62 protein-coding genes and 2 tRNA genes (2 of these 64 cut by a window edge) are annotated in these 56,264 nt (G+C 61.4%); 36 read left to right on the forward strand and 28 right to left on the reverse strand.

The annotated features are described in order from the left end of the window. On the forward strand, positions 1–890 hold the 3' portion of the coding sequence (locus VGG22_16185) for an HD domain-containing phosphohydrolase (protein HEY1729909.1). 160 nt of this gene lie to the left of the window's left edge; only the last 890 of its 1,050 coding nucleotides appear in the window; its start codon lies beyond the left edge, outside the window; it ends in the stop codon at positions 888–890. Here the strand turns inward: VGG22_16185 and VGG22_16190 are convergent. Genes VGG22_16190 through VGG22_16200 form a run of 3 tightly spaced genes read right to left on the reverse strand, consistent with a single transcriptional unit; the run spans position 841 to position 3,288 of the window. Beyond that, positions 841–1,548 (reverse strand): ATP-binding cassette domain-containing protein, encoded by a 708-nt coding sequence (locus VGG22_16190; protein ID HEY1729910.1) that lies wholly within the window; start codon positions 1,546–1,548, stop codon positions 841–843. The two genes, VGG22_16185 and VGG22_16190, sit on opposite strands and share 50 nt — an antisense overlap. After that, on the reverse strand, positions 1,545–2,306 hold the full coding sequence (locus VGG22_16195; protein HEY1729911.1) for an ABC transporter permease: 762 nt from the start codon (positions 2,304–2,306) through the stop codon (positions 1,545–1,547). Before VGG22_16195 ends, VGG22_16190 begins: the two co-directional genes overlap by 4 nt. Further along, positions 2,299–3,288 carry an aliphatic sulfonate ABC transporter substrate-binding protein gene (locus tag VGG22_16200; protein HEY1729912.1) on the reverse strand — a complete coding sequence of 330 codons (990 nt, stop codon included), beginning with the start codon at positions 3,286–3,288 and terminating at the stop codon, positions 2,299–2,301. Before VGG22_16200 ends, VGG22_16195 begins: the two co-directional genes overlap by 8 nt. A gap of 219 nt (positions 3,289–3,507) precedes the next feature. On the opposite strand from VGG22_16200, the gene panC reads away from it, so the two are divergent. Both panC and ogt read left to right on the forward strand, forming a co-directional pair. After that, positions 3,508–4,338, forward strand: coding sequence for a pantoate--beta-alanine ligase (panC, locus tag VGG22_16205; protein ID HEY1729913.1), 831 nt, complete (start codon positions 3,508–3,510; stop codon positions 4,336–4,338). A gap of 35 nt (positions 4,339–4,373) precedes the next feature. Continuing rightward, positions 4,374–4,904 carry a methylated-DNA--[protein]-cysteine S-methyltransferase gene (gene ogt / locus VGG22_16210; GenBank protein ID HEY1729914.1) on the forward strand — a complete coding sequence of 177 codons (531 nt, stop codon included), beginning with the start codon at positions 4,374–4,376 and terminating at the stop codon, positions 4,902–4,904. 28 nt (positions 4,905–4,932) lie between these two features. On the opposite strand, the gene VGG22_16215 is transcribed toward ogt, so the two are convergent. Next, positions 4,933–5,220, reverse strand: coding sequence for a DUF1330 domain-containing protein (locus VGG22_16215; GenBank protein HEY1729915.1), 288 nt, complete (start codon positions 5,218–5,220; stop codon positions 4,933–4,935). A gap of 2 nt (positions 5,221–5,222) precedes the next feature. Between VGG22_16215 and VGG22_16220 the strand changes: the two genes are divergently transcribed. Next, positions 5,223–6,419, forward strand: a complete 1,197-nt coding sequence (locus VGG22_16220) for an MFS transporter (protein HEY1729916.1) — start codon at positions 5,223–5,225, stop codon at positions 6,417–6,419. A gap of 1 nt (position 6,420) precedes the next feature. Here the strand turns inward: VGG22_16220 and VGG22_16225 are convergent, their stop codons facing one another. From VGG22_16225 to VGG22_16235, 3 genes are read right to left on the reverse strand one after another with little or no spacing between them, the layout of a single operon-like run. Then, complete coding sequence (locus VGG22_16225) at positions 6,421–6,792, reverse strand: hypothetical protein (GenBank protein ID HEY1729917.1); 372 nt, start codon at positions 6,790–6,792, stop codon at positions 6,421–6,423. Continuing rightward, entirely contained in the window at positions 6,792–7,685 is an 894-nt protein-coding gene (locus VGG22_16230) for an SRPBCC domain-containing protein (GenBank protein HEY1729918.1), read from the reverse strand. The genes VGG22_16225 and VGG22_16230 overlap by 1 nt, the downstream gene beginning before the upstream one ends. Further along, positions 7,682–8,017, reverse strand: coding sequence for a metalloregulator ArsR/SmtB family transcription factor (locus VGG22_16235; GenBank protein HEY1729919.1), 336 nt, complete (start codon positions 8,015–8,017; stop codon positions 7,682–7,684). Before VGG22_16235 ends, VGG22_16230 begins: the two co-directional genes overlap by 4 nt. 288 nt (positions 8,018–8,305) lie before the next feature. Here VGG22_16235 and rplJ point away from each other — a divergent pair, with 288 nt between their 5' ends. The 5 genes from rplJ to VGG22_16260 are packed head-to-tail and all read left to right on the forward strand — an operon-like array spanning position 8,306 to position 13,279. Then, positions 8,306–8,830, forward strand: a complete 525-nt coding sequence (gene rplJ, locus VGG22_16240; protein HEY1729920.1) for a 50S ribosomal protein L10 — start codon at positions 8,306–8,308, stop codon at positions 8,828–8,830. Between the two features lie 18 nt (positions 8,831–8,848). Further along, positions 8,849–9,220 (forward strand): 50S ribosomal protein L7/L12, encoded by a 372-nt coding sequence (rplL, locus tag VGG22_16245; GenBank protein HEY1729921.1) that lies wholly within the window; start codon positions 8,849–8,851, stop codon positions 9,218–9,220. A 36-nt stretch (positions 9,221–9,256) separates the two neighbouring features. Beyond that, positions 9,257–9,547: a YciI-like protein gene (locus VGG22_16250; GenBank protein ID HEY1729922.1), complete on the forward strand. Its 291-nt coding sequence runs from the start codon at positions 9,257–9,259 to the stop codon at positions 9,545–9,547. A gap of 21 nt (positions 9,548–9,568) precedes the next feature. Then, positions 9,569–11,584, forward strand: a complete 2,016-nt coding sequence (locus VGG22_16255; protein ID HEY1729923.1) for a M13 family metallopeptidase — start codon at positions 9,569–9,571, stop codon at positions 11,582–11,584. Between the two features lie 9 nt (positions 11,585–11,593). Beyond that, positions 11,594–13,279: a diguanylate cyclase gene (locus tag VGG22_16260; protein ID HEY1729924.1), complete on the forward strand. Its 1,686-nt coding sequence runs from the start codon at positions 11,594–11,596 to the stop codon at positions 13,277–13,279. Here VGG22_16260 and VGG22_16265 read toward each other — a convergent pair. Further along, positions 13,276–14,217 carry a branched-chain amino acid transaminase gene (locus tag VGG22_16265; protein HEY1729925.1) on the reverse strand — a complete coding sequence of 314 codons (942 nt, stop codon included), beginning with the start codon at positions 14,215–14,217 and terminating at the stop codon, positions 13,276–13,278. The two genes, VGG22_16260 and VGG22_16265, sit on opposite strands and share 4 nt — an antisense overlap. A gap of 13 nt (positions 14,218–14,230) precedes the next feature. On the opposite strand from VGG22_16265, the gene VGG22_16270 reads away from it, so the two are divergent. Further along, a complete protein-coding gene (locus VGG22_16270; GenBank protein HEY1729926.1) occupies positions 14,231–14,788 on the forward strand; it encodes an NTP transferase domain-containing protein in 558 nt (185 codons plus the stop codon). Here the strand turns inward: VGG22_16270 and VGG22_16275 are convergent. From VGG22_16275 to VGG22_16290, 4 genes are read right to left on the reverse strand one after another with little or no spacing between them, the layout of a single operon-like run. Next, positions 14,767–15,567 carry a metal ABC transporter permease gene (locus VGG22_16275; GenBank protein HEY1729927.1) on the reverse strand — a complete coding sequence of 267 codons (801 nt, stop codon included), beginning with the start codon at positions 15,565–15,567 and terminating at the stop codon, positions 14,767–14,769. The two genes, VGG22_16270 and VGG22_16275, sit on opposite strands and share 22 nt — an antisense overlap. Continuing rightward, positions 15,560–16,366 (reverse strand): ATP-binding cassette domain-containing protein, encoded by an 807-nt coding sequence (locus VGG22_16280; protein HEY1729928.1) that lies wholly within the window; start codon positions 16,364–16,366, stop codon positions 15,560–15,562. Before VGG22_16280 ends, VGG22_16275 begins: the two co-directional genes overlap by 8 nt. Continuing rightward, complete coding sequence (locus tag VGG22_16285; protein ID HEY1729929.1) at positions 16,363–17,172, reverse strand: zinc ABC transporter substrate-binding protein; 810 nt, start codon at positions 17,170–17,172, stop codon at positions 16,363–16,365. Before VGG22_16285 ends, VGG22_16280 begins: the two co-directional genes overlap by 4 nt. Then, entirely contained in the window at positions 17,169–19,520 is a 2,352-nt protein-coding gene (locus tag VGG22_16290; GenBank protein HEY1729930.1) for a TonB-dependent receptor, read from the reverse strand. Before VGG22_16290 ends, VGG22_16285 begins: the two co-directional genes overlap by 4 nt. 106 nt (positions 19,521–19,626) lie before the next feature. On the opposite strand from VGG22_16290, the gene VGG22_16295 reads away from it, so the two are divergent. Continuing rightward, positions 19,627–20,040 carry a transcriptional repressor gene (locus VGG22_16295; protein HEY1729931.1) on the forward strand — a complete coding sequence of 138 codons (414 nt, stop codon included), beginning with the start codon at positions 19,627–19,629 and terminating at the stop codon, positions 20,038–20,040. Here VGG22_16295 and VGG22_16300 read toward each other — a convergent pair whose 3' ends face one another. The 10 genes from VGG22_16300 to aroF are packed head-to-tail and all read right to left on the reverse strand — an operon-like array spanning position 20,041 to position 31,257. After that, positions 20,041–21,318: a hypothetical protein gene (locus VGG22_16300; GenBank protein ID HEY1729932.1), complete on the reverse strand. Its 1,278-nt coding sequence runs from the start codon at positions 21,316–21,318 to the stop codon at positions 20,041–20,043. It abuts the gene before it with no gap. Further along, positions 21,318–22,097, reverse strand: coding sequence for an SDR family oxidoreductase (locus tag VGG22_16305; GenBank protein HEY1729933.1), 780 nt, complete (start codon positions 22,095–22,097; stop codon positions 21,318–21,320). Before VGG22_16305 ends, VGG22_16300 begins: the two co-directional genes overlap by 1 nt. A gap of 16 nt (positions 22,098–22,113) precedes the next feature. Then, positions 22,114–24,174: a M13 family metallopeptidase gene (locus VGG22_16310; GenBank protein HEY1729934.1), complete on the reverse strand. Its 2,061-nt coding sequence runs from the start codon at positions 24,172–24,174 to the stop codon at positions 22,114–22,116. Further along, positions 24,171–24,605, reverse strand: a complete 435-nt coding sequence (gene aroQ, locus VGG22_16315) for a type II 3-dehydroquinate dehydratase (GenBank protein ID HEY1729935.1) — start codon at positions 24,603–24,605, stop codon at positions 24,171–24,173. Before aroQ ends, VGG22_16310 begins: the two co-directional genes overlap by 4 nt. After that, positions 24,602–25,687, reverse strand: a complete 1,086-nt coding sequence (aroB, locus tag VGG22_16320) for a 3-dehydroquinate synthase (GenBank protein HEY1729936.1) — start codon at positions 25,685–25,687, stop codon at positions 24,602–24,604. The genes aroQ and aroB overlap by 4 nt, the downstream gene beginning before the upstream one ends. Beyond that, positions 25,684–26,187, reverse strand: coding sequence for a shikimate kinase (locus VGG22_16325; protein ID HEY1729937.1), 504 nt, complete (start codon positions 26,185–26,187; stop codon positions 25,684–25,686). The genes aroB and VGG22_16325 overlap by 4 nt, the downstream gene beginning before the upstream one ends. Continuing rightward, positions 26,177–27,349, reverse strand: coding sequence for a chorismate synthase (aroC, locus tag VGG22_16330; GenBank protein ID HEY1729938.1), 1,173 nt, complete (start codon positions 27,347–27,349; stop codon positions 26,177–26,179). Before aroC ends, VGG22_16325 begins: the two co-directional genes overlap by 11 nt. Next, entirely contained in the window at positions 27,346–28,179 is an 834-nt protein-coding gene (locus VGG22_16335; protein HEY1729939.1) for a shikimate dehydrogenase, read from the reverse strand. The genes aroC and VGG22_16335 overlap by 4 nt, the downstream gene beginning before the upstream one ends. Further along, positions 28,172–29,461, reverse strand: coding sequence for a 3-phosphoshikimate 1-carboxyvinyltransferase (gene aroA, locus VGG22_16340; GenBank protein HEY1729940.1), 1,290 nt, complete (start codon positions 29,459–29,461; stop codon positions 28,172–28,174). Before aroA ends, VGG22_16335 begins: the two co-directional genes overlap by 8 nt. Then, a complete protein-coding gene (aroF, locus tag VGG22_16345; protein HEY1729941.1) occupies positions 29,458–31,257 on the reverse strand; it encodes a 3-deoxy-7-phosphoheptulonate synthase in 1,800 nt (599 codons plus the stop codon). The genes aroA and aroF overlap by 4 nt, the downstream gene beginning before the upstream one ends. Before the next feature lie 250 nt (positions 31,258–31,507). Here aroF and VGG22_16350 point away from each other — a divergent pair. From VGG22_16350 to VGG22_16395, 10 genes are all read left to right on the forward strand, one after another. Beyond that, a tRNA-Gly gene (locus VGG22_16350) sits at positions 31,508–31,581 on the forward strand. Between the two features lie 45 nt (positions 31,582–31,626). Next, positions 31,627–31,701: transfer RNA gene (locus VGG22_16355), tRNA-Cys, on the forward strand. 1 nt (position 31,702) lies between these two features. Then, the gene (locus tag VGG22_16360) at positions 31,703–33,139 is read left to right on the forward strand and encodes a SpoIIE family protein phosphatase (protein ID HEY1729942.1); all 1,437 of its coding nucleotides are present in this window, start codon (positions 31,703–31,705) and stop codon (positions 33,137–33,139) included. Next, positions 33,136–33,909, forward strand: coding sequence for an imidazole glycerol phosphate synthase subunit HisF (hisF, locus tag VGG22_16365; GenBank protein ID HEY1729943.1), 774 nt, complete (start codon positions 33,136–33,138; stop codon positions 33,907–33,909). Before VGG22_16360 ends, hisF begins: the two co-directional genes overlap by 4 nt. Further along, positions 33,906–34,532: a bifunctional phosphoribosyl-AMP cyclohydrolase/phosphoribosyl-ATP diphosphatase HisIE gene (hisIE, locus tag VGG22_16370; protein HEY1729944.1), complete on the forward strand. Its 627-nt coding sequence runs from the start codon at positions 33,906–33,908 to the stop codon at positions 34,530–34,532. The genes hisF and hisIE overlap by 4 nt, the downstream gene beginning before the upstream one ends. Next, the gene (gene recG, locus VGG22_16375; protein ID HEY1729945.1) at positions 34,529–36,619 is read left to right on the forward strand and encodes an ATP-dependent DNA helicase RecG; all 2,091 of its coding nucleotides are present in this window, start codon (positions 34,529–34,531) and stop codon (positions 36,617–36,619) included. Before hisIE ends, recG begins: the two co-directional genes overlap by 4 nt. Before the next feature lie 79 nt (positions 36,620–36,698). Next, positions 36,699–37,421: an HAD family hydrolase gene (locus VGG22_16380; GenBank protein HEY1729946.1), complete on the forward strand. Its 723-nt coding sequence runs from the start codon at positions 36,699–36,701 to the stop codon at positions 37,419–37,421. Positions 37,422–37,466: 45 nt separating this feature from the next. After that, a complete protein-coding gene (rsmD, locus tag VGG22_16385; protein HEY1729947.1) occupies positions 37,467–38,012 on the forward strand; it encodes a 16S rRNA (guanine(966)-N(2))-methyltransferase RsmD in 546 nt (181 codons plus the stop codon). Further along, on the forward strand, positions 38,009–38,506 hold the full coding sequence (gene coaD, locus VGG22_16390; protein ID HEY1729948.1) for a pantetheine-phosphate adenylyltransferase: 498 nt from the start codon (positions 38,009–38,011) through the stop codon (positions 38,504–38,506). The genes rsmD and coaD overlap by 4 nt, the downstream gene beginning before the upstream one ends. 9 nt (positions 38,507–38,515) lie before the next feature. Continuing rightward, positions 38,516–39,088, forward strand: a complete 573-nt coding sequence (locus tag VGG22_16395) for a hypothetical protein (protein HEY1729949.1) — start codon at positions 38,516–38,518, stop codon at positions 39,086–39,088. A gap of 5 nt (positions 39,089–39,093) precedes the next feature. On the opposite strand, the gene VGG22_16400 is transcribed toward VGG22_16395, so the two are convergent. After that, positions 39,094–40,035, reverse strand: coding sequence for a DUF2249 domain-containing protein (locus VGG22_16400; GenBank protein ID HEY1729950.1), 942 nt, complete (start codon positions 40,033–40,035; stop codon positions 39,094–39,096). A gap of 69 nt (positions 40,036–40,104) precedes the next feature. Between VGG22_16400 and VGG22_16405 the strand changes: the two genes are divergently transcribed. Beyond that, positions 40,105–40,614 carry a TlpA family protein disulfide reductase gene (locus tag VGG22_16405; protein ID HEY1729951.1) on the forward strand — a complete coding sequence of 170 codons (510 nt, stop codon included), beginning with the start codon at positions 40,105–40,107 and terminating at the stop codon, positions 40,612–40,614. Here VGG22_16405 and VGG22_16410 read toward each other — a convergent pair. Beyond that, complete coding sequence (locus VGG22_16410) at positions 40,611–41,591, reverse strand: NAD(P)H-quinone oxidoreductase (GenBank protein HEY1729952.1); 981 nt, start codon at positions 41,589–41,591, stop codon at positions 40,611–40,613. The two genes, VGG22_16405 and VGG22_16410, sit on opposite strands and share 4 nt — an antisense overlap. Before the next feature lie 5 nt (positions 41,592–41,596). Further along, a complete protein-coding gene (locus VGG22_16415) occupies positions 41,597–42,379 on the reverse strand; it encodes an enoyl-CoA hydratase-related protein (protein HEY1729953.1) in 783 nt (260 codons plus the stop codon). Positions 42,380–42,442: 63 nt separating this feature from the next. On the opposite strand from VGG22_16415, the gene phoU reads away from it, so the two are divergent. Together phoU and VGG22_16425 are read left to right on the forward strand one after the other, a co-directional pair. Then, on the forward strand, positions 42,443–43,078 hold the full coding sequence (gene phoU / locus VGG22_16420; GenBank protein ID HEY1729954.1) for a phosphate signaling complex protein PhoU: 636 nt from the start codon (positions 42,443–42,445) through the stop codon (positions 43,076–43,078). 34 nt (positions 43,079–43,112) lie between these two features. After that, the gene (locus VGG22_16425; protein ID HEY1729955.1) at positions 43,113–43,499 is read left to right on the forward strand and encodes a hypothetical protein; all 387 of its coding nucleotides are present in this window, start codon (positions 43,113–43,115) and stop codon (positions 43,497–43,499) included. Positions 43,500–43,502: 3 nt separating this feature from the next. On the opposite strand, the gene VGG22_16430 is transcribed toward VGG22_16425, so the two are convergent. Beyond that, positions 43,503–44,939, reverse strand: coding sequence for a hypothetical protein (locus VGG22_16430; protein ID HEY1729956.1), 1,437 nt, complete (start codon positions 44,937–44,939; stop codon positions 43,503–43,505). A 127-nt stretch (positions 44,940–45,066) separates the two neighbouring features. Between VGG22_16430 and VGG22_16435 the strand changes: the two genes are divergently transcribed. Genes VGG22_16435 through moeB form a run of 5 tightly spaced genes read left to right on the forward strand, consistent with a single transcriptional unit; the run spans position 45,067 to position 48,379 of the window. Then, the gene (locus tag VGG22_16435) at positions 45,067–45,867 is read left to right on the forward strand and encodes a Cof-type HAD-IIB family hydrolase (protein ID HEY1729957.1); all 801 of its coding nucleotides are present in this window, start codon (positions 45,067–45,069) and stop codon (positions 45,865–45,867) included. Further along, a complete protein-coding gene (locus VGG22_16440; GenBank protein HEY1729958.1) occupies positions 45,864–46,106 on the forward strand; it encodes a MoaD/ThiS family protein in 243 nt (80 codons plus the stop codon). The genes VGG22_16435 and VGG22_16440 overlap by 4 nt, the downstream gene beginning before the upstream one ends. Next, positions 46,107–46,553 carry a molybdenum cofactor biosynthesis protein MoaE gene (locus tag VGG22_16445; protein ID HEY1729959.1) on the forward strand — a complete coding sequence of 149 codons (447 nt, stop codon included), beginning with the start codon at positions 46,107–46,109 and terminating at the stop codon, positions 46,551–46,553. Then, positions 46,546–47,292, forward strand: a complete 747-nt coding sequence (locus tag VGG22_16450; protein HEY1729960.1) for an alpha/beta fold hydrolase — start codon at positions 46,546–46,548, stop codon at positions 47,290–47,292. Before VGG22_16445 ends, VGG22_16450 begins: the two co-directional genes overlap by 8 nt. After that, positions 47,270–48,379 (forward strand): molybdopterin-synthase adenylyltransferase MoeB, encoded by a 1,110-nt coding sequence (gene moeB, locus VGG22_16455; protein HEY1729961.1) that lies wholly within the window; start codon positions 47,270–47,272, stop codon positions 48,377–48,379. Before VGG22_16450 ends, moeB begins: the two co-directional genes overlap by 23 nt. Here the strand turns inward: moeB and VGG22_16460 are convergent. After that, complete coding sequence (locus VGG22_16460; GenBank protein HEY1729962.1) at positions 48,376–48,879, reverse strand: O-acetyl-ADP-ribose deacetylase; 504 nt, start codon at positions 48,877–48,879, stop codon at positions 48,376–48,378. The two genes, moeB and VGG22_16460, sit on opposite strands and share 4 nt — an antisense overlap. 33 nt (positions 48,880–48,912) lie before the next feature. Between VGG22_16460 and rfbC the strand changes: the two genes are divergently transcribed. From rfbC to VGG22_16490, 6 genes are read left to right on the forward strand one after another with little or no spacing between them, the layout of a single operon-like run. Beyond that, complete coding sequence (gene rfbC, locus VGG22_16465; protein HEY1729963.1) at positions 48,913–49,440, forward strand: dTDP-4-dehydrorhamnose 3,5-epimerase; 528 nt, start codon at positions 48,913–48,915, stop codon at positions 49,438–49,440. A gap of 8 nt (positions 49,441–49,448) precedes the next feature. Beyond that, a complete protein-coding gene (locus VGG22_16470) occupies positions 49,449–50,306 on the forward strand; it encodes an aldo/keto reductase (protein ID HEY1729964.1) in 858 nt (285 codons plus the stop codon). A 17-nt stretch (positions 50,307–50,323) separates the two neighbouring features. Further along, the gene (queG, locus tag VGG22_16475; GenBank protein HEY1729965.1) at positions 50,324–51,460 is read left to right on the forward strand and encodes a tRNA epoxyqueuosine(34) reductase QueG; all 1,137 of its coding nucleotides are present in this window, start codon (positions 50,324–50,326) and stop codon (positions 51,458–51,460) included. Continuing rightward, complete coding sequence (locus VGG22_16480) at positions 51,457–52,089, forward strand: hypothetical protein (protein HEY1729966.1); 633 nt, start codon at positions 51,457–51,459, stop codon at positions 52,087–52,089. The genes queG and VGG22_16480 overlap by 4 nt, the downstream gene beginning before the upstream one ends. An 11-nt stretch (positions 52,090–52,100) precedes the next feature. Then, positions 52,101–53,120, forward strand: coding sequence for a GTP 3',8-cyclase MoaA (gene moaA / locus VGG22_16485; protein HEY1729967.1), 1,020 nt, complete (start codon positions 52,101–52,103; stop codon positions 53,118–53,120). Then, positions 53,117–54,820 carry a glycosyltransferase family 2 protein gene (locus tag VGG22_16490; GenBank protein ID HEY1729968.1) on the forward strand — a complete coding sequence of 568 codons (1,704 nt, stop codon included), beginning with the start codon at positions 53,117–53,119 and terminating at the stop codon, positions 54,818–54,820. Before moaA ends, VGG22_16490 begins: the two co-directional genes overlap by 4 nt. 2 nt (positions 54,821–54,822) lie before the next feature. On the opposite strand, the gene VGG22_16495 is transcribed toward VGG22_16490, so the two are convergent. Then, entirely contained in the window at positions 54,823–55,311 is a 489-nt protein-coding gene (locus VGG22_16495) for a hypothetical protein (protein HEY1729969.1), read from the reverse strand. Between the two features lie 61 nt (positions 55,312–55,372). Here VGG22_16495 and VGG22_16500 point away from each other — a divergent pair, with 61 nt between their 5' ends. Continuing rightward, positions 55,373–56,264: the 5' portion of an FAD-binding domain-containing protein gene (locus VGG22_16500; protein ID HEY1729970.1), read on the forward strand. It continues 533 nt past the right edge of the window; 892 of the gene's 1,425 nt are visible here — the first part of the coding sequence; the start codon lies at positions 55,373–55,375; its stop codon lies beyond the right edge, outside the window.

Here is a 56,264-nt window from a genome sequence, read left to right on the forward strand (position 1 = left end):
GCATGCCGGAGATGGATGGGATCGAGCTCATCAAGCATTTTCGCTTGATCCCGAACTTCCGGGACATCCCGATCATCATGCTCACGGGCGAACAGGATGCGGAGATTCGACGCAAAGCGATCGAATTCGGCGCGAATGATTTCTTGAACAAGCCTGCCGATCCGATCGAATTTTCCTCACGGGTGCGCAATCTGCTCGAGTTGCGTCAGCGTCGCAAAGAGCTAACGAATCGTGCCGAGCATCTCGCGGCTGAAGTTCGGGCAGCGACACGCGAGATTGCGCTGCGCGAGCGCGAGACGATCAACCGTCTCTCGCGTGCGGCAGAATTTCGCGACAACGAGACGGGCATGCACATCGTACGAATGGGGCGATTTGCGCAGGTGATCGGTCGCGCGGTTGGACTCGGCGAAGAAGAGGCCGACCTGTTGCTGCTTGCGGCGCCGATGCACGACATCGGCAAGGTGGCGACTCCCGACGCCATTTTGTTGAAGCCCGGAAAGCTCACGCCGGACGAATGGACGATCATGAAGCAGCATACGACCGCGGGCTACGAGATATTGAAAGACAGCGCGTCCATTCTTCTGCAAAAGGGCGCCGAGATTGCCCTAACTCACCACGAAAAGTGGGACGGTAGTGGTTATCCGAACGGAGTCGCCGGCGACGACATCCCGATTTCTGGGCGCATCTGTGCGCTCAGCGACGTCTTTGATGCACTTACGTCCGTGCGTCCGTACAAGCCGGCGTGGCCGGTCGAGCAAGCGATCATCCACATTCACCAGTCGAGCGGCACGCACTTCGATCCGCAGCTCGTCAAAACGTTCGAGCGCGTTCTCCCCGAGATCAATGATATTCGCTCAAAGCTCGTCGACCACGAGGAGCTTCCGGCGTAGCCGTAAGCGGTGCGCCGAGCGCAGCCAAAACTTGATCGCGCTGGGCGTCGTGCAACTCAGCCACAATCGATGCGGGTTCGCCGCCCAACACGAGAACGCGATCCGCAAGAAAAATCGCTTCGTCGACATCGTGCGTGACGATGAGCGCCGAGAGGCCGCGCGCCTCGACGATCGCGCGTAACTGACGCTGGAGCTCGTAGCGACGTAGCGCGTCGACCGCAGCAAACGGCTCGTCCAACAGAAGAATCTGCGGATTGCGAACGAGCGAGCGTGCGAGCGCGGTTCGCTGCGCCATGCCACCCGAAAGCTCTTTTGGGAGCTTCCTAGCGGCCTGGGTCAGACCCACGTCTTCGATCAGCTCGTCGACGCGAGCATGTTCCTGTGGCGTCCGCGCAGCAAACGCGACGTTGCCGCGCACGTCTTGCCACCCGAGTAGGCGCGGCTCTTGAAAGACGATCCCGCTCTCGCCATTGACGTTGAACCAGCCGGCGTCGGGCTTTTCCAAACCGGCAAGGCAACGCAAGACCGTCGTCTTTCCGCAACCGCTCGGGCCGAGCAGTGCGACCAACTCGCCACGATCGATGTGCAGGCTGAGCTTCGAAAAAATCGTGTGATCGCCGAATGCTTTTGAAAGGCCACGAACCTCGATCGCTTTCATGCCGCCGTCCCCAGCGTGTCGGTCCAGCGCAGCGAACGGTGCTCGATCGCACGCATGCCGCTCTCGGTAAGCTTTCCGCAGAGCGCCAAGAGCAAAATCGCGACCAGAATCTGATCGGGACGCGTGATTTGCTGACCCTGCATCAGCAGATAGCCGAGACCTTTCGTCGATGCGATCAACTCTGCCGCGACGAGAAAGAGCCAGGCTTGGGTGAATCCGATCCGCATGCCGACGAGCAAACCGGGTGAGGCTGCGGGGAAGACGATACGTCGCGCACGCTCGAAGCGACTCAAGCCGAAAACGTCGGCGACTTCGATCAGCTTGCGATCGACGTTGTGGATTCCGGCCACGAAATTGATGTAGACGGGAAAGAAGGCCCCGATCGCGACCAGCGTGATCTTTGCCGTCTCACCGATCCCGAGCCAGAGAAGAATAAGCGGCACCCACGCGAGCGAGGGTACCGCACGAATTGCTTGCAAGGTCGGATCGATGATCCGTTCGGCCGTCCGCGACAGGCCGACAAGAATGCCGATCAAACACGCGAGCAGGCAACCAATCGCGAATCCTGCCACGACGCGCACGATGCTGGCCCAAAGATCACCGGCTAGAGTGCCGTCTTGTGCGAGTGCGATCAGTTCGCGCGCGACTTGAACCGGCGACGCCAGCTGGTAGGTTTTGACGATTCCGAGCGTCGTGATCGACCACCAGAATGCCAGCAGTGCCAGTGGAACGAGCAGTCCGAGACCCAGCCTACGCATGATGCAGTGCCAGACGCGCGGCGGAGGGTTCGACGAGGCCGCTCAGCGCTTTGTCGAGATCGACGTCACCCGCGACCATCTTGTCGCTGCGAATGATCGGCTCGCAGCCGCCGACGGCGCGCGCGTAGGTCGGACCCGGTATGGGATCGGGATACTTCGTTCGTTCGCGTAGCATCAAAGTTGCGACATCGAGCGGAACCGAGGACGCTTTCGCGACGATGGCAGCGGTTTGCGCTTGGTTCGCAAGCGCGAAGCGGCGCGCACGGTCGTACTGTTCGAGAACGATCGTTACGATGTCGGCGTTTTGACGCAAGAAATCTTCGGGTGCATTGAGCGCACCGTACGTGTTATAGGCGAGATTGCGATACAGCAATCGCGACCCGGCTTGCAGCTGCGAAGCCGCCATATGCGGATCGAGTCCCGCCCAGGCGTCGACTTGTCCACGCTCGAGCGCAATGCGTCCATCAGGATGTTGCAGATCGACGATTTGAACGTCCGTCGGTGCAAGGCCGGCGTCATGCAGCGAGCGGAGCAAGAAGAACCACGGATCGGTGCCGCGCGTCGCCGCGATTGTTTTGCCTTTGAGCTCCGCGACCGACTTGAACTTTGCGTCTTTGCCGACGACGATCGCCGTCCACTCGGGTTGCGAGTAGAGGAAAACGGTTTTGATCGGCGAGCCGTTGGCTCGTGCGAGCAACGCGGCGCTGCCGGCCGTCGAGCCGAATGCGACCGTGCCGGAGGTCAGATATTGATTGGCTTTGTTGGATCCGAGCGAGAGGACCCAATCGACTCCCACCCCTTTGGCGGCAAGGGCCGATTCAAGCCAGCCGTTTTCTTTGAGGATCAGGCTGGGCGGATTGTAGTATGCGTAGTCGACGCCGATGCGTGACGGAGCGGAATTCGCGACGCCACGTAAAGAGAGTGCTCCGATGGCTGCGGCGCTGGTAGCAATGAAATTTCGACGGGTGAATGGGGTGGACACAATGCCTCCTTGTGAGATGGGAAGGGCATTAAAAAAGCCGCCCGATGAGGCGGCTTGCATATTTGCGTCTGCGGGGACGCTTAGAGCAACACGAACCTCACCGGCACCTACTGGTGCAGCACATCGACATACAGCTGGACATCATGGCCTGTGAGAGCATCGTGTGGCCCACCTTACACGAAATTGCATACCGTCGTCAACTACCCTTATGCTGTCGGCATGCCTGAGGTCTTACGGACCCTCGCCGAAGGGCGTGCCCGCCTGGCGTCTTTGCCCCGCCCGTTGGGACTCGTCCCGACGATGGGCGCGATTCACGCCGGCCATCTCTCGCTCGTCGATCGGGCTCGCGCCGATTGCGCGACGATTGTCGCTTCGATCTTCGTCAATCCGCTTCAATTCGGGCCGAGCGAAGATTTCGAACGATACCCGCGTGCTTTCGAGAGCGACTGCGCGCAGCTCGACGCGCGCGGCGTTGGTTTCATTTACGCGCCCGCGGTCGACGTCATGTATCCGGCGGGATTCGATACGCACGTCGACGTCGGTGACGTCGCAAGCCGCTACGAGGGCGCGCTACGGCCGGGGCATTTTCGCGGCGTCGCAACCGTGGTTCTCAAACTGTTTGATGCAATCGGTCCCGATGTCGTCTACTTCGGACAGAAAGATGCGCAGCAGTGCGCCGTCGTGTCCGCAATGTTGCGCGATTTCGATATGCCGATCCGGATGGTCATTTGTCCCACGGTCCGCGAGCCGGACGGCTTGGCGCTTTCGAGCCGCAATGTTTATCTCACGCCGGAGCAGCGAGCCGCAGCGCCGTCACTCTACGCCGCGCTTTCGTCAATCGAAGCTGCGGTACGCAGCGGTGAGACGTCACGCGAGCGCGTTCTGGCTGCAGCGCGGAGCCGAATTGCGGCGCCTGCGGCAGAAGCTTATCTCGACGTCGTCGACCCCTCGACGTTTCGCGCGCTCGATTGCCTGAAGACGCCTTGCGTCGCGATCGGCAGCATGCAGCTGGGCGCGACGCGTATCATCGACAACATCGTCGTGCGCTGATGCATCGGCTCGGGCCCGCGGCGTGTCTTCACAACATGATGGACGCTCTAGATTTTGTGGTCGAACGCATCCCGACGCCGGTCGGCATGATGATGCTCGTGACCGACGCGGACGGTAACGCACGCGCTGTCGACTGGGAAGATCATGAAGATCGTCTGCAGCGCTTGCTGCAGGGCTACTATCGTCCACACGCGATCGAACTCGAGCCGGCCGTGCGCCCGACCGGAGTACGGTCTAAGGTCGAGGCATATTTCGAGGGCGATTTACACGCAATCGATGCAATCCCGGTGGAGATGCCGGGGACGTCCTTTCAAAAGAAAGTGTGGGACGCGCTACGCCGGATTCCGGTTGGGACGACGATTAGCTATGGGGATCTGGCGACGCAGCTGGGACGCCCCGAGTTGATGCGTGCCGTTGGTTCGGCAAACGGGTCGAATCCGATCGGTGTTATCGTTCCGTGTCACCGCGTCATCGGGGCGGACGGATCGCTGACGGGTTACGGCAGCGGAATTCCCCGCAAGAAATGGTTGCTCGAACACGAGGGCGTGCTGCTCAAACTGAGGTAGCCCAGAACTCGGCTGAGCTCTCATTGTGCTACACGCCTTGCAAGCAGATTATCGAGCCATCCGATCCCGCCTGACGCTGCTTGATGAGCGGTGCGTAGTCGACGGAACCATAGAATCTCTGCAGCGTTTCCATGTCCGGAAATTCGAGAATGACGACACGTTTCGGGCTCCAAGAGCCTTCGAGGTTCTGCGGATTTCCGCCGCGCACGATGTACTGGCCGCCGTATTTCTTGACGAGCGCCGGCACGGCGTCACGATACTTGACGTATTCCGCCTCGTTTTTGATCTCGATGTCCGCAATGATGTATGCTTTCATAGGTGTCTTCTAGCACGAATCCGGCCGCGGGGAAATACCCCATCGCGGCGGCGACGATCGGAGTCGTTTTGGGCGGCGCATACGTACCGACGCCGCTCTACGAGCTCTATCGCCGCGAGTGGGGACTCTCGCCGGCGGATATCACGCTCGTGTTTGCGGCATTAGCGGCGTCGCTCATCCCGTCGATGCTTTTTCTAGGTGGGATCTCCGATGAGATTGGCCGTCGCAAAACGATGCTTTTTGCGCTCGCCTTCGCGGCGATGGGTTCGCTCGTTCTCGCCCTGGCCGGCGGCTTATGGTGGCTGATCGCGGGGCGCGTCTTGCAAGGCGTTGCCCTCGGAATCGGGGTCGGCACCGGCGCGGCGGCGGTTCGTGAATGGATGGAACCGGGAATGCAGCGGCTCGCCGGCGAGGTGGTGTTGATCGGTACGGGCGTCGGTGCGTCGGTCTGCGCAATTCTTAGCGGAGTACTCGGACAATACGCACCATATCCCACCGTGCTGCCGTACGTAGTTCACATCGTATTGGTTGGGTTCGTTGCGGCGATGGTCGCAGCTGTTCCGAGTTGTCCGCATCTTGCTTCCGCAGGTCATCACGGCTTGCCGTCGATCCGTGCGTCGATCCGGCGTCCTTTTTATCTCGCGGCCATGCAAGCGTTCATCGGTTGGGCAACGATCGCAATCTTTGTGTCGTTGATTCCGTCGTTCTTGGTGCGGTCGCTCGACTTGCACAGCCTGCTCGTCGGCGCATGCGTCGTGACACTCGTGCAAGGGGGACTCGTCGCAGCTTCGCTGATCGGCGGTAGCTTACGAATCAGGGTGATGATCATTTCTGGAATGCTTGCGCTGGGAGTGGGGCTTTGGCTGCTGCTGATCGCCGTGCCGTATCATCTCTATCCGCTCATTCTCTTGGCGTTCGTCGTTGTCGGAGCCGGAAACGGATTCTCGTACATGGCGGGGCTCAACCTCGTGAACCGCATAGCTGAACCGGAGCATCGCGCCGAGCTGCTTTCAGCGTTTCTGGTCGTCACCTATACCGGGTTTAGCATACCGGCGCTGGCGGTCGGAATCGTCGCGGACCGAATCGGGCTCTACGACGCGATCGTCTTTGCTGCGATTCTCTTCGGCGTTGTCGCCATCGTCGCGATGCTGCTCGCGACGGAGAAGAATCTGACGCCGGCCTCGGCGCCGGCGTCCTAAGTTAGGCTGCGAAGAGCTCCGCAAACGCGGCCCGCTGCGGCCACTCGACGACGAACCACAGGATCGTCACGATGATCGCCATCGGCAATCCCGCAGGGTACATCGTGATATGCAGCGTCAAGATGTTTGCGAGAACCGCAGCCAGGACGACGAGCGCGAATCGTACGTAGCGGTTAATAAGGAGCAGGGCTCCAGCAACGACCTGCGCGCCCGCCGTTAGGTAGAGGTAGTGTGAGTGAAACATGGCTGACATCATGTTCCCGATGTTGCCGCTCAGCGGCGGGGCCGGCATGAAGAACAAGAACCCGTTCAATCCAAAGACGAAGAAGATGAGCCCGAGTAGAATCCGGGCGACGAGGAAGACGACGTGCATTATTGCACCTTTTCCAGAAGCATGTCGAGTCGTTCGTTGCTCTGCATCATGCCGCCGCACATCCCTTGCGAGATCATCCGGTCGCGCATCGCGAGCGAGCTGAAAACGATGCGGCTCGTTAAACGGGTCTTGCCGCCTGCGTCTTCGTAGGAGTTATACGAGGTGACGGTATCTTCGGGCGCGCCGCCCCATACGAACGTCATAACGAGCCGCGAGGGCGGATCGATCTCGAGATATTTCCCGCCGAAATCGTGGATCTCACCGAACGCCTCTTGCTTGACGTGCCACTCACCGCCAACGCGTAAGTCGATGTCGACCGAGAGATTCTTTGTGTGGTGTGGTCCCCACCAGCGCATCATCATTTCCGGATCGGTATTGGCTTTGAACACAAGCTCTCGTGGTGCATCGAAGACGCGAGTCGCGACCATATGTGGTCCGCTGGCGGCTGCCGCCGCTGCCGTGTATCCGGCGAATTCTGCGAGTCGCGCGAGCGTCTCTTCCAAACCCCGGATTGCGCCGTGTTCCTCGGCGATTCGATTGCGAGTCTCAACAGTGTCGAAGATCATGCGACTGGTGAGGCGCGTCTTTCCATTGACGTCTTCGAACATGATCTCGACGTCGAATTTTGGCGCCATGTGTGAGTAGCACAAGCGCGAAGGCGGTTCGACGACGCTGTAGACGATGTGATTGTCGTAGTTGCTTCCGTCCGGCCCGTGCATTACAAATTTCCACGAGCCGCCGGGATGGACGTCCATCGATTCGATCGTCATCGTGAAGCCTTTGGGACCGAACCACCACGCAACGTGATCGGGATTGGTCCACATCTTGTAAACGAGCTCACGCGGCGCGTCGAATTCGCGCGACATCGCGATCTCGTTGACGGCGGTCATCATGGTTTCTCCTTACGTTGAATTTCACGGAGGTAATCATCGAGGCGCTCGAAGCTCTCATCGAAGAAGCGGCGGTAGTGTTCGATCCAGTCCGCGGCCTCGCGCATGGGCTTGGCTTCGAGCCGACACGGTCGCCATTGCGCCTGACGTCCGCGCGAGATCAGTCCCGCGCGCTCGAGCACTTTCAGATGCTTGGTGATCGCCGGCATACTGAGCTTGAAGGGGGTCGCCAGCTCGGTCACCGAGGCTTGGCCCCTGGTCAGCCGCGCGAGGATCGCGCGCCGCGTCGGGTCGGCCAAGGCCGCGAAGGTCGAGTCGAGTTGGGTGGACGTCACGGTACTTCACCTATAAGTTAAATAACTATTCGGTAAAATAGCAAACCCAAAGCCAACTGTCAACCACGGCAGCGGGCTTCTCTTGACGCGGGACCCGGCTTCCTTATATGATTCGCGAGGCTCCAATGACCGTAGGTGGGAGGCAACTCCCTTAATTCACGCCTACCGAGGATGCATCGTCGCTGCCCTTCGACTTCGGCGCGCCCCGCGCGCCTACGCTCAGGGTGACACCATGTACGCCTCGCAGAGTTTGCGGAGGCGTTTTTCTTTTCAGGAAGCGACCAACATATGCCGACCGCAAAAAAAGATGCGACAATCGAAGAGCTTCGTAAGCGAATCGCGAGTGCGCAGAATCTGTTTCTTACCGACTTTGTCGGGCTGACCGTCGAAGAGATCACAAAACTTCGCGGCGAGCTGCGTAAAGACGGTACGACGTATGCCGTCGTCAAGAACACACTCTTCAAGCGCGCCGCAGGCGATGAGCTTGCAGCAAAACTTGACGCATTTCTTGCGGGCCCGACGGCGATCGTTTTCGGCGGACCCGATCCGGTCGCGCCCGCGAAAGCACTCAAGGCATTTTCCGACGCGACCAAACCCGTCACGGTCAAGGTAGCGTACATTGACGGTCAAATTGTCGACGCGAAGCAAGTCGCAACGCTCGCATCGTTACCGTCGAAAACCGAGCTGCTTGCAAGGCTGGTCGGTTCTCTCGCGAGCCCAATGCGTGGCCTCGTTACCGTTCTCTCAGGCAATCAAAGCGGTCTCGTTCGTGTTCTCAACGCAATTCGCGAGAAAAAATCCGCAGCGGCCTAGTTCACAAGGAGTATCATCATGGCAGTAGCCGAAATCATCAATTCAATCGATAGTCTCACCGTTCTCGAGCTTGCGGATCTCGTGAAGCAACTCGAAGAGAAGTATGGCGTGAGCGCAGCCGCACCAGTTGCCGTCGTCGCAGCAGCAGGCGGGGTCGCAGCAGCGGCGCCGGAAGCGAAGACCGAGTTCGATGCAGTGCTGACCGAAGTCGGCGCCGAGAAGATCAAGGTCATCAAAGCGGTTCGCGAAGTCACGAGCCTCGGCCTCACGGAGGCGAAAGCATTCGTTGAGAGCGCGCCCAAGCCGATCAAGACCGGCATTCCGATGGACGAAGCCGAGAAGATCAAGGCCAAGCTCGAGGAAGTCGGCGCGAAAGTCGAGATCAAGTAGAAAGAAACGGGGCGCGACGCGCCCCGTCTTCATCTCATGAAGTATTTTCTGCTGTTTTACGAAGTCGTCGACAAATTTGCCGAGAAGCGCGAACCGTACCGGCCCAAACATTTGGGGTTAGTCGATGATGCGCACAAGCGAGGCGAGCTCTTACTGGCGGGAGCTTACGGCGATCCGCCGAGCGGCGCGGCGCTCCTGTTTCGAGCCAACTCGGCGGATGAGGTCCGGGCGTTCGCCGAGGCCGATCCGTACGTAACGAGCGGCCTCGTGAAGAGCTGGAGCGTTCATCCTTGGCATGTGGTGATCGGAGAAGGCGCCTCGCGCTAATTCGAACGAACCCTTGTCTTCTTGAGGTTCGTACGCGGCTTGGCGATCATCGCATTGATCGCGCTCTGTATTCCGGCCCGACTGTTTGCGTCGGTGCTCAATACTGCGAACCTGGACCGCACGTGTCCCGCATGCCGCAACTTCTTTCAGTTTGCGAACGGCGGCTGGATTGCGCACCATCCGATTCCGAACAACAGTTCTACCGTCACAGCATTCGACGACCTGGCGAACCACAATTTCTCGATCGCGCGTGAGGTTCTCGAAGAGGCCGCTCACGACCCAATGGCGTTTGGAGACCGGCAACGAATCGGCGATTTTTATAGCGCCTGCATGAACGTCGATGCAGTCGAACGTGCCGGCAGCGGTCCGCTTACACCACTTTTCGCGCGGATCGCGGCCGCAAACGACTTGCCGTCGCTCACCGAGGCTATCATCGAGATGCACCGGCGCGAGATCGAATCATTCTTTGAAGCGACCTCCGCGATCGACGCAAAGAATAGCACCCGTGAGATTGCGACCGTCCTGCCGGACGGTCTCTCTCTCCCCGACCGCGACTACTACACGCGCGACGATGCGAAATCCGTCGCCCTGCGCACGGAGTTCACGCAGCACGTTGCGGCGATGTTCGTGCTCATTGGTGACGATCGTGCACGTGCTGCGGCGGAAGCGCAAAGCGTGCTCGCGATCGAAACGGCGATGGCGGAGACACAGTTGACGAACGTCGAGCGGCGCGACCCAAACAAGACCTATCATTTGGTAACCCGGGCCGAGCTCGAGCGCGATGCCCCGCACATCGACTGGAATCACTACTTTGCCGCGCGCGGCTTCCCGTCGTTCGACGATCTGAATCTCTCGCAGGTCGTCTATCTTCGAGCGCTCGATGCGCAGCTCGCGTCGACGCCGATCGAGAATCTCAAAACGTATTTGCGCTGGCGCGTTCTGACCTCGTATGCGCCCTGGCTCTCAAAGCGTTTCGTTGACGAGGATTTCGCTTTTGCATCGGACTTGACGGGAAGCAAGCAGGCGCCGTACCGCTGGAATCGTTGCGTCAATTTGATCGATGCCGAACTGGGCGATGCGCTTGGCCGCGCTTGGGTGACATATGCGTTTCCGCCACAGGCCAAAGCGCGTGCCGAGAAGATGGTCGCAAACCTCGTCGCGGCGCTGCGTGACGACATCACGACGCTTCCCTGGATGGGTGAAGCCACACGGCACGCCGCGCTCGCTAAGCTCGCAGCCATGAACCGCAAAATCGGCTATCCCGATCACTGGCGCAGTTATTCGGGAGTGCGTATCGATCCCGGCTGGCTGATCGACGATATCGAGCATGCGGATATGTTCGACACGATGCTGGATCTTGCGAAGATCGGTAAGCCCGTCGATCGCGGCGACTTTGGGATGACGCCGCAAACGGTCAATGCCTACTACTCGCCGCAACGCAACGAGATCGTTTTGCCGGCCGGCGTCTTACAGCCGCCGCTCTTCGATTTCCGATCGGACGCAGATGATGCGATGAACTACGGCAGTGCCGGTGCGATAATCGGCCATGAGCTCACCCACGGATTTGACGACGAGGGGCGACGTTACGACGATCGCGGGAATCTACGAGATTCGTGGACGCCCGAAGACGCGGCTGGTTTTACGATCCGTGCGCAGTGTTTCGTCGACGAGTACTCAAGCTTTTCGGTCGACGATCTCCGGCTCAACGGACAACTCGTCGAGGGCGAAGCGATCGCAGATCTCGGGGGCTTGACGATTGCGTACCGTGCCTTCGAACGTGCCATGGCGTCGGAGCCGCGCGTAACGATCGAGGGATTTACCCCGGAGCAACGATTTTTTCTTGGGTTCGCCCACGTCTGGGCGGGTCAGACACGGCCGGAAGCTGCGCGCAACCGCGCGCTCACCGATCCGCATCCACCGGATTTCTTTCGCGTTAACGGCACTCTCGAGAACATGCCGGAATTCGCGCAAGCCTTCGGATGCAAGGCCACGGACGCCATGATGAAGCCACCCGATCAGCGTTGCGGCTTATGGTAAGCTATGGGCGTGCTTCTGCTCGCTTCATTCGTGTGGCTATTTAGCATATTCTCGGCATGGCCGTCGATTGGGCTCGACGCCGGCATTCAACAAGTCAGCATACTGCAAACTGCTCAAGCCGCGGACGGCAATGCTTCCTATGCGGACGTCAAGGCTGGCCGCGTCACGTTTCTTCCCTATCGTAAATTCAAGCCGAGGGGCTGGCCGGTTCACCTTTGGCTGCGCTTTGCAGTGAGCACGGACGAGCGTCAGGATCGTCGACGCTGGCTCATCGTTCTGCCGCGATGGATGGAATCGGCGACACTATATCGTGAGGATGCAGCGCCCGAACAGACCGGCATGTACGTTCGTTTCGATCGGAGACCTGTCGATGCGGACTATCCTGCCTTTCGTATTCGCGATCGCGATTTCGACGGTGCACCTCTGCTGATCAATCTTGTCTACTTTCCGGATCGTCCGCTCGCAATCAGGATCATTTCGGATGACGCCCAGACACGATACATGGAGGCGATCCACTCGATCGAAGGCTTCTTCGTCGGCGTTCTCGTTGCGATCGGCATTCTGAACATCTTTGTATTCGTGACCACGCGCGACAAGAATGCGTTTTGGTTCGTTTGTTTCATAGCTTCCGTCTTGATGGTCGAATTCTCGACCTCGGACGTTATCGACCGATTTTTCTGGACGGACCTCGGCCTTTCGACGAGGCTGCTCGAGTTTGCATTCCGGCTTTGCGCCGTCGGCGCGCTGATAATGTTCGAGCGTACGTTCCTACACACGAAGATCGAAGCGCCGCGACTCGATCGTTTGCTGGTCGCATATTTCTGGATATTGGCGGCATTTCAGACAGCTGAGCTGATCGTTCCGGGCGGAAACGCCATCGCACCGCTCGTCGAGCTCCTCCAGCTCCTGGGAATCGGCTTCTTCGTTTACGTCGCGATCGCGCGCTGGCGCGCCGGATACACTCCCGCTCGGTTTTTCGTTCTGGCATTCATCCCGCTGGCCGCCGGGGTGGTTCCAAGCATCATTTACGATAACTCGCACCCTCCGCTGAACGCGTTTTGGTTCCTTGCGGAGAACGGCGGAGAGCTCGGAACCGTCGTTCAGGCGCTTGTGCTCTCGTTCAGTGTCGCCGATCGGATTCGGATTCTCGAACGGCTGCAGCGGCGTATCAGGCGCAAGCTTCGGAAGATGGAATCGCTGGCGCATTTCGACGTGTTGACGGGACTTCTCAATCGCGCACGTTTTTCGGAGCTTCTCAATTCCGCCGTGAAACAGGCTGTGGCAGCGGACGGCGGCTTCGCGTTACTGTTTTGCGATCTCGATGGCTTCAAGGGCGTAAACGATCACTTTGGTCACCATTACGGCGACGAGGTCCTACACGCGGTTGCGCAGCGATTGCTGCGTGTGCTGCGTGCGGATGACGTCATCTGCCGTTTGGGAGGCGACGAGTTCGCCGTCTTGATCGAAGGGGCGGACGAAGGCGTTGCCGTTCGGGTCGAAGAGACGCTGCGCGCTACGCTCGACGACCCGATTATTATTGAAGGCAGCACGATGCCGGTAGGAATCAGCATCGGGCACGCGATCTTCCCACGCGACGGTTTCAGCGCGCAAGCGCTGCTGGAGTTCTCGGACGCTCGAATGTATGAGAACAAACAGCGCCGTAAAGCCCTTGCCGGCGGCGATGGAGACGTTTAAACGGGCGTGATCCAGTCTTTATGCTTTGAATCTTCGCCTTTGGTCGCTCGACGGTAGGCCGCGTGTAGCTTTTCGGTGACCGGATGGGCGCGCGAATAGACGTGATCGTCGACGCAGGCAACTGCGACGAGCTCTGCGGCGGTTCCGGTCAGGAAGACTTCGTCGGCGGCAAAGAGCTGCTCTTTGCTGATCGGGCCGATGTCGATGGTAAGAGCTGCATCCTGTGCGAGCGTCATTGCGCTGCGGCGCGTGATGCCGTCGAGGATGTCTTCGCTGGTCGGGTTGGTGCGTAGCTTGCCGTCTTTGATCAAGAAGATGTTCTCGCCGGTTCCTTCGGCGATGTTGCCGCGATCGTTGAGCAGAAGCGCTTCGTCGAAGCCGCGCTGCATGGCATCGTGCAGCGCGCGAATCGAGTTCATGTAGTGACCGCTGCCCTTGGCGGTCGACGACATCGCCTTTGACGGTGTTTTCATCACGGGCGAAATCGTGAGCCGGCATCCGGCTTCGCCGCCCGGTGCTATCGTTCCCGAAAAGCCGCGCACCGCGATCATGACGTGCACGGCGTTGTTTTGAAACAGCGGTGCGAGCGCAAATTTCCCTTCGCCGAAAAATACAAGCGGGCGAATGTACGTTGCCTTGTGGCCGCTGGCGCGAACGGTCTCGACGATTGCCCGGCAGATGTCGTCGACCGATTGCGTCATCTTCAATCCGTATTCGGCTGCGGAGGTGAAAAGACGCTCGACGTGTTCGCGCAGACGAAAGATTCCCGAACCGTTCGCCGTCTCGTAAGACCGAATGCCTTCGAAGACGCCGCTGCCGTAGTGCAGTGCGTGCGCGTACGGGTCGATGACGATCTCGCGTTGCTGGACGAGGCGTCCATCGTACCAATAGGTGGTGTCGGTCGATTCGACCGAGGGAGGAGCGAGCGGGGAAGTCATATTGAGAGAGATTATGCGGGACGCAACTTGCGTCGTCCTCGCGGCCGGGCTCGGCACGCGGATGGGCGGTGAGAAACTCTCGAAATCGTTTGGGAGCGGGACGATTTTGGATGCAGTGCTCGATGCGTGCGCCGGCTTTCCGACGGTCGTCGTCGCGTCGCCGGCCGTCAAGCTCGATGTCTTGCCATCCAACATGCAGGTCTTGGTCAACAACGAGCCCGAGCGTGGGATGGCGCATTCGCTGCGTCTTGCGAACGCCGTGGTGACGGCGGATCATCCGATTGCGGTGCTGCTTGGAGACAAACCCCTGGTCAATGCCGGGCTGCTGGAACGAATGATCGGCGAGCTCGGCGAGAATGACGTCACCTATCCGGTGCGTAGCGGGACGCCCGGTCATCCGGTAGTCTTCTCACCGTTTGCGCGCGCGTTGATCATCGGGCTGCGCGACGGCGATACCATTCACATGGTTCGCGATCACGAAATGCTCACGCGCCATCCCGTCGAGATCAACGACGAGGGTGCGTACGCCGATATCGATACCGAAGAAGATTATCGAAAACTGCGCCCGTAATCGCGCTTGGCAAGCGATAAGAGATATACGGCGACGCTGAGCGAGACGATCCAGAAACTGCTTGGCCAATCAGTGTAGTACGCGAGCGTGATGCCCAGCCAGGCCTCGGCAAGCGCGAGTAGCGCGGAAAGAAGAACACCCGAAGTAACGGACGTCGTGAAGCGCTGCGCGGCCGCTGCCGGGCCGACCATCAACGCGAACACGAGCAAGACGCCGACGATCTGCGCGGATTCCGCGGTCGTGAGCGCAACGACGGCGAGAAACATCACGCCGTAGAGACGCAGCGAGACCCCCTTGGCCTCGGCGAGATCCGGTTGCAAGCTCGCGAACAACAGCGGGCGCGCGATGATCGCCATGACGGCGAGACTCACGAGGCCGAGGGCCAGCAGCGTCCAGACGGTTCGAACGTCGACGGCCAGCACGTTTCCAAAAAGCAGCGTCGTGGCTTGCGTCGCGTACGCGGTGAAGAAGCTCAAGAACAAGAGGCCGAGCCCGAGCGCGAATGCGAGCACCATCCCGATCGCGACGTCGCGCTGCGCGATCCGCTCGCCGAGGAGCCCCATCCCGATGCCGGCCAGCATCGTCACGAGCACGAGTCCCCAGAGTGGTGGAATGCCGATAAGGACAGCACCCGTCGCGCCCGTGAAGCCGACGTGCGAGAGCGCATGGCCCGCGAACGTTTGTCCGCGCAGCACGAGAAAGTAGCCGACGGTGCCGGCGACCAGCGCGACGATCGTTGCGGCCGCAAAGGCATGCCGCATGAAATCGTACTCAAGCATGCGGATGCGAATGCGGTCCGGTGTGGTGTTCTTCGAGGTGGTGTCCGCCCGACATCACGAACACGCGGCCGTCGACGCGAACGACATCGATCTCTGATCCGTAGAGGCGCGAGAGAACGGGAGTCGTGATCACTTCGTCGACGGTTCCCAGCTCAGCGTGGCCTCCGCCGAGATAGAGAACGCGGTTCATCGTGCCGATCAACGGATTTAGTTCGTGCGCACTGAACAGGACCGTGATCTCGAGCTGCGCCTGCAGCGCCTTGACGAGTTGCACGACGTCGTCCTGATGACGCGGATCGAGACTAACCAGCGGCTCGTCGAGTAACAGTAACCGCGGCTGCCCGATGAGCGCCTGTGCGAGTAGCAAACGTTGACGTTCGCCGCCGGAGATCTCGAAAAGTGGGCGCTTTGCAAGGGCGCGGGCTGAGACGAGATCGAGGACGCGGTCGATCTCGAGGCGGTCGTCGTTACTGAGGACCGGCAAACCAAGATGTCCACCGTTCACGGCGCTAGCGACGAAATCCCAACCGCGTAAACGTGTTCCCGCAAACGTACGATGGACTTGCGGCATGTATCCGACGTTCACGTTGCCGCGGGTCGCGGGCTCACCGAGAACGGCGATCGTTCCGCGAGACGGCGGGACCAGACCCAAGATCGAGCGGATCAGCGTTGTCTTACCGGAGCCATTCGGTCCGAGAAGTCCGACGAATTCGTTTGGCCCGATCGCGATGTTGACGTTTTCGAGGACCGTGCGGCTTCCGAGCCTCAACTGTACATTGCGAAACTCGATCGCGTTCATAAGGCATTCTCGACTGCATCGAGTTCGCGCGACATCCAGGCCTGATACATCGTTCCGGGCGGCTCGGTTTCCGTCGCTCCGACGACGGGGATACCGGACGCCTTTGCGAGATCGAGCATCCGCTGTGCGACCGGATCCGAGGCTTGGCTGTTGTAGACCAGCATCCGCACCTGGTGCGTTTTTAGATCGTTTTCAAACCGTGCGACCTCGAGGGCGCCGGGTTCGGTGTTGTTCATGACGGCGGTTTGGAAGCGCGTGTTGCGGATCTGCAGACCCAAAGCGTCGAGCATATAACCGAAGACGGGTTCGGTCGCGGTAACCGGCATACCGGCGAATCGTTTGTGCAGTGAGGCGATGCGTGTTTCGATCGGCCGGAGCGAACGCTCGAACGTTCCCAAATGAAGCGCGTATGCTTTGGCATTTGCCGGATCGACCTGTGCAAGCGCGCCGGTCAGTGCCTTCGCGTACGCCAGCATCGTTTGCGGGTCGTACCAGACGTGAGGGTTGTCACCGGGTTTCTTTAATACGAGATTCCCGACGATAATTGCCGTGCGATGCGGGTTCCGCGCAGCACTCAGCAGTTTGTCGACCCACGGATCGTAGTCGAGCCCGTTTGACACCACGATTTGTGCGCTCGAGATTGCACGTGCGACCGAAGGACTGGCTTCGAACAGATGCGGATCCTGATCCGGGTTGTTGAGGATGCTCGTTACGGAGACGTGATCGCCCCCGATTTGACGCGCGACGTCGCCGTAGAAGTTTTCTGCGGCGACGATATTGACGGCGAGTGCGAGCACGCTGATCATCGCCCGAACCGGTATCCTGCGTAGAATTCGCGAGGTGGTGCATAGTGCGTGCCTTGCGCGTTGAGCAATGTGACGTAGTACCGGTCGTTCAGGAGGTTCTCTATGCGGAGCGTGAGCGCACCGCTCTTGCCGAACGCAATCCCCTTCTCGACGGAAAGGATCGTGTGCGGCGTTGCCTTGCAATCATCGGTTGGCGGCGAGCAGATTGCGGACGCAAGACCGCTGCCGTATTCGACGTCGCCGGACCACCAGCCGCCGCGCGAGTCGTTGAACAAGACGCCACCGGTCATCGACCAGCGTTGTTCGTGGTCGGCCGGCGTGAAATCCGTCGGTGAACCAAAGCACGGGGCAAGTAGCTGCGTCTCGCAGCCTTTGTTCACGGAGTCCGTATGGTTGACGTTCGTGTACCAGCGGCTGTCGCGCGAAAGCGGGGAGACATAGTCGAGAGTTTCCGCGGAGAGCCGTCCGAGCGTGTAGTTGATGTCCTGATGCAGCCCCGTCACGCCGACTTGCGTGTCGTCGATGAGGTCATTGGCGTTCTTTTGCCAGGCACGAAAACCCAGATCGCCTACGCCGAGGGGTGCGTGTCCGCCAACCTCGACCTGCGTGTCACGTTCCGGTTTCAGGTCGAACTGCGCGACCGCCGGCTGAAGTGGCAGATTCAAGAGCTCCGCCGCCTTTGGATCGACGTTTTCGAATGAGAACGGCTCGAAGAAGCGCCCGATGTAGGCATAGATCGAAGTCCGCGTTCCGAAAAAACGCGTGAGCTTGAAACGCGGACTGAAGGCTCCGAACCCTTGCGCGAAATCGCTCGACCGAATATTGAAGAAGTCGTACCTCAAGCCATAGTCAGCTTCCCAATCGCGTGAGAAGCGCCAACTATCCTGGACGTACGACTGATACGTGTTACCAACGTTGGGATTGTCGTCGCGGACGGTGGTGGGAGCCCCGGGCGTCGCCGGTGTTAGAATAGGCGCCAGAAAGTTGTCGGGCGCGAGCGTGACCGCGTAGTTCTTGTCGACGCTCGTCAGGTCGTAGACGACGCCGGCGCGGATTTCGTGTTTCCCGAAGCGCTGCACGTAGTCGGTCGACCAGATGTAGTCGATCGACGTCTTGTCATCGGCCAGCGAGAAGCCGCACGTCGTCGGCGTAAAGCTGCCGGTCCCCACGGCGTTCGCGCAATCGGTAGGCGACCCGCCGTTACCGAACGGCGGAGAAATGAGATTGAGCGCTTCGCCGTAGGCCCAGTCGTTCGCCGGGTCTCCGTAGTCCCGAATGCGAGAGACTTTTACGGCGGGGCCGAGCGTCAGAGCGCCGGTATCGCCAAGCGGATGACGGAAGCGTACGTTCAGGAACGTGTCGTCCTGCGATTCATTGTCATCGGTGTTCGCTGGTTCGCCGAAGTTGACGTCGTTGGGAATCTGAAACGTACGAAAACTGTGCATGAGGCTGATGTCGGTGAAGTTGCCGCCGCTCGCCGCCAGCGTTAGGCGCGCGAATTCATTGGTATCGCTGCCGTTATTGTGCGGCGACGAGAGGTCGGGCGGATCGAGCGCGCGCGAGGTCTGCTCGTTGCGAACCGCGACGTCATATCCTCCTCCGTTGCCAAGCGATGCGTGATAGCCAAGCTGTTGAATGAAGTCATTATACGAGCCATATTCGAGATCTCCGTCAAAGCCGGCCGCACCGGAGCCGGAGCGCGTCGCGATGTTCAGGACCGAGCCGAAACGCAAACCGTATTGCGCGGGGTATGCGCCCTCGATCACGTCGAGGAATGAGATGTCGCTTGGATCGATCTCAGTGCCGATCTCGCGGTTGAGCGCTTGCGGCAGCGGAACGCCGTCAACGACGTAGTCGATTACGCCGTGGTCGCCGTTCATGTGGACGACGCCATTCGCGCCGCGTGCGGTTCCCGGAAGTTGGATCAATGTCTCGGGAAGACTGTTCGCGGCCGGCGAGCGCGTGAGGTCGGTCGAGTCCAGCGAGACATCCGCGCCGCTTCCACCGATGACGGGTGCGTGCGCAACGCTGACGCTCCCGATCGTCTTGAGCGGCTGGAGGACCAGCTGCGCGCTGGCTCCGTTGCTGCCGACGTCGACACGTGCGACGGCCTGGAGCGCGTTCGTCGTTGCGGTCAGAATGTACGTGCCTACTCCAACTCCGGGAAACGAAAAGCGGCCATGCGCATCGGTCGTCGTTTGCAGAACGGCGTTATCGCCTGCCGCGCTGACGCTGACGCCGGCTATCGGCGCGCCGTCGTGCGTGACTGTTCCGGTGAGAAAACCGGCAGCTTGCGCCGGATGCGCCATCGCAAGGTGAAAGATAAAGGCGATGGCGGCTACGTGCAATTTGCATAATTTGCAAGTCATATGCAAGTTTTAACTTGATGTCGAGCAAGCGCCACCCCTCTTTTTCCGAGGATATTTGCTCTAAGATGTGCAAATTGCCACTAATTTGCAAAATATAACCGAACCGACGCCGCCTCGAGCAACCTACTCGACCTCCTCGCGCCGGTCGATCCTTGGATTGCTGCAGGCAGAGCGGCGTTACCTCACCGCAGCCGAGATCTTCAAATCTCTGCGCAAGCGCAAGCGCGAGCTGGCGCTCACGACGGTCTACCGGACCCTCGCGCATCTGACGAAGCTCGGTGCGGTCTCGAGCCGCCCGGCGCCGAGCGGTGAGCTTGGTTACCTATTCTGCTCGAATGATGAGCACCACCATCACGCGATCTGCACCAGGTGTGGGCACGTCGAAGAAGTGAACTGTCACGTCATCGACGCCTTCAAGAAGTTGCTGCTCGCACGACAGGCGTTTGCGCTCGACGATCATTCGGTCGAGCTCTACGGGCGCTGCGCCGCCTGTCAGTAATTACAGTGATGCGCGGTCGAGCAGCATCGCTCGCACGGCGTCGATGACGTGCTGGACCGGCGCTTTGCGATAATCCCAACGAACGTCTTCACCCGGTTCGACGATCACCATCGTTGCATTGGTCTCGAAGATGACGATTTGTCCGTCGGGTCCGAGCGCAAAGTCGATGCCCGCGTAGTCAAGGCCGAGAGCGTTTGCGATGTGGCCGAGCGTTGCGACCGCTTCCGTCCCCAATGCGTCCGGCATATCCGCAAGAAAGCGTTCGTCTTCGGCGCGATGCTCCGGTACGTTCGCCATATCTGCCGAGAAGTAGTGGACCTTCCAGTCGTTTGAGATAGCGAGGTGCAGCGGGTAGAGTCGTCCGTCAACGAACATGACGCGATACTTGCGAACTTTACCGTCGCGGCCGCGCAGATCGATATACTCGATCGCGTAGAGCTGGTCGCCGGGGAGCGCCGCAACCGCTAAGGCAAGATCTTCGGAACGTTCGATGAGATTGAAGTTATGGCCGGTGTGTTGCCCTGGCGAGCGCAGCAGTAGAGGAAACGCGAAGCCGTGACGCTCGAGCGTCAGTGCCCCATCCTCACGGGCAAGTGCCGCGCGTTCAAAAAGCTGCGTGCGCGGAGTAAGGACGCCGGGGATCGCTCGCAGGCGCGAGGCGTTTTCGACCCGCGTCGTATGCAAGACACGATCGGGCGGATTGAGGACCGCGCCTTTGCGTTTGCCGGCGACGATGCGCTGCGCAATCATGAGCGCCTCGGCGCCGCTGTCTGCATCGCCGATCGCATTGAAAATCATGTCGAAGGGCGGCAACTGATTCGTGGCCGCGAAGAGCTCGACGACCACCTTGGTCGTCGCAAAAATGCGATCGTCGAGAAGCTTCTCGAGATGCAAGTTCCCGCTGCCGAGCGAGACCAACAGCACGACTGAGATCGGTTTGCGTGAACCGCGATATGGCAGAACAGTGATGGCATTTTCAGTGCCGGCAATCTCGCGCAGCTCCGAAGCGCCCGTTTTCCCGAGCTGCGCAAGAACTGCCGCCAGGCCACGCTTCGCGTCGGCGTGGGTTGCTTCAAGCCGAAGCGCGTTCTCGTATTCGCTCTTGGCTTCGTTGAGTGCGCCGGCGCGCAAGAAGACGAACGCGAGGTTCGAATGCGCCGTCGCGTTCGTAGGGAAGCGCTCCACGTTTTCGAGGAACATGGCAAAGGCTTCTTTGCGTTTTCCTTCGTTCCAGAGTTTGAGCCCGAGATCGTTGCGGGTGGCGAAATCCGAAGCCATCAGAACGTCCCGGGGTAGGCGCCTCCGTCGATCAAGAGATTCTGGCCCGTGATGTACGAGGCTTGCGCCGAGCAAATGTAGGCACACAGCTCACCGAACTCCGGCGGCTGGCCAAAGCGGCCGGCCGGGATCGTGGCCGCGCGAGCGGCCGACGCGTCTTCAAATGAAATGTTGCGCGCCGTAGCCTGCGCACGGATCGTCGAGAACAACCGATCCGTTCCGAACGAGCCGGGCAACAGATTGTTGATCGTAACGTTGTGCTTAACGGTCGTGCGCGCGATCCCAGCGACGAACCCCGTCAGCCCTGAACGCGCTCCGTTCGAAAGCCCTAAGACGTCGATCGGTGCTTTCACCGCACTGGACGTGATGTTGACGATTCGTCCGAATTTGCGAGCAATCATACCGTCGACGACGGCCTTGATGAGCTCGATCGGAGTCAACATATTCGCATCGACGGCGCGAATCCACGTGTCGCGATCCCACTCGCGAAAATCGCCGGGAGGCGGCCCGCCCGCGTTATTGATGAGGATGTCGGGTTCGGGACACGCAGCGAGTGCGGCTTTACGTCCCTCGGGTGTCGTGATGTCTGTCGCAACGACGGTCACGTTCACGCCGCTTGCGTCGCGGATTTCCTTCGCAGTGGTTTCCAGTGGCTCGCGGGTGCGCGCCAGGATAACGAGATCGACGCCCTCACGCGCCAGGGAGACTGCGCACGCCTTGCCGAGACCCTTGCTCGAGGCACAGACGATCGCCCGTCTTCCTTTTATTCCAAGATCCATGCGCGGGCGTTCGCCCTCACCACAGTGCGCACCGCTGAGCCGGAGGCTTGTACATCGGGTCGCGCCGGTGACAGCCGAAGGCTGCCGCAAACTGCGGCATGTTGAACAGCGTCCCGAGGACCCGGTCGCGCCCATCGGGATGGGGATCGATCAGCTCGTCGAGGCGCATTCGCTCAGGCCGTTCGAACGTCGCGTATGTCTGCGCAAATGCGAGAAAGAAACGCTGTTCCGGCGTCCAGCCGTCGATTTTCGCGCGCGGTTTGCCGGCCAGGGAACGTTCCAGCGTATCATATGCAATCTCGGCCCCGCCGAGATCCGCGAGCGCTTCGCCGACGATCAGCTTGTCGTTCTCGTGCATGCCGCGGTATTCGCGTGCGATGCAATTCGCGCGAAGCGACCATGCGGCCGAGTCGGCGGCCTGCCACCAATCGCGCAGATTGCCTTGCGCATCGCTGCGCCGGCCTTCGTCGTCAAAGGCGTGCGTCAGCTCGTGCGCGACGATCACACCCAGCGCGCCGTAGTTGGTCGCGTCATCGAAATGCGTCGAGAAGAAGGGCGACTGCAAGAGGCCGGCGGGAAACGTGATGTCGTTGTAGGCCGCGCTATATGACGCGTTGACGGTCGGAGCCGACATCGACCAGAATTCGCTGCTCATGTTTCGGCCGAGATGCGAGAACGTGTTGCGCGCCCGATACAGCGATACGCGGATCGAGTTGTCGAGGAAGGTACCGCGGTCAACAGTCAGCGTGTCGTAGTTGCGCCAAGCTTCGGGATAACCGACGTGATCGCTAATCGCGTCAAGCTTGTCGAGCGCTTCACGCCGCGTCGCACCGCTCATCCACGAAAGCGTGCTCAGGTTATCGCGAAAGGTCGTTTGTATCGTGGCGATCAGGCGGCGAGCCGCAACACGCGTTTCGGGCGAAAACTCGCGCTCGATGTAGAGCTGACCGAGCGCGTCGCTCAAGTCGGTGTCGACGGAGCGAACGCACCGGTACCACAGGGGTTGTTGTTCGTGCCGGCCAACCAGCGAGGCTTCGAAGGAATCGGCCTCGTCCGCAAAAGGCATCGAGAGTGCGGGCGCGGCGCGCTCGATCAACCGGTACAGTAAATAGGCGCGCAGCTCCGTCAGCGGCGTGTTGCGGAGCACCGTATCCAGATTACGGAAATAGTCGGGCTGCGATACGTCGACCATATCGACGTTCGGAGCCATTCGGTCGCGGAAGTACACGGAGAGGTCGAAGCTCGGCAGCAGCGTTTGCGCGTCCGACAGTGTCATCTTGTGGTAGTTCGCGGTGCGGTCGCGAAGTGCGGCCCGCGTCCGCGATCCGCGCGCGAGCTCGATCTCGACCGCGATGACCGCGTGCGCTTCTGCGTAGCTCGTCGCGAGGTCGTCGCCGAGAAGATGAAAGTCGCGCGCCATGTGCGCGACATAGTCGGCGCGAATCAGATCCGCGCGTGCATCCGCCGCAAAGTACAGATCGCGATCGGGTAGTCCGAGGCCGCCTTGTGCAATGAACGCGATCGTGCGCTGCTCGTCGCGCGGGTCTCCTTCTGATCCGGCAAAGAAAAACGCCTTCGCGCCGAGGTTCTGCAAGACGGCGGTCTGCAGGCGTACGTCGGAAAGATCTTTGATCGCGCGAATACTGTGAATGTAGACTTGTATCGGGCCCAGGCCCGCCAAGTCGCGCTCGCGCACGTTCATGCACGACGTGTAGTAGTCACCGGCTTTCTGGCCGGCGGAGCCGTGCGGCCAGGCGTCGCGCGAAACGTTCTCGAGCAAGTCGTGCAGTGCTGCGCGATTCGTATTGCGCAGCTGATCGAGAACCGACCACCGGCTTGCCGTCGGCGGAATCGGATTGTTGGCGCGCCATCCCCCCATCGCGTATCGGAAAAAATCCTGACATGGTTTGCAGGTCGGATCGATGTTCGCAATGTTGAAGCCGCGCGCTGCGGACATGATTGCAACCGGCGACGCAGGTGAAACGAACAGCGGAGCGCCTTCGGCACCCAGCGCCAAATTCGCAAGCAGCATTAGGCCGGCGAACAAGCCGGCCGCGCGAAGTAGAGGCCCCCTCACCCCGCAGTTTTCGCGGCGAGTCGTTCCAGAGCTTGCAGGTACGAATCGAGACCGAGGCCGGAAATTTGCGCGTCGCAGACATCGGCGATGACGGAGGTCGCGCGGAACGGCTCGCGCCGATGGATGTCGGAGAGATGTACTTCGACCGTCGGCTTCGCGACGGCCGCGATTGCATCGCGAATTGCGTAGGAATAGTGCGTCAAAGCCCCCGGATTGATGACGATGCCGTCCGCCCAAGTACGCATGCGGTGCAAGTAGTCGATCAATCGCCCTTCATGATTCGACTGATAAAAGCGGACCTCGAAGCCAAGCTGGCTCGCGCGTTCGCGCACGCGGCGCTCCAGCTCGTCGAGCGTCAACCTTCCATAGACATCGGGCTCGCGCTCGCCCAAAAGGTTAAGATTTGGTCCATTGATGACCAAAATCTTCATGATGGAAATCCAATGCCTCGAAGGGCCCCCAGCAGCTCACCCTGCGAGACGCCATCGTCGCCGATCGTCCCTCCGATCTTGCTGAGCAAGACGAATCGAACTCCGTTCGCGCCGCGCTTCTTATCGTGTCTGGCGGCTGCCGCGATCGAGCGGGCCGAATAACGTTGCCACGTATCCGGGACGGGAATCGCTTGCAAGAGTTTCTCGATCGCTAGAGCATCGACTTCGCGGAGGTGGCCACGGGCGGCCGAAAGCGCAACTGCGGCGCGCATGCCGACGATAACTGCTTCGCCGTGCCGCAGCGTTCCGTAACCGGCAACGTTCTCCACTGCATGCGCAACCGTGTGGCCAAAATTGAGTTGTTGGCGTATGCCGGTACGCTCGCGTTCGTCCGACGCGACGACGCGGGCTTTGATCGCGACGCAGCGCGCGATGATGCGAGTCGTGAGCGGCTCGCGCAGCGCTACGACGTCCTTCCATGCGGTTAGCAGCGTACGATAGAGGCGCGCATCAGCGATCAAAGCGGTTTTGACGATTTCTCCGAGTCCCGAGATGCGATCGCGCCGGTCGAGTCCGCGCAAGATGCTCGGATCGATGACGACGAGATCGGGTTGCGCGACGACGCCGATTAGATTCTTGCCGAGATCGTGGTTCAAACCGGTCTTCCCGCCGATCGACGAATCGACTCCAGCCAGCAGCGTCGTCGGAACCGAGATAAATCGCACGCCGCGGAGATACGTCGCCGCGACGAACCCGATCGCATCGCCGATCGTTCCACCGCCGACGCCGACGATCGTGGAACGACGGTCGAGGCCGGCACGCAGGAGCTTTCCGTACAACGGCTCGACGCTGCGCAATGATTTGAGACGTTCCTCTGCCGCGACCGCAATCGTTGTGGCCGGGTTTCCGTATGCTTCGAACGCTCGCGTCAGTTGATGCAGCGTCTTCGTAAGACGGCGATCGCCGACGACCGCGACCCGCGTTCCACGCGGCGCGCCGGTCAGTCGCACGAGATCGTGCAGAGCCCCGTCGCGGATAACGACGTGGTACGGACGTCCTTTCAGCGGAACCGTAACCTTCACGCTTCGACCACGCTCAGGATGACACGAGAAATATCGCCGGGTGTTAGCGTGCTCGTATCAATTCGCAAGGCGGCGCGTTCAAAGCGCGCGATTCGGCGCGCGCGCATGCGCGAAAGCGCATCGGGCTGGGCAAGTAGCGGACGTACTTCGCCGCTGGGAGGCTCGAGGCGTGCGGCGAGAACCTCATCGGGTGCGTCGAGAAAGACGAGCATCCCGGCCGCGCTCACGGCCTCGAACGAGTCATCGCGTTCGAGTGCGCCGCCACCGAGCGCCACGACCGAATGCGAGTGTGCGCAGGCCGATTTGACCGCATACGCTTCACGCTCGCGAAACCCGCCCTCACCCTCGTGCGAAAAGATCTCGGCAATCGTCATTCGCGCGTCAGCCACGATCATCGCGTCGGTGTCGAGTGCGGTGAAGCCGCGCAGCTGTGCTACGAGGGGCGCAACCGTCGATTTTCCGCTACCCGAGAGCCCGCAGAGGAAGATGCTACCGGGCACGCGCGATTGCGTCCCACGCGCGGACGCGGTCGACGACTTCGTCGATGGTATCGCCACCGAATTTTTCGAGCACGGAAGAAGCGAGGACCAGCGCCAGCAGGGATTCACCGATTACCGCCGCTGCCGGTACCGCACAAACGTCGCTGCGCTCGATGTGCGCTTGTGTTGGCTCGCCCGTCCCCAGGTCGACGGAATCGAGCGGTTTCATCAAGGTTGCAAGCGGCTTCATCGCGGCGCGAACGACGATCGGTTGCCCCGTCGTCATTCCGCCGTCGATGCCGCCGGAACGGTTCGTGCGGTACGACGTTCGAGAGCCGTCGCCCTTACCGGGATAGAACGCGTCATGCGCGCTGGTTCCCGGCGTTCGCGCCAAGTCAAAGCCCAGCCCGACTTCAACACCCTTGATCGCGTTGAGCGAAAGAAATGCTTTACCGATCTCGGCCTCGAGACGGCGATCCCACTGCACGTACGAGCCGAGTCCGACCGGGACGTTGTGCGCGACGGCTTCGATCACGCCGCCGAGTGTGTCGCCGGCCCGTTTGGCTGCTTCGATCACTTCGATCATGCGCTCCGCGGCCGCGGCGTCCAGCGCGCGGACAGGCGATGCGTCGATCTTTTCGGTATCGACGTCGCTCCACGGCGACGTATCGACGGCCTCGCCGATTTGCACGACGCGGCTTTGGATTTGGATGCCGATGCACTCGAGGAACCGTCGCGCAACACTCCCCAGTGCAACCCGCGCAGCCGTTTCGCGCGCGCTCGCACGTTCGAGAACGTTGCGCATGTCGTCGTGTGCGTATTTGATCCCACCAACCCGGTCGGCATGCCCGGGTCGCGGAACGCTGACGACGCGCCGGGCGCGAATACTCTCGTCCTCCGGTTCTGCGACCGACATGATCTCAGACCACGAACGCCAATCGCGATTGTCTATGACCAGACCGATCGGACTGCCGAGCGTTTTCCCGAAACGAACGCCGGCCAGTATTCGGATCTCGTCCGTTTCGATGTTCTGACGGTTTCCGCGACCGTAGCCGAGCTTGCGGCGTCTCGCCTGTGCGTGCAGATATTCGGCATCGAGCTCGATTCCGGCGGGAATCCCTTCGATGATCCCGAGCAACGCTTGGCCGTGCGATTCGCCGGCCGTCAAATAACGTAGGCTCATGCCGCGAGCTTCTCGAGACGGATGCGTGACGCGCTGTCGAGCTGCGGACGAAAACCGAACCAACCCTCGAATGTCGCAAGCGCTTGTTCCAACAGCATCGTAAACCCGCCGACCGCCTTCATTCCTTTCATTCGGGCATGCGCGAGGAACGGCGTCGTAGCTGGACGATAGACAAGATCGAAAGCCAGCGACGACGCCGGCGCATTTGCAGGGAGCAAATCGCGCGCCGGTTGTCCCGCTTGCCCGAGCGGCGTCGCATTGACGTAGAGTTCCGCGCTCGGAAGCTCAGCATTCATGTCGAGCGCGGTGAACGACGTTTCGGGCGTCCGCTTCGAGGCATCCCCACACAGTGCGCGTGCGCGCGCGAGCGTGCGGGCAACGACTGTCACGGTTGCCGCACCGCGATCGCCGAGAACGGTCGCGACTGCACGTGCGCCTCCGCCTGCACCGAAAACCACCGCATCGATTCCTCGCACCTCGAATCGGGCAGAGTCGAACGTGGCCCCGATCCCGGCGACGTCGGTGTTGTCGCCGATGAAGCCCGCGCCGTCGCGGCGCACCACGTTGACTGCGGCCGTTGCGCGCGCAGCGTCCGTCCATCCCTCGAGCAATTCGACAATGCGTTCTTTGTGCGGCATCGTGACGTTGCACCCGACGAATTGCGCGTCGTCACGCCAAACGGCGAGCGATCCGGCCAGCGCGTCCGGATGGACGTCGACCGCCTCATACTCGAGATCGATCTCCGCAACGCGCGCGAACTCTGCGAACAGCGCGGGAGAGAGCGAATGTCCGATCGGGTGGCCGATCACTGCGGCGCGATACTCAGCCACGCAGCGAATCCAACGTAGAAAAAAAGTCCGGATACGAAATTGCAACCGAGTCGGCACCCGATATCGCGATCGGCGCCGGCGTGCCGAGCCCCGCGATCGCGAATGCCATGGCTATTCGATGATCGCGCATCGCGTCGACCGTTCCGCCGTGCAACGAAGCCGGGCCCGTAACCGAGAATCCGTCGGCATGCGGCTCGATCTGCATCCCGATGGCGCGGCCGCCTCGAACGATCGCGTCGATGCGATCCGATTCTTTGTAGCGGAGCTCTTCAGCGCCGCGAACGTGCGTCGTCCCTTCGGCGAACGATGCAACGATCGCAAGCAGCGGCAATTCATCGACGAGGTCGGGCACTTCGGTGCCCTCAACGACGGTAGCGCGTAGCGGAGCGTACTCGGAAACGATCGTCCCGATAGGTTCGGCTGCCGCGCCGTGATGCGTAAGCGTAATCGACGCACCCATGCGGCGCAGAACGTCGACGAAACCCAGACGTGTCGGATTCAGACCAACGCCAGCGATCTCGACGCGGCTGTTCGGTACGATCGTAGCGGACGCAATCCAGTAGGCGGCGCTCGAGATATCTCCCGGGATCGTCAGCACCTGGGGCGAGGCGCGGAGATGCTGTCGTCCTTCGATCTGAAGCGTCCCCTCACGTGAGGTGATCGTCCCGCCGAATGCAGGCAGCATGCGTTCGCTGTGATCGCGACTGCGCAGTGCGCCGCGCAAAATCGTTGGGCCGTTGGCGTTGAGCGCGGCAAAAATAAGCGCGCCCTTGACCTGCGCGCTATTGACCGTAAGTTCATAGTTGAAGCCTTGCAGTCGTGACGTCCCACGCACGCGAATCGGCGCGTGAAGGCCCTCGGCAAGCTCGATCGTCGCACCCATCTCGGTAAGCGGCGTCGCAATCCGTCGCATCGGGCGTTTACGCAACGACTCATCGCCGTCGAGCGTAACGTCGAGATCCTTGGTTGAGAGAATGCCCGAGAGAAGGCGCATTGTCGTCCCCGAGTTTCCGCAATCGAGGGCAGTGGGCGGCTGCGTGAATGCGCCTCCGCGTCCTTCGACGACGACGTCCTCGATGCAGTCAGCGATCGTAATGCCGAGAGCTTCGAGACAGCGTCGTGTCGAGCGCACGTCGTGGCCGCTTGGGAGACCCGTGATACGGCTTGGGCCGCTCGCAAGCGCGGCGAACAAGAGCGCGCGATGCGCGATCGATTTGTCGCCCGGAACCGTGAGACGGCCGCGCAGCGCAGCCGCCGCCGGCGCGACGGCAAGATCGCTCACGTCTTGAGTGTCGCCTGACCGGCGCGTGCCGAGTCGAAGATCGGAACGCGGTCGAGCTCCGCCACGATCTCGCGAAAGTCTTCGAACGTGAGGGCTTGATCCTTATCGCTGAGCGCTTCGGGCGGGTTCGGATGTACCTCGAGAATCAAGCCGTGCGCTCCCGCCGCTTTCGCGGCGCGGCACATCGAGGCAATCCAGCGGCGAACGCCGACGCCGTGCGAAGGATCGACGAGGACCGGCAGATGTGTTTTTTCGCGCAGTACCGGAATCGCCGAGAGGTCGAGCGTGTTGCGCGTCGCCGTTTCGAAGGTGCGAATCCCACGCTCGCACAGCATCACGTTCGGATTGCCTTCAGCCAGAATGTATTCGGCTGCGGCGATCAGCTCTTCGATAGTCGCGGAGAGGCCACGCTTGAGCAGCACCGGCTTGCCGGTACGGCCGACGGCTTTGAGCAGATCAAAGTTTTGCATGTTGCGCGCACCGATCTGCAGGACGTCGACTTGCGCGGCCATCCGGTCGACCTGATCGATGCTCATCACTTCGCTGACGGTTGGCATGCCGGTCGCGCGGCCGGCCTCGCACAGGTGCGTGACGCCTTCCCATCCTAGCCCTTGAAAGGCGTACGGATTGGTGCGCGGCTTGAATGCGCCGCCGCGCAGCATGACGGCGCCGGCTTCGTGCACGGCGTGCGCTGTTTCGAGAACCTGCTGACGTGACTCAACCGAGCACGGGCCGGCGATGATCGCGAACATCCCGTCGCCGATGTCGACGTTGCCGACACGTACGCGCGTTCCGGTCGGACGCGAATCACGGGCCGCACGCGGCGTGCTCGATGAAGCGGAGCTCGTTTTCGGTTTCTGTGGTACGAACGCCGTTTTGGGCAGCATGTCGCGTAGGGACGGGATAGGCGGCGCTGCGATTCCGGCCGCTACGGCGGCGACATGCGCATTTGCGCGATAGCTTCCGATGATCCGTAGATCGAGTGCCGCTGCTCGCAACTCCGCGAGCGCGCCTGCATGCTGTGGATCGAGCAGATCCCCGTCGATGTCAAGATAGAACTCGGCTTCTTGCGGGCGGCCAAGCGTCGGCTTCGATTCCAATTTTCCGACACTGATCCCAGCCGCAGCAATGACGCCCAGACATCGCGATAGCGAGCCGGCAGCGTTCGACGTAATGAGAAGAAGCGACGTTTTGCGTGGTCCGTCACTTTCATCGACTCCGAGTGCAGGGTGACTGCTCTCTCGCGAACGGAAGACGATGAAACGCGTGAAATTTTCGGGATGGTCGGCGACCCGTGGTGCGAGCTCGACGAGTCCGTAGCGTACGGCCGCGCTTGGCGGCGCAATGGCTGCGATTCCGGCGTTACCGGCGCGCGCAACCTCGCGGGCGGCGATGCCGGTGTCTTCGCAGGGGACCGTTCGTGCGTGCGGGAGGCTTGCCAGAAATTTTCCGCATTCCGCGATAACGAGCGGATGGGCGAGAATTTCACGCACGTCCTCGATCGTCGTTCCCGGTGCACCGAGAAGACGGTGATCCATGCGCCAGACGATCTCGGCGACGGGGACGAGGTCGAACTCGAGCAGCAGATCGTAGCCGTCACGCACGGTCCCGGCGATCGCGTTATCGATCGGAACGATGCCGACATCGGCACGTCCGGCCGAAACGGCGACGGCTGCAGCACGAAAGCTCGGCGCCCCGAGCGTGGTCGCCTCTTCGGCGCCCAACCGCGCGCGAAAGTACGCTTCGAGCGCCAGCTGTGAGTGCGCCCCGTCGATACCTTCGAATGCTCCGATCATCGTGTCTCCCATCCCACTTATAAAGAAGAAACCCCCCGCCGCTTCGGCGAGGGGTTCGCGCTTTCGCTTAATTCAGCGATCGTTTTAATGCGCGTACCAACTCAGCCGAGCGGCGACTCCACCCAGTAAAAGTAGTACGCATAAAACGATGCCGTTGCCAACATTGCTTTTGCATCCAATCACAGGAGCCATCACAGTGTCAAGCACAGGACGGCTAGGGGGGCCTCACGAACGAGGCTCAGCCCGCCGGGCGGGTGTGATGTAATGGTAGCCTGTTAGCTTCCCAAGCTGAACGTCCGAGTTCGATTCTCGGTACCCGCTCCAAAACGTGCCCATGCTCAAGCGTGCCCAGCCCACCGATGCCCAGGTGGCGACGTAGCCAAGTGGTAAGGCAGAGCTCTGCAAAAGCTCCATTCCCCAGTTCGACTCTGGGCGTCGCCTCCAAATGATATCTGAACCCCGTCGCGTTTCGCCCCGGTTCTCGCGAATTGGAACGGGCGGCGCGGTACTGCTTGCAAGTCTGATCTTCGTGGTGTCTGTGATCGCGCTGGTCGCGGGCCTCGTTGCTGCGCGGCAATTGCGCGAATCGGCGCAAGAGCAGAGACTGTTGTTCGGCGTCCAAGAGCGGGCCGATCAGCTCGTTCGCATGCAGCTCGACGAAGAGACTTCGCTGCGCGGTTATCTGATCTCCAAGAGCTCGGCATTTTTGGATCCCTATCTTTCGACGCGCACCGATCCGTTCGAAGAACTCGGACGCACCCTCCATCAGAGGCTGGGTGAAAGCGACTTGAGCGAAGCACGCGCGCATCTGGCGCTCATTCTCGAGTGGCATCGGGAATGGCGCAGCGGCGTCGCCGAAGCGTTGATACGCAATCCCGCTCCGGGCAACGTCGCGCGCCTGGAATCGTACGGCAAGATTCTCGACGATCGAATTCGGCGCGAAGCCGCCGCATTGCGCGATGAGATTGCGGCCAAGAACGATCAAGTCGCAGCCTCACTCGAGTCGAACATCAGCCGAACTGTCGAGTTCGCGGTTGGTTTCGTTCTCATCGTCTCGCTCGGCGTTCTGTATCTCGCGCTCGCGCAGCACTCAACCTCGGCGGCGCTCGAGCGGCAGCATTCGATCGCAGGGCATTTGCAAGCTGCGCTGGGCGTTGGATGGCAACCAATTCCGGGATCGACGGTCGGAACTGCGTACGTTTCCGCGACGAGCGAAGCCGAGGTCGGTGGCGATTTATTTGCGGCGTGGCAGCTTCCCGACGATCGGGGCGCGATCATGATTGCGGACATGAGCGGCAAAGGCGTTGACGCAGTCGTGAACACCGCGTTCTGTAAGTACTCGATTCGCGCGCTCTTGCAAACATATGGACGTCCCGATCGCGTCATGACCGAATTCAATCGGCTCTTTGCGCACACGGTCAGCGACCCGTCGATGTTTGCAGTCGCTTTCTTGGGCGTGTTGGACGCGCGCACCGGCCGCTTCGACTACGTCAGTGCCGGAGGTGAGCCGGCGTTCTTGCGGCATGGCAACGCGGCGCGCATCCTCGACGTCGGCGGTCCGATCGTGGGGCTGGAGAGCGACTCGGTTTACGTCGAATCGGCGGTCACGCTCGCGGCCGGCGATATCGTATTGCTTGCGACCGACGGGTTGACCGAATCGCGCGATGAAACGGGAGATATGCTCGGCTCGGACGGCGCAGCGCAAATGATCGCGCAAGCGCCGAACGAACCGCAGGCCATATGCGACGCGTTGATCGAGGCGGTCCGGCAGCGCAGCGCGGGTGATGTCGGCGATGATTTGGCGCTGCTTGCAATGCGCTTCGACGGAATCATCGACTCCGGCGGGCAAACGCGAACGCTCGCCGAAGCCAGCCGACCGTGATTGCGCGGCGAATCATACCTTGTTTGGACATCAAAGACGGACGCGTCGTTAAAGGCGTCCGGTTCGTCGATTTGGTCGACGCCGGCGATCCGGTTGCGCTCGCACGCGCTTACGAAGACGCGGGCGCCGACGAGCTCGTGTTTCTCGACATCACCGCAACGGTCGAAGGCCGGCGTGCGACGCGCTCGGTTGTCGCGGCTGTGGCTGCCGAGCTGACGATCCCTTTTGCGGTCGGCGGCGGCATCAACGGGATCGAGGATGCGCGCGATTTGCTGCGGAGCGGCTGCGACAAGATCTCGATGAACAGCGCCGCCGTGCGCAAGCCGGACTTAATCGCCGCAGCCGCCGCCGAATTCGGAAGTCAGTGCGTCATCGTCGCAATCGACGCGCGACGGAAAGACGATTCGTGGGAAGTCGTCGTCGACGGCGGACGAACTCCGGCAGGACGGGACGCAATCGAGTGGGCGCGCGAAGCGGCGCAGCGCGGTGCCGGCGAGATCTTGCTCACGAGCATGGACGGCGACGGGACGCGTGCCGGCTACGATCTTGCGCTAACGAAGGCGGTACACGAGGCCGTCGGCGTCCCGGTCATCGCGTCGGGCGGCGCCGGAAGCGTGCAAGATTTCATCGACGTCTTCGAGCAGGCGCACGCGGATGCGGCGCTTGCGGCGTCGCTCTTTCACTACGCAATCTTAGGCATCGGCGATCTCAAACGCGAGCTATCCGAACGCGGGCTGCACCTCCGGCCGGTACCGGTCACAGCAACATGAACGTTGAGGAGATCAAGTTCGACGCATCCGGTCTCGTACCGGTCAGCATCGTCGACGCACATAGTAACCGCTTGCTGACGCTCGCATATGCGAACCGGGAAGCCCTCGAGAAAACGATTGCAACCAAGCAGACGCACTTATGGTCGCGCTCGCGCAAACGCTTGTGGCGCAAGGGAGAGGAATCCGGACACACGCAAGACGTCGTCGAGATTGTTGCCGACTGCGACGGCGACGCTTTGATGTATCGTGTCGTTCCGCAGGGTCCGGCCTGTCATACGGGCGCCGACTCGTGTTTTGGAGATCCCGTATTTTCCGCAGCCGGCCAAGAGAATGCCGGCGCCTTCATGCGAGCGATCGAACATCTCGAGCGTACGATCGAATCCCGGCGCGGCGCGGATGTTTCGCAAAGTTATGTCGCAAAGCTGTTCGACGGCGGCGTCGACCGCATCGGAAAGAAGATCGGCGAGGAAGCGACCGAGCTGGTGATCGCCGCGAAGAACAAAGCGCGTGACGAAATCGTCTGGGAAGCCGCCGATCTCATTTTTCACACGCTCGTGCTTTTGGCGGAGGAAGGCGTCACGCTCGACGAGATCGGCGCAGAATTTCAGCGACGAGCACGCTGAAGTCCGAGACGCTCGAAGGGCTCGCCGGCGTCGGGCCTGCGAAGGCGCGAGCGCTGCGCGAGATGGGTCTCGAGGGGCCGCGCGATCTGCTCGCGCACATCCCTCGCGACTATAAGGATTGGCGCGAACCGCGTTCGCTTGCGGCGATCGCTGCCGACGCGTTGCGCTCGGATGAGCCGGCGGAAGAAATCGTGGTCGCAGAAGTCACGAGCGTTCGCGACGTTCGTGCGCGCATCGCGATAACGAGCGCCGAGCTGCGTGACGAGAGTGGCTCGCTCCGTGCCGTATGGTACGGAAGGCGCGGACTAGACGGCAAAATCCGGCCCGGGATGCGGCTGTTCGTGCACGGACGTGTCGCCGCAAAGCGCCGTCGGGGCGCAGTAACGATCGAGCTCAACGTCATGCACCATCGCGTGCTGGACGCTGACGCGACGTTCAGCGGTGAGATCGTCCCGGTCTATCCCGCGACGAAGGACGTTCCGACGCGTATGCTCCGTTCGATCATCTCGCGCAATCTTTCGCGCTTGCTCGAGAGCGTTGAAGAGCGGCTCCCCGACGACATCGTCCGCGCACACCGATTGATCACCGCGCGGAAGGCGTGGCACGACATTCACGTACCGAAAGCGCCGAGCGACATTGCACCCGCGCGCCGCCGCATCATCTACGAGGAGTTCTTTGCAATCGCGCTGGCAGCGGCGCTCGTTCGCGCCGAACGAAAACGTGAAGGCAACGCAATCCCCATCCACGTGCCGCCCGAGCTGTTCGAGCGTTTTGAAGAATCACTTCCGTTCCGGTTGACGGGCGCCCAGCGCAGCGTCATCGCACAAATTCTCACCGACATGCGCGAGCCACACGCCATGAATCGCTTAGTGCAAGGGGATGTCGGGTCCGGCAAGACGCTGGTTGCGGCTGCCGCAATCGTAGCGGCGGCATCGATCGGCATTCAAAGCGCGTTGATGGCTCCGACGGAAATTCTGGCGGCACAGCACGCGCAGAAGCTCGCACCATTGTTGTTGCCGTTCGGCGTGACGGTCGAAGCCGTGTTCGGCAGCTTGTCGGCTCCGGCTCGCAGGAATGCGAACGACCTCATCGCGAGCGGTGAGGCGTTGCTCGCAATCGGCACGCACGCGCTACTGACGGAAAGCGTTTCGTTCAAGCGCTTGGGTTTGGTCATCATCGACGAGCAGCATCGCTTCGGCGTCGAACATCGCGCCGCGTTGCGCGCCAAAGCCACGGGTTCAATCCCGCACACGCTGCATATGACCGCGACGCCGATTCCGCGCACGCTGGCGCAAACGCGCTACGCGGATCTCGATCTCTCGGTCATAGACGAGCTTCCGCCCGGACGCACCCCGATTTCGACCTACGTGATTCGTGAGAGCCGCAAACCTGTCGCGTACGAGTTCGTCCGGAAAAATGTCGGACGCGGACAACAAGCTTACGTCGTAGCGCCGGCTATCGAAGCCTCCGGTTTTGAGAACGCGCCACGGGTCGCTGCGCTGGACGAGGCAAAGCGCGTCAGCGGCGAAGATTTGGCGGGGCTCCGGGTCGACGTGCTCCACGGCCGAATGCCGCCGCGCGAGAAAGATGCAGCTATGGGCCGCTTTTCCCGGGGTGAGACCGACGTTCTGATCGCGACGACGGTCGTCGAGGTCGGCGTCGACGTCCCGAACGCCTCGGTTATGGTCGTCCTCGACGCACATCGCTACGGATTGGCCCAGCTCCATCAGCTTCGAGGCCGGGTCGGGCGCGGGGTGGCGAAATCGTTTTGCGTCCTTGTGGCACCTGACGATGTTTCTGAGACGCGGCGCCTGGAGATTCTCACCCAGACCGAGGACGGCTTTAGGATCGCTGAAGAAGACTTGCGTCTGCGACGGGCCGGGGACATGGCAGGGACTCAACAAGCCGGCACCGGGAGCGGAACCTTTGGGGACCTCGTGCAAGATTTCTCTGTGTACCTCGAAGCCAAGTGTGAGGCTGACCGTATTGTCGCCGGCGATCCGGCTTTGGAGCGCCCGGAGCACCGTGCGTTACGCAGTTTGGTCGAGACGATGCCCGCCGCCAGAGCGATGCTGATATCATCGTGATGTTGTTGCGAGGCCGGCGTAAAAATCGTCGCTGCGTAGCGTGGGCGGCGCGTAGGCCTGGGGCCGGAGCGCCTTTCCAATGAGAATCGCGATCGGATTCGATCTCGATCATACGCTGGCAATCGACAACAAGCTCGAACGCACGGCCATGATCGACTTGGCAAAAGAGTTGGGCGTCGTCGTCGGTGCGAACGACATCGCGCGTCTCGCGCAGATCGACACGCTGCTGCAAGAGATGCGCTCGGGCCGCCTCGATCTCGATCACATGATCTCGAGCTTCGTACATTCGATCCGCAAAGATAACAAAACAAAGGGCATCGGCGAGCGATTCCGCGAGATTTGTTTGGCGCTCGTACCCCATCACGTCGTCGCGCTGCCGGGAGTCAACGAGCTCTTCGCCGGCTTGGATTCGCGCGGGATACCGCACGCGATCCTCACGAATGGCTGGAGCCCGCTTCAAGAAAAGAAAGCGGAAGCGATTCGCTACAATGGGACGGTCCTCGTCAGCGATGCGATTGGATTTGCAAAGCCGGCGCCCGAGGCGTTCGCGCTGCTTGCGGATACGTTCCCGACGGATGCCTGCATTTGGTATGTGGGCGACAACCCCGCGAGCGACGTGCGTGGCAGCATCGATTGCGGATTCGAGGGAATTTGGTACCACGAGCATTCGGGCGTGTCGTACCCGAGTCATATTCCGGCGCCGTCGGCAGTGATCGATCAGCCGCTCGATCTGCTCGAATTGGTCGACGCAGCCGACGAAGCGGGCATGCCAGGTCGCCTGGAGGCGATGCCGAAGACATAAACCCGAGATGTTAGTGCGCAGCCGCTCCGTTTGGAGTGAGTGCTCTTGCGACTAACCGGAGGAACGTTACGCAGCCGCCGGTTGCCTAACGTCCCCAAACGCGGCGTTCGGCCGACTCCGGCGCGCGTCAAAGAGTCGCTCTTCGCGATATTATCGACGCGCTCGGAAGATGCCGTCGTACTCGACCTGTTTGCGGGAAGCGGTGCGCTCGGTTTCGAGGCGCTCTCGCGGGGTGCGAGCTTCGTAACGTTCGTCGAATCGAATCCCGGGGTCGCCGATCTCTTGCGTGAGGCTTCCGGCGAGCTCGGCGTCGAGAAGCAAGTCGAGATATTGACCATGCGCGCCGAGCGCGCCGTAACGCGGCTCGAGCGCAAGTACGATCTGGTCTTTGCCGACCCGCCTTACGAGATGGGTTTCCCGGCGCAGCCGCTCGGAACGCTGCGTACGCGCGACTTGTTCTCAGAGGAGGCGGTTGTCGTGTTCGAACACAGCGGACACTCCTCACCCGAGACGCCCGGCTTTGAAGTTACCCGCGAAGAGCGCTACGGGGACGTGGTCATCGCGTTCCTCAAACCTGAGGCAAACTCGTGAACGGCGGCTCGCACGCGGTCTATCCCGGCTCGTTCGATCCGCTCACGAACGGTCACCTTGACGTGATTCGCCGCTCCGCAGCGGTCTTCGATCGTCTGACCGTCGCGGTCGTCGTCAATCCGCAGAAGCGCGAGCCGCTCTTCACGCTCGAAGAGCGTCAGGCCATGCTTCGCGAGTGCGCAGCCTCGATGCCGAACATCGAAGTGATGGATTTCCGCGGGCTGCTTGCCGATTTCGTCAAACAAATCGGCGCGGACGTGATCATCAAGGGCTTGCGGGTCGTCTCCGATTTTGAATCGGAGCTCTCGACGGCGTTGATGAATCGCTCGCTTTCCGGCGTCGACACGATGTTCTTGATGTCGGATGCCAAATATAGCTTTGTCTCATCGAGCTTGATCAAAGAAGTGTTCTTTCTCGGCGGCGACGTGAGTGGGTACGTTCCCGAACCCGTCTTGCGCACGATGAATGCGCGAAAAACCAGTCTACACCGCTAAGGAGGCCGCATGTCCATTTACCGCGTGATCGATCGACTCGAAGCCTACGTTCGGGAAGGCACCGTGCTCCCGTTCCGGCGGCGTATCCTGAGCGAGGAACGCATTCTCGAGCTCATTGAGAAGATGCGCGCGACGCTCCCCGAGGAAGTCGGTCGCGCGAAAATGATCGCGAAAGACAAAGATCGTATGCTGCGTGAAGCACAAGAGCGCGCGCAAGAGATCGTCAGTGAAGCCAGCGAGCATCACGCGCAGATGGTCGACAACCATGAGATCGTTCAGCAAGCGCGCGCGACCGCGGAGACCGTTCTGCGCGACGCCGAGGAGCGCGCGAAGAAAGTCCGCGAGGGCGCGGATCAGTACGCTACGACGGTTCTCGGAGATCTGCAGAACCGCTTATCGGTTGCGCTCGCGCAAGTTCGAAAAGGACAAGACGCGCTCGGTTCTCGCCCGGTGACGCCGCAATCGGCTTCGATTACGGAAGCCGCGGCGCAGAGCAAACGGGCTGCCTTCGACGCGCAAGCACCCGAAGATATCGAGAAGACCCACGTCATGGTCGAGACGGCGGAGCTAAACGAAGTCTAGATCAGTTAAACCGGCGGAGCTTGGACGTTGTGTGCGAAGGCCGAGAGTCGATCTCGGTCGAGCGCACGCACGCGCCCACGATCGAGTTCGACCGCTTTCGAATTTTTCAAGCGAAGCAACGCACGGGCCGCCATATCGCGCACCGTGCCGGCTGCGGCAGCGATCTGCGCTTGCGAAAGATTTTCGACGCCGGGCAGGCCACTCGCCATCCCGGCGGTGTTCGGCGCATAGGAGAGCAAGAATTTGGCGACGCGCTGCAGCACGTGCGCGAACGCGAGGTCGGCGATCGTGTCGATCGAGCGGCGCCGAGCTTGCGAAGCTGCCGCCAAGAACCCGAGCGCAAGCTCGTTGTCGGTTCGAACTGCGCTTTGCACGGCCTCACTCGGAACGAGGACGAGCGTCGCGTCGGTGAGTGCTTCGGTGCGAGTCGTCGCTCCGCCGCCGTCGAAAACGCCGGTTTCGTTGAGCGGATCGAATACAAGCCGCTCTCCGAGCGCCTGCGTTTTTCCGTCGGCCGAGAGCAGCGTCAGAACGATCTTGCCTTCTCGTACGAAGCCGAGATACGGCCACTTTTCGCCTTCATCAAATACGGTCTCGCCGTGCTTGTAGCGCCGCTCGGTTGCGACTGCGGCGAGCTGGCGGATCGTTTCGGCTTTGGCGGCGCCAAACGGCGGGCAGTGTGACAGAAACGTCTCGACGTCGGCACGCTCGTCGATGCGCTCCAGACGAACCGTCCAATGACCCGAGCCGAGATTCCGCGCGTCCCACGCAAATTTCCCGGGACGGTACTGCGCAAACTCGTTACGGAGCGCGCGAGGATCACTCTCCTCGGACAACTCGAGAACGCCGCCGATCGGAAGCCGGTCGAAAGCTTCGAGAATATACGAGCTGCGTTGTGCCGTTGGAATCGTGCGCGCGTCGAGCGTGACGGTTGCCGGTTTCGCCATCGTCGTCATTCCTGGGGTGATATGCGTGCTCTGCGCCGGAAACTCCCGGTCCTCCTCGAAACCCCGTGCGTGAACCGCCGCTTCGCGAGGATCGCGGACATCGCCGCGATCGTGCTGATCGCTCTGGCCGTCTGGCAATTTCTGATTGCGCCGCGCTTTTTCGGACCGTCGTTCGTCCCGGTCCCGGCACCCGCGCTCACTCTGCCGCTGGAGGGCGGCGGCAGCTTCAATTTAGCGAAGGCCCAGGGAAAGGTCGTCTTTCTTGACTTTTGGGCCTCATGGTGCGAGCCGTGCAAGATGTCGATCCCGCTGATCGAGGAGTATAAGGCAACGCATCCGGAGGCACTTGTCTATAGCGTCGACGCCGGTGAAGCGGAATCGGTAGCGGCGCACTACGCACGAAGCGTGAAGATGCGGCGCGTCGCTTTCGACCCGAATATGAAAGCGGCCGACGCCTTCGGCGTGTCCGTCTTCCCAACGATGATCGTGATCGGCCGCGACGGTAAAGAGCATGCGAAATGGATCGGATTTAATCCGCTCATCCAGCGCGACATGGCGCGCGCCGCGAAAGCGTTTTAGACGCGAACGATGATCTTGCCGAACGTCCTGTCGGATTCCATCAGACGATGCGACTCGGCGATTTGATCAAAGTCGAAAACGGTATCGACCACCGGCCGTAGCTTCCCACTTTCGAATTGCGGGATGACGAGCCGCTCGAAGCGTCGCGCCAGAGCGATCTTTTCCTCGACTGGGCGGGCGCGAAGCATCGTCCCGATCCAGGCGACGCGCTTGCGGTGGAAGAGGCCGATGTCGATCTCGCTCTTCGCACCCGCAAGCGTTCCGATTTGCACGATACGCCCACCGATGCGAATAGCCGAGATGTTGTGTTCGTACGTCGACGGACCGATGAAATCCAAAATGACGTCTACGCCTGCGCCGTTCGTCCGTGCGCGTGCTAGCTGATCCCATTCATCGCCGAGCAAGGTTCCGTCGCTCATCCCGAATTCACGCGCGCGATCAAGTTTGTCGCGCGTCCGCGACGTTCCAATTGCAATGCCGCCCGCCGCTGCAACTAATTGAGCGGCCGCGGTACCCACGCCGCTTCCGATTGCGTGAATGACGACGGATCCGCCCGGAACGAAACCGCCTTGTTCAAGCGCGTCCCACGCTGTCATGAAAGCTTCGGGGATCGCGGCGACCGATTCGAACGGCATACCTTCGGGTGCACGTACCGTGGCGCGCTCGTGCACGATGAGCTGCTCGGCGTAGGCGCCCGCGCCGGTTATGCCGCAAACGCGATCGCCGACCTTACGTTCGCGCGCGCGCGGACCGAGCGCATCGATCTGGCCCGCATATTCAAGGCCGGGAATGCGAGGATCGATCGCGTCGGGCGGCGCCGGATAGAGGCCGCGCCGCTGTAGTACGTCTGCGCGATTGATTCCGAAAGCACGAATGCGGACGCGGACTTCCTCACCTTGCGGTTCGGCAATCGGGACGCCGTCCGAGACGCGAAGGATATCGGCATCACCTTTTTTATCGAGGACGACTGCACGCATCGTCTCTACGCCCCCGTGAACGCGGCTTTACGCTTTTCGAGAAACGCGGTCGTGCCTTCCGCGAAATCAGCCGTCGTCGTCATCGCGCCGAAGTGCAACGCTTCGATCTCGATCCCTTCCGCGAGAGGCACGACGGCGCCGGCGACGATCGCGCGCTTTGCGGCTTCGATGGCCAGCGGGGCTTTCGCCGCGATGACGCCGCCGATGCGCTTGGCTTCTTCGAGGAGCTCCGCGAGCGGCACGACTTTCTGAACGAGACCGAAGCGCAAGGCGTCGTTCGCATCAATCATCTCGCCGCTAAGGCAGAGGTACATTGCGGCGCCGATGCCGCAGATCCGTATCAAACGCTGCGTTCCGCCGTATCCGGGGACGAGTCCGAGATTAACCTCCGGCTGGCCGAAGCGCGCGTTTTCACTTGCGATCCGAAAATCGCACGCGAGCGCCAGCTCGCATCCGCCGCCGAGTGCGAAACCGTTGACGGCTGCAACGACGGGGACGCGCATCTCCGCAATTCTGGAAAAAATTGCTTGGCCGCGCCGCGCGAACGCCGCGCCGGCAACAGCGCCGTCAATCGTCTTGAACTCTGCGATGTCGGCGCCGGCCGCAAAAGCCTTCTCTCCGGAGCCGGTAATGACGACTGCGCGCACGTTGCGATTGCCGTCGATCGTCGTCAGTGCGTCGGAGAGCTCGCCAAGCAGCGCCGACGATAGTGCGTTGAGAACGCTGGGCCGGTTGAGGGTAATGACCGCGACGCCGGCGGTCGATTCGACGATAAGCGTTTGATACACGGGGTCGGGCTTGCGCCCGCATGGATGCGGTGCCCTGCCCGGAGTGCTATACTCACTCTCGGCATGCGAACCGCTTATCATGAAGCCCTAGAGAATGCGCGCCTGGACTGCGTCCGGCTGGCTGCGCTTGCAAGTGACGCCCTGCACTCTGCGGTGTCGGCACTCGAGGAGCGCGACGTCGATCTTGCAGCTCGCGTCATCGCGGGCGATGACGAGATCGATACGTTGCGCCGCCAGATCGAATCCGAGTGCATCGAGTTGATGTGGAAACAGCAGCCGTTGGCCGGCGAGCTGCGTCAGGTTGCGGCAATGCTGCAGATCAACGTCGACTTGGAGCGAATCGGTGACTATGCGGTCGACATCAGTAAGAACGCGGTGAAGCTGATCGACGCGCCGATACGTCCCGCACACGTTGAGATCGGGCGCATGGGTCACGAAGCTCGTCAGATGGTCGTCGATGCGATGCGCGCTTTCACCGACCGCTCGGTCGAGCTTGCCGACGCGGTCATCGCGCGCGACGATCAAGTCGATCTGCTCTACCATCGCGGCATCGAGAAGCTGCAGCAAGAGATGCAAGCTGATCCGGGCGTCGTCCGCGCAGGCACCCTCCTGTTGTTCTCGCTCGCAGTCTTGGAACGGGTTGGCGATCGTGCGCAGAATATCGCGTGGCACACGAAAGAGATGGTCGGGGCTGTATAGAGCTGCGACCGCGGTACTGCTGGCTGCGATCGTCGTGTTCGCGGGCCCAGCCGTTCGTGCTGCCGACACACGTGTAAGCCTGACGCTGGACGGCAGACCGATCTCGTCGAGGCCATCCGTTGCGTTCGTTCGCGCCGGCGTGCTCTTCGTGGACGCCGTCGACATGACGCGCGTATTCAACGGTTTGCTCGTCTTCGAGCGGAATGGCGTGCGAATCGGCGTACGCGGTCACAACGAGTCGTTTACGATCGGCAGGCGTATCGCGGTCGTCGATAAGACGAATGTGCGCCTAAGCGCAGCGCCGTTCGAATACGGGGGCGATATTTTCGTCCCGATCACACCGATCATCGCGGCTGACCCGGCCTTACACCTCACGTGGATCAACCGGCACCATGCCGATCTCCACGTCAACGCCTTCTAGAGGCTAGGCGCCGCCCTCGCGGACGATGCAGGGCGCCATAATAGCGTCGCGCATACCGTGAATCAAACGTTTGTCCGCGGGTGCGACCGTTGCGAGCACGCCGCCGAGCTTGGCACGGCCATTTGCCGCGAAGTAATAAGGCGAAAGACGAACGCGGCCGTCCATCGTTTTGATCTCGCCGCTCGCACGATCCCACCACTCGGTTTGGACGCGGCGACCTTTGCGGAAACGTTGCAGAATGTAAGGCGTATTCGGATACGACGCGAGCGCATCGCGCAGTGCGGCCGCCCATTCCTCGCGGGAGAGATCGCTGGCAATCTTCACGCCGCGCGCTCCCCATGCCAGCTCGGAGAAGCCGGAGGGCTTCACGACCAAGTCGCGTTCCGATTTTCCGAGTTTTGTGAGCGCATCCCAATCGCTTACCGGCTTTCCGGTCAGCGTCAGCGAGTGAATCACGCCTTGCGGCGGCAGCGGTCGCGGATCCAGGATCCACGTCTGCGGCATCAGCGCAAGAAGGCGCTCGAAGGTCGGCCCGTCCAGCTCGGAGCGCCAATACTCTTCGAGCAACGGATGATGGAGCAGCGCAAAAGCGAGCTTCTCTTCGAGCTGCGCTTTGGGCGGCGGCGTGACGTGAACGCGGTTCTTACGCGCTGCGTAAAACATCAACTCCCACTTCGGAACGTTAAGAAGATCGAACATCTCAAAGTTGCGGTACAACACGTCGATCTTCTCTTCGCGTCCGTCCGGGAGGCGAACGAACAGTGCTTGTTCCGTGAATACGATGTCTTGCGGCGCGACGCAATAGACCGTAGCAATCGAGGCGGCGGTGATGCGCTGCGCAAGCCAGGTCAGCTCGGCGCGATAATCAGTGGATTCTTCCGAAACGACGATCGCGGCAACCGGATGCGGATGTCCGGCCAGATCGGCAAAGAGCAACGCAAGGCCTTCGGGCATCCCGGAGGAGCCGCCGAAACTTTCGAAGCCGATCCGGCAATATTGCTCGGCCATTGCGCCGACGAAGCCCATGCCGCCGGGGAGACTGTCGAGCTCGGTCGCGATGAATCCATCATCCGTAAGAATGAGATCCGGGCGAATGACGCCGATCAGGTCGCTGCGGAAGCGGTTTTGGCGCGCGAGTTTGATGACATGTTCGGGTTTACCCTGATCGAGATATTCCGCGATGAATTGCGGAGCGGTGCCGCGTACGCTGCGCGTGTAGAGCGCGTTGAGCGCGCGGTAAAACGCAAGCAGAGCGTCACCGAGCGTCTCGAGAGCGTTCGCCGTTGCGGACGAGAGGCCGAAAGGCTCAGGCGCGATCCGCCATGCCACGCGCTCATCGCCGCCATCGGCGACACGGAAGAGTCCAGCGGGTAAGTTCTCATCGATGAAGCGTCCCCGCTCACCGGCCGTCATCCCGGGCGCGATCGCCGTACAGCCCATTACAGGACGTTTGAACCGAGGGACGATGCGGCCAGGTTGCAGTTGCGCGCCGGCTGGAGGCTGCGACTTAAGAAGGAAGGCTTGCTAGGAGCGTTGCCCGGCGTTCCCGTAGGGCTACACTGACGATATGCCCACGATCGATTTGATCGCGCTCGACCTCGACGGTACGTTGCTCAACTCGGAGGAGCACGTGTCGCTTCGCAATCAGCGCGCGATCGCGCGAGCCCTCGAGCAAGGTGTTCGCGTTGTTCTCGTTACCGGCCGAGGGGTTGAAACGCCGGTACGCATCTCACGCGAGCTGGGACTCAATCTCCCGGTGATTTGCTGTCATGGTGCGTTGACTAAGGATTTCGGAAGCAATAGGACGCTGGTCCACATTCCGGTGCCGCTCGTCTATGCAAAGCCGATGATCGAGTTCGCGGAAGATGCCAAACTCCAAGTCGCCGTTTATATCGAAGAGTTTTTCTATCGCCTAACGGGAGGCGAGACGTTCATGGCCGACATGCAGGGTCCGGCCTGGCGCGAGGTCGGCTCGCTGCGCGAACTGCTTACGGAGGCGCCGACCTTCATTCGTTTTTTGGGTCCCCAAGCCGTCGCGGCGATGGATCGCGAGTTCAGCTCATTCCCGCTCAACTTCCGTTACGAGACATGGGGGAAATTCATCGAGTGTGCCGTTCTCAGCCGCGAGGCCGGAAAGAAACAAGCGCTGATGCGACTGTGCGCGGATTTCCAGATTTCGCGTGAGCGCGTGCTCGCAGTCGGTGACTCGCGCAACGACGTGCCGATGCTGCAATGGGCCGGAACCGGGATCGCAATGGGCAATTCGCTCGACGAGGTGAAAAAGTCCGTTCGGATCACCACGGCGACCAACGACGAAGACGGCGTTGCGCTTGCGATCGAACGCTTCGCGCTTGGCCGCGTCGCATGATACGCGTCATTGCGTTTGCTCGCGTGCGCGAGCTCTTAGGCTTTTCGGAGCGCGAGTTCGGCCTTGCCGAAGTACCGACCGTAGGCGCGCTACGCGCGCAGTTAGAACGTGATGTTCCCGCGCTTCTGCCGCTTCGAGAATCGACGCGTATTGCGCGCAATGGACAGATCGTCGATGACGGTGTGCCTCTTGCCGAAGGCGATGAAGTCGCCTTACTGCCGCCGGTCGGAGGCGGATAGGTGCTCGTAACGGGATCGCCGTTCATTGCGCTGAGCACGGAGCCGATCGAGATCGGAGAGCTCGCATCCGGCGTGCGAACCGATGCCTGCGGCGCGGTCGCCGTGTTTTTGGGCGTGGTTCGCGAGCAGAATGACGGTCGTAGCGTCAGCGGCCTTTCGTATGAGGCTTATCCGGCGATGGCGCTCGAGGAGATGCGCGCAATAGCGCGGGAGGCGATTGCACGCTTCGGTCCATGCGAGATTGCAATCGTGCATCGGACGGGCGATCTTGCGATCGGGGAGGCGAGTGTCGGTGTCGCGGTCGGAGCTCCTCATCGTGCGGCAGCCTTCGATGCGTGCGAGTACGCAATCGACGAGCTCAAGCGCCGCGTCGAAGTATGGAAGAAGGAGCACTACGTCGAGGGTGACGCAACCTGGGTCGACAACCGAACGGGTCCGCATGGCTAGCCGGATCGATCTCTGTTTCACGCAGACGAGTACACATCGCATCGCATACCTGGCCTACGAACCAAAGCGTGCGCGCGGAGTCGGTCTCGTCGTTGGTCACGGGTATTCGAGCAGCAAGCAAAATCTCGATTTGCTGTGTAATTTTCTCGCGAGTCACGGCTTTGCCACATTCAGCCTGGACTTCCCCGGGCACAAGTTGGGTGCGAGCCTGGGCACGTTACGCGGCCTGGACGATCTGATCGACGCCATGCACGCGGTTGTCGAACGCGCACGCGAAGCGCTCGTACCACACACTCCGATCTACACGATCGGACACAGCATGGGCGCTACGACGGCGCTCTTGACGGCAGCGAGCGACGAAGATATCGCCGGGGCCGTTTCGATCGCAACCGGCGTTGGACGAATCGCCGCGCTTGAGGCTTTGACGACGCGCGGCGCTACCGATTTACGTTCGGCGTACGTCGACGGCTTAGCGTTGCCGGAGCTTGCCGCACAGGTTGAACCGCGGTTGGTCCCGGCGCTTGCGTTACTTGCAGGCCGCCCGCAGCTCTACTTGGCGGCAGAGCGCGACATGATGGTGGCGCGCTCGAGCGTCGAGAGCCTATTCGCGCTTGCACCGGAACCAAAGACGATCCAAACGGTATCGAGCGATCATACAAACGCCGGCGAAGCTTCACGCAGCGTGATCTTGGGCTGGTTGAACGCGCTCCATCCACGTGCAGTCGCTGCGCAGGTATAGCCGCCACCTCCTGATCCCCGAGGTCGGCCTCGAGGGACAAGAACGGCTTTCGCGCGCGCGCGTCTTGGTCGTCGGCGCCGGAGGTCTGGGATCCCCGGTCCTAGCGTATCTCGCTGCAGCCGGCGTCGGCCGGATCGGCATCGTTGACGATGACGTCGTCGACGTAACGAACTTACAGCGTCAGATTCTTTATCAAACGGCCGACGTTGGATCGAAGAAAGCCGAGCTTGCCGCCGAGCGACTTGCGGCGCTCAATCCGCAAATCGCAATCGATCCGATTCCGATTCGCTTCGACGCATCCAATGCGCGCGCGCTCGTGCGTTTGTACGATGTCGTCGTCGACGGTACCGATAGCTTCGCCACGCGTTACTTGATCAGTGACGCGTGTGTCTTGGAGAAGAGGCCGGACGTCTACGGCTCGATCTTTCGATTCGACGGACAGGTTTCGGTCTTTGGAGTTTCCGGTGCGCCGTGCTATCGCTGCCTCTATCCCGAGCCGCCGCCGCCGGACACGGTGCCGACCTGCGCCGAAGGCGGAGTTCTCGGCGTTCTTCCTGGGATCGTCGGCACGTGGCAAGCTAACGAAACGCTCAAACTGCTGCTGAAGATCGGCGCGCCACTCGTGGGAAGGCTTGCTGTGATCGATGCGCTCTCGGGCAAGATGCGCGAATTTCGTATCGAGCGCGATCCTGCGTGCGCGCTATGCGGTGATGCACCTTCGATAGTCGACGTTCATGACGTCGACGACGGGATGCGCGTCGTCGCACGGGACGAGCAAGAGATCGAGCCGCCGGATCTCGAGGGGTTTCTGCGGATGCACCCGGCTGCACGTATCCTCGACGTGCGTGAGCCGCACGAGGCCGTTCTCGGTTCGCCGCCGCGTTCTATCGCGATGCCGGCGAGCGTCCTTGAAGCGCGCATGAACGAACTCGACACTGCTCTCGACTACATCGTCGCGTGTCGCGTCGGGACGCGCTCGCTGTGGGCCGCACAACGCTTGCGCGAAGCCGGCTTCGGCCGCATCTGGCATCTCCACGGCGGGTTGCTCGCGGTGGCCGCCCGCGACGAATCCTTCGAGTTCTTTTAGATCTCCAGCAACTTGCGATAGATCTCGGCGCCGGCATCGTCGAATGAGACAAGCACGATCCGCATCGGTTGCGTCCTTTCGGTCAGCCAAAGCTGCGTCTGCGCGATCGCGATGCGCGCCGCACGTTCGCGCGGGAAACCGTAGACGCCCGTACTGATCGCCGGAAATGCAATCGACGTAGCGCGGAACGTGCGCGCAGCTTCAAGCGCGTTGCGGTATGCAGATGCAAGGAGCGCGTCCTCACCCTGTTCGCCGCCGTTCCAGATCGGCCCAACCGCGTGGATGACGTGACGAGCCGGAAGCCGGAACGCAGGCGTTACACGCACTTCGCCCGTCGGACAGCTCTCGAAAGCTTTGCAAGCATCTAGGAGTTCGGGGCCGGCGGCCACGTGAATCGCGCCGTCGACGCCGCCGCCTCCGCGCAAGCGCTCGTTCGCCGCATTGACGACGGCATCGACCGGGATCCGGGTGATGTCGCCGACGATGACCTCGATTGGCATGAGGCTCCGGCTTCTAAAGCAAAGCCACCGTTCATGCTGCGCGTGATCGACACTCGTTTCCCCGAAGCCAAGCTGCTCGAGCCGGACGTGTTCGGCGACGAGCGCGGCTTCTTCAAAGAAACATATTCTCGGAATAAGTATGAGAGCTGCGGTCTGCCCGACACGTTCGTTCAGGACAACGTGTCGCGTTCGACTCGGCACGTGCTGCGGGGCATGCACTATGACATGCGTGTCTCGAAGCTTGTACAGTGTTTGGTTGGCGCTCTCTTCGACGTGATCGTCGACGCCCGCGAGGATTCGCCGACCTACCTGCAGTGGGAAGGCTTCGAGCTCACCCAAGACAACCATCGCCAGGTTTACGTGCCGCGCGGATTCGCGCACGGATTTCTCGCGCTCAGCGATCTCGTTATCGCGTCGTACAAGCAAAGCGAACATTTCGATCCGAAACACGAGCGCGGCTTGGCGTGGGACGATCCGGCTATCGGCATCGCTTGGCCGCTGACCGCGCCGCCGGCCCTATCGGCCAAGGACCAAGCTTGGCCGCGCCTGGCTCGGGCATAAGAGCGACGATGCAGTACCGGCCGTTCGGGACAACCGGCAAAGACGTGGCGCGTATCGGACAAGGTTCGTGGAACATTCCCGAGCGCGGAGCCGAAGCCGATGGTGCAAAGCGCGCATTGCAGCGCGGTGTCGACCTTGGGATGACGCACATCGACACGGCGGAGATGTACGGTGACGGGCGTGCGGAGGAACTGATCGGCGAGGCGATTCGAGACGGGAAGCTGCGGCGCGAGAATCTCTTTGTCGTCAGCAAGGTCCTACCGTCGAATTCGAGCTATGCGGGGACGCTGCGCGCGTGCGACCGTTCGCTGCGACGGCTCGGCGTCGACTACCTCGATTGCTATCTCTTGCATTGGCGGGGATCGCAGCCGCTATCGGAGACGATGCGTGGGCTCGAGAAGCTCGTCGACGACGGAAAGATCCGGGCCCTGGGTGTCAGCAATTTCGACGTCGATGATCTCGAAGAGGCGAAGGCCGTGCTCGAACGGCACCCGCTAGTCTGCAATCAAGTGCTCTATCATTTGCAAGAGCGCGGTATCGAGCATCGTGTCCAACCTTGGTGCGCGCGGAACGACGTTGCCATCGTTGCCTATACGCCGTTCGGCCGCAGTGGAATTCCCGCCGAATCGACGCCGCGCGGCCGCACGCTTGCCGAGATCGCGCAAAAGCATGGCGTCACGCCGCGCGCCGTGATCCTGGCCTTCTTGACGCGTGAATCCAATGCGTTCACGATTCCGAAAGCTGCATCGATTCCGCACGTTGAAGAAAACGCGCGTGCAGGCGACGTCGATCTCGACGCCGGTGACATCGCACAAATCGAAGAGGCGTACCCACGCTCGCAATCGACCGAACTCCGGATGCTCTAAGGGCGCTGCGCGCCCGTTTGGCGGGGCGTGCGCGTGAGCTTGGAGCCGGCGACCTGCGTATAGCCGCGGCTTCGGCCGATGAAGCCACGCGGGAACGCATGCGCGCTTCGTTCGCACGCGGCGATCTGCAAACATGGGGCTACGACGATGCATATGCGGCGGCTGCGAGCGATGCCGGAGCATTGTTCGAAGGGGCGCAACGCATCGTGTGCGTTGCCGTTCCGTACCGTACGCGCGATGCAGCGGCGCGAGGGCCGTTATATGGACGCGTTTCGAACTACGCCTGGTCGCAGGACTATCACCGCACTCTGCGCGCGATGTTGCAAGAACTCGCCGCGATGATGGACGAGTTCGCCGGAGAGGCCGTTTCGCGCATCGCGTGCGACACGCTGCCTTTGGGGGAACGTGCGGCCGCGGCGCGCGCAGGCATCGGTTGGATCGGCAAACACACCGGGTTGATTACGCCGGAAGCGGGATCGTACGTGTTCCTCGGCGAGATCGTGACCTCACTCGCCCTGCCGCTCGACGCGCCGCTGCGCAAATCGTGTGGAGGCTGCACGCGTTGCGTAACGGGATGCCCAACCGGTGCGCTGCGCGGCGACTACACGATCGACGCGACACGCTGCATCGCGGATCTTACGCAGCGCACCGATCCCATTCCACGTGCCATGCGTCCGCTGATCGGCGACTGGGTCTGGGGCTGCGATATCTGCCAGGTCGTTTGCCCGCCGAATTTCCGGACGTCGTCAAATGGTTCCGAGACGTTTGCGCCCCAAGACGAGACCGTCGGGTCGCCGGATCTGGTCGCGCTTCTACATCTAAAAAGCGCCGAATACAAACGGCGGTACCGGACGACGGCGATGGGTTGGCGAGGGGCGGCCGTCTTGCGCCGCAATGCTGCTATCGCTCTTGGAAATCTGACCGACCGCAGCGCCGTTCCGGCGCTTACGGACTCGCTGCGCCTCGATCCGCATCCAATGGTACGCGGGGCTGCGGCCTGGGCACTTGGACGGATCGGCTCGCCCGCGGCGGTGTTTAGCCTACAATCGGCTGCAGGCTCGGAGTACGACGAGAGCGTCCGCGAGGAAATTGCTTTCGCGCTGGCCGACGCAAGCGGAACCCCGAGCGCCGCTGCGCCGTTGGAGCACGTGTGAACCTCGCCAGTCTACGACTCCTCGGTGCCCTCGCCTGCGCGTTCGCGTTTGTTTTTGCGCCGGTCGGCGCTGCGAACGGTCCGAGCGCCCTCGTGCAACGGATGGCCGCAGTCAATCCGAGCCTGCAGAGCTACACCGCGAGCTTGCACGTTGTGATCGCGTTTCACACGCTGCCGCTGAGTCCGACGCTAAACGGAAGCTATTATTTCAGACGTCCCGATAAACAGGCCGTCGTGTTCGATAGCGTTCCGATACTCGCACAGCAATTTCAGAAAATCTATCCGAAGATCGACCCGCCGGCGACGTGGCAAGACCTCTACGATGTTTCGATGCTCAACTCTAACGGCGGCGCGACCACCCTGCGTTTGACGCCCAAACGTAGCGGCCGCGTCGCGCACCTGGATGTCACGGTCGATGACGCAAGCGCAATGCCTTCGTCATTCACCTGGACCTACGTCGACGGCGGGACGGTCTCGTTCGATCAGGCTTACGAACGTGTCGGCGGCAATTATCTGGTTCGTTCGCAGAACGGCAAGGTGAATCTGCCGAGCTATAACGCCGACGTTACGACGACGTTCTCGAATTTCCAAATAAACGTCCCCGTGCCGGATACGGTCTTCGGGACGTAGAAGCCAGGGTGGTGGCTGCCAGCATCGACCTGATCGGAACGGCCGTGCCGCTCGTCGACACGTTCAATCGCCCGATTACGTATCTCCGCATCTCGGTCACTGATCGTTGCAACCTGCGATGCGTGTACTGCATGCCCGAGTCGGGGCTGCCATGGATTCCGAAGCCTGATATCCTCACCTACGAAGAGATCGCCCGCATCGTCGAAGCCGGTGCCTGGGTTGGATTGCGTTCGGTTCGGCTGACCGGCGGGGAGCCGCTGTTGCGCCGCGATCTGGTCCGTCTGGTCGACATGCTGGCGCGCATTCCGGGAATCGACGACATCTCGCTTTCAACGAACGGATTGCTTCTGGCGGAGCGTGCGACAGAGCTGCGCGATGCCGGCCTGCGCCGCGTCAACATCTCGCTCGACACGCTTCGCGAAGACCGGTTCTTCACGCTCGCGCGTCGCAACGGACTCGATCGCGTAATTGCCGGAATCGATGCGGCGATCGACGCCGGCCTCAAACCGATCAAACTCAATTGCGTGGTGATGCGCGGTCAGAACGACGATGAGCTGGTCGAGTTCGCCGAGCTGACGCGCAAGCGCGAAATCTATGTTCGCTTCATCGAGCTAATGCCGGTTGCGGAGAATCTCGAGATGCAGCCCAACGCGTACATCTCAGCCGCCGACATTTTGAAAGGTCTGGGAGAAGTCGAGGCGCTCATGCCGGTTGCGGGGCCTGGTGGAAACGGACCGGCTCGTTATTTCGCGTTTGCGAAGGCGCTAGGTGCAGTCGGCGTGATCTCGCCGTTATCGCATGACTATTGCGAGCGCTGTAACCGCGTGAGGCTCTCGGCCGACGGACGCTTGCGCTTGTGTCTCTTCGGCGATCATCACATCGACTTGCGTACTCCGGTCCGCTCGGACGCCTCGCGAGAAGAGATTGCCGCGATATTCTCGGGTGCGATGTTGATCAAGCCGGAGCGGCATCACCTCGACATCGGCACGACAGCCTCGGCGATGCGGGCCTTTTCCGAAATCGGGGGTTGATCGCGCCCGGAGGCGCCCGCGCGTACGGTTCGCGCGCGCGTCAATACGCGCCATTCTTGGATGGCGTTCCGATTTTCGTCGTTTCAGACGATTTGACCGGGGCCCGCGACGAGCTGCTCGAGATCCGAAGGAAAGGACTCGATGCGGCGGTGCTGCTCGTTCTCGATGATCCGCGCGCCGAAGTCTCCCGGCGCGCAGCGGTAGACGTTTACCGCCAGCTTCCGAATTACGACGTCCGGCGCTCGTTTTTCGACCCGATCGAATCGGGCGAGCTCGACGTGCAGGGCAGGACGCTGCTCGATATCTGCGTGCACGACCCGAACCAAATGACGCAAATGCGTCAATTGGTTCGTCTCGCGGGCGCACTCGTCGTGCGCTCCCACGAGGAGCTGCGGCGAATACGCGCCTGCGTCGGTCCGGTCCCGTGCAACGTCGCGCGGTGGTTTCCGCGGCGCGAGCTTCCGCCGGTTGCACGGGTAAAGGGACAAACGGTCATTTTGTGGGCGGGGGGAGAACCCGGGAACGTCGCGGCGATCGCCGCATTCGCGATGGACCAGCGGCACGCGGAAGTCGTTATCGTGGCGCGCGATGCGCCCAATTTTCCAACGCGATTTACCTGTCTTGCAATGGATGACCCACGCGTTTCATCCGTGCTGGCGCGCGCGGGCTGCGTCGTCGATCTGTCGACGGATGATCCGTCCTGGGCTGTGGCGTTTAGCTGCTTGGGTTTCCCGGTAGCGGCTGCGTCGACGAGCGGCGCGATTGAGGTGATCGATGGCATATCGCTTTACGATCCATGGTCGTTCCGTTCGATTGCTGCCGCCGTCGCAGAAGCTTTCGGCCGCGGGCCGGGGCGCGTGCGCGAGGACGCCACGGCCCCCGCGAATATCGTTCGTGCGCTTGAAGCATCGCAGCTCGCGGCTCCTTCAACCAAACCGCTCGTTTCGATCATCATTCCGACCTACAATCGGCGCACGCGCGTCGAAAGTGCCGTCCGGAATCTCAAAGAACAGCACTATGAGAATCTCGAAATCATCGTCGTCAACGATGGGGGTGAAGACGTCAGCCATCTCGCGGAGCTCGATCCACGCGTGCGCGTCGTCAATCGACAGGTCAATGGAGGAGTCGCGGCGGCGGTCAACACGGGGATCGCCGAAGCCACCGGCAAGTATGTCGAATGGGCGGCCGACGACGATCCCGTCTATCCCGATCAGGTACTCCGATACGTAACGGCGCTTGAACGCACGGGCGCCGTCGTCGCGCACGCGAACACAATGCTCTGTACGGCGTTCAGCAGCCCCGAGGGCATCCAGAGCGCGGTATACGACGCGGATCGCTTTAGCCGGACCGTCGATCTTTGCGAAACGTACGCCTTTCATCGCATTACCGGGTTTATGGTGCGACGCGAAGAGATCGTGCAGCTCGGCGGACTCGCCGCGGACTTGTTCACGCACGATCTCGAGCTTATCATCCGTCTCGCGGAGCGATTCGACTTCGTCCACGTCCCGTCAATCGAAGCGGAATCATGGGTGCACGTGGGCGAGGAGCAGCTCTCGATGCGCTCGGGTCTCGACCACGCCGTCGAGCTCGAGAAGATGTTCGAGCGCCATCCTGCCGCTGATCGACCTTACGTAGCGGTCTTACGTCAGCGGGTGCTCGATCGGGTTCGCGGTAAGACCATCGTCCCGCCCGGATACTGAATCTAAATCACCTTTCGGAAAAACGCGAGCATCCCGCGCTTTTCCGGCATGATGCGGAACTCTTCAAAGCCCCAGGCTTTGACTTGCGCGACCGCGGCCGACTGATCCAGCGCAATGCAAAATGTGAGCGTCTTCACACCGCGCTTGCGCGCCAAGCCTTGAACTTCGTCGACGAGCTTGTTGGCGACGATTGCGTTTGCGCCGCGCCGCATTCGTAGCAATTCCATCATCGCAGTGTCGGTGCCGTTCGCGGCTTCGGGATCGTTATAGCCCTCGGGCAACTTGAAGACAAGTTGAATCGTGCCGAGAATGCCTTTTCCGTCTTCTGCAACGAGAACGAGACGGCGTCCAGCTTGCTGTTCCGTAAGCCAGAGCCGCGCGCGATTGGACCAAGTCTGCCCTGGGGCGAGCGGCCCGCTGACGATACCTTCGCTGATCATGCGTTCGGCATCGCGCGGTACCGCGAAGCGAATAAAGACCTTCGACGGCACGGAATGAGTTGTGCGACCAGGGGGGCCTTAGTTCCCGCTCGCGCGAAATCGTAACCTTCCGATGACGGCGATTCTGCATTTCACGCGGGACCTTCGTTTGGAGGATCACGCGGCGCTCGCTGCGGCTGCAAACGAGACGCGGGTTGTGCCCGTCGTCATACTTGATCCGGCGACGTCGAGCCGTCTTAGAAGCTCGCCGCGCCGCGCTGCATACTATTGTAGCGCGATCGCCGCTCTCGATCGTGCGATTACCGCACGTGGCGGACGACTCATCGTCCGGCGTGGGCGTACGGCCTCGACTTTACGTGCCTTGGCACGCGCAGTCGGGGCAACAAGCATCGTTTGGTCGGCGTCCTACGACGCCCAGGGCGCACGGGTCGATCGTGATGTTCAAGCTGCACTCGAGGAGGCGGGACTCCGTGCGAGCGTCGTGCACGATGCGCCCGCCGTCACGCCAGAAGAAACGGGCATTGAGCGACGCGGTTACCGTTCGTTCGCGGCTTACTTTGAGCGCTGGATGCAACAAGACATCGTGCCGTACGACACGATTGACGCGCGGCTGGCTGCTCCGGAAGTCTCGAGCGAAGCACTTCCCATTCCGGCGGAATTCGGACGCATCAGCGAGCTCGACGAACCGGTCGATAGTGATGCCGTTCGCGCGCGCTTCGAGCGGTTTCTCGAAACCGAAATCTTGCACTACGCAGTCGCGCGAAACGTTCCCGCCGACGGACAAACTTCGCAGCTCGCGGCGCCGCTGTCGTTCGGCGTCATCGCGGCGCGCAGCCTTGTGGCAGCGGTGCGTAATCGCCGCGCGGACCGATTGCTTCTGACGGAAGAGCGCATCTCAATCGACTTGTTCCTGCGTGCACTGGCCCAACGTGATTTCTTTTTGCAGCTTGCCTACTTCTACGAAGCGCTCGACGATGTGCCGCTGCAGGACAAGATGCGCCGAT

The sequence above is a fragment of the Candidatus Baltobacteraceae bacterium genome, from assembly GCA_036489885.1.
Taxonomy (GTDB): Bacteria; Vulcanimicrobiota; Vulcanimicrobiia; order Vulcanimicrobiales; family Vulcanimicrobiaceae; genus JAFAMS01.

What these genes read in the sequence shown, in the direction of transcription:
- VGG22_16190 (HEY1729910.1), bottom strand. Translation starts at nt 1,548, where the DNA reads ATGAAAGCGATCGAGGTTCGTGGCCTTTCAAAAGCATTCGGCGATCAC.
- VGG22_16195 (HEY1729911.1), bottom strand. Translation starts at nt 2,306, where the DNA reads ATGCGTAGGCTGGGTCTCGGACTGCTCGTTCCACTGGCACTGCTGGCA.
- panC (HEY1729913.1), top strand. Translation starts at nt 3,508, where the DNA reads ATGCCTGAGGTCTTACGGACCCTCGCCGAAGGGCGTGCCCGCCTGGCG.
- ogt (HEY1729914.1), top strand. Translation starts at nt 4,374, where the DNA reads ATGATGGACGCTCTAGATTTTGTGGTCGAACGCATCCCGACGCCGGTC.
- VGG22_16215 (HEY1729915.1), bottom strand. Translation starts at nt 5,220, where the DNA reads ATGAAAGCATACATCATTGCGGACATCGAGATCAAAAACGAGGCGGAA.
- VGG22_16225 (HEY1729917.1), bottom strand. Translation starts at nt 6,792, where the DNA reads ATGCACGTCGTCTTCCTCGTCGCCCGGATTCTACTCGGGCTCATCTTC.
- VGG22_16230 (HEY1729918.1), bottom strand. Translation starts at nt 7,685, where the DNA reads ATGATGACCGCCGTCAACGAGATCGCGATGTCGCGCGAATTCGACGCG.
- rplJ (HEY1729920.1), top strand. Translation starts at nt 8,306, where the DNA reads ATGCCGACCGCAAAAAAAGATGCGACAATCGAAGAGCTTCGTAAGCGA.
- rplL (HEY1729921.1), top strand. Translation starts at nt 8,849, where the DNA reads ATGGCAGTAGCCGAAATCATCAATTCAATCGATAGTCTCACCGTTCTC.
- VGG22_16250 (HEY1729922.1), top strand. Translation starts at nt 9,257, where the DNA reads ATGAAGTATTTTCTGCTGTTTTACGAAGTCGTCGACAAATTTGCCGAG.
- VGG22_16265 (HEY1729925.1), bottom strand. Translation starts at nt 14,217, where the DNA reads ATGACTTCCCCGCTCGCTCCTCCCTCGGTCGAATCGACCGACACCACC.
- VGG22_16270 (HEY1729926.1), top strand. Translation starts at nt 14,231, where the DNA reads ATGCGGGACGCAACTTGCGTCGTCCTCGCGGCCGGGCTCGGCACGCGG.
- VGG22_16275 (HEY1729927.1), bottom strand. Translation starts at nt 15,567, where the DNA reads ATGCTTGAGTACGATTTCATGCGGCATGCCTTTGCGGCCGCAACGATC.
- VGG22_16280 (HEY1729928.1), bottom strand. Translation starts at nt 16,366, where the DNA reads ATGAACGCGATCGAGTTTCGCAATGTACAGTTGAGGCTCGGAAGCCGC.
- VGG22_16285 (HEY1729929.1), bottom strand. Translation starts at nt 17,172, where the DNA reads ATGATCAGCGTGCTCGCACTCGCCGTCAATATCGTCGCCGCAGAAAAC.
- VGG22_16300 (HEY1729932.1), bottom strand. Translation starts at nt 21,318, where the DNA reads ATGGCTTCGGATTTCGCCACCCGCAACGATCTCGGGCTCAAACTCTGG.
- VGG22_16305 (HEY1729933.1), bottom strand. Translation starts at nt 22,097, where the DNA reads ATGGATCTTGGAATAAAAGGAAGACGGGCGATCGTCTGTGCCTCGAGC.
- aroQ (HEY1729935.1), bottom strand. Translation starts at nt 24,605, where the DNA reads ATGAAGATTTTGGTCATCAATGGACCAAATCTTAACCTTTTGGGCGAG.
- aroC (HEY1729938.1), bottom strand. Translation starts at nt 27,349, where the DNA reads ATGAGCCTACGTTATTTGACGGCCGGCGAATCGCACGGCCAAGCGTTG.
- aroF (HEY1729941.1), bottom strand. Translation starts at nt 31,257, where the DNA reads ATGATCGGAGCATTCGAAGGTATCGACGGGGCGCACTCACAGCTGGCG.
- VGG22_16360 (HEY1729942.1), top strand. Translation starts at nt 31,703, where the DNA reads ATGATATCTGAACCCCGTCGCGTTTCGCCCCGGTTCTCGCGAATTGGA.
- hisIE (HEY1729944.1), top strand. Translation starts at nt 33,906, where the DNA reads ATGAACGTTGAGGAGATCAAGTTCGACGCATCCGGTCTCGTACCGGTC.
- VGG22_16380 (HEY1729946.1), top strand. Translation starts at nt 36,699, where the DNA reads ATGAGAATCGCGATCGGATTCGATCTCGATCATACGCTGGCAATCGAC.
- VGG22_16395 (HEY1729949.1), top strand. Translation starts at nt 38,516, where the DNA reads ATGTCCATTTACCGCGTGATCGATCGACTCGAAGCCTACGTTCGGGAA.
- VGG22_16400 (HEY1729950.1), bottom strand. Translation starts at nt 40,035, where the DNA reads ATGGCGAAACCGGCAACCGTCACGCTCGACGCGCGCACGATTCCAACG.
- VGG22_16410 (HEY1729952.1), bottom strand. Translation starts at nt 41,591, where the DNA reads ATGCGTGCAGTCGTCCTCGATAAAAAAGGTGATGCCGATATCCTTCGC.
- phoU (HEY1729954.1), top strand. Translation starts at nt 42,443, where the DNA reads ATGCGAACCGCTTATCATGAAGCCCTAGAGAATGCGCGCCTGGACTGC.
- VGG22_16430 (HEY1729956.1), bottom strand. Translation starts at nt 44,939, where the DNA reads ATGGGCTGTACGGCGATCGCGCCCGGGATGACGGCCGGTGAGCGGGGA.
- VGG22_16435 (HEY1729957.1), top strand. Translation starts at nt 45,067, where the DNA reads ATGCCCACGATCGATTTGATCGCGCTCGACCTCGACGGTACGTTGCTC.
- VGG22_16440 (HEY1729958.1), top strand. Translation starts at nt 45,864, where the DNA reads ATGATACGCGTCATTGCGTTTGCTCGCGTGCGCGAGCTCTTAGGCTTT.
- VGG22_16450 (HEY1729960.1), top strand. Translation starts at nt 46,546, where the DNA reads ATGGCTAGCCGGATCGATCTCTGTTTCACGCAGACGAGTACACATCGC.
- VGG22_16460 (HEY1729962.1), bottom strand. Translation starts at nt 48,879, where the DNA reads ATGCCAATCGAGGTCATCGTCGGCGACATCACCCGGATCCCGGTCGAT.
- rfbC (HEY1729963.1), top strand. Translation starts at nt 48,913, where the DNA reads ATGCTGCGCGTGATCGACACTCGTTTCCCCGAAGCCAAGCTGCTCGAG.
- VGG22_16470 (HEY1729964.1), top strand. Translation starts at nt 49,449, where the DNA reads ATGCAGTACCGGCCGTTCGGGACAACCGGCAAAGACGTGGCGCGTATC.